This is a genomic window from Alcaligenes phenolicus (assembly GCF_032063905.1).
GTDB classification, from domain to species: Bacteria; Pseudomonadota; Gammaproteobacteria; order Burkholderiales; family Burkholderiaceae_B; genus Alcaligenes; species Alcaligenes phenolicus.
In genome coordinates, this window is the sequence record NZ_DAMBOE010000008.1 from 126,024 (window position 1) to 183,694 (window position 57,671).

Consider the following 57,671-nt stretch of genomic DNA (forward strand, 5'->3'; position numbering starts at 1 on the left):
GTATCGTCGGCTTCTTGGCGGGGTCGATTTTCATGAAAGCATCTCTGTGGGCATGGGCATCGCTCCACATAGTAGCACCGCCCCTGTGGCCAATCCCTGGCACGTTTCGCAATCAATACTTGCAGCAAGTGGCAGGGCGGACAACAATAAAGCATCCGCCCATTCTTTAAACTTGAAACAAGTAGCATGCCCCCCGCCACGTCCTCTGCATTACTGCCCCGCCACCTTGCCATTATTTTGCTGTTGATGCTGGGCAGCTCCTTCGCCGCCAACCATATTGCGGCCAAAGTAGCGCTGGACCATGGCACCGGGCTGATCATCTCGGTTATTTTTCGCTCGGCCGCCGCCACCCTGGCCTTGAGCATGCTGCTGATCTGGCGCAAGCAAGCCCTGTACGTACCCCGTCAGTATCTGGGCTGGCAGCTGATGCTCGGCGGGCTGATCACCATGCAGTGCATGCTGATTTATTCCTCCATTGCCCGCATCCCTGTCGCCCTGGCCTTGCTGGTGGCCAATATGTACCCGATTCTGCTGGCCCTGCTGACCTGGATACTGGGCGGGCACAAACCCACGCGCAAGACGTCCATCATCATGGTGGCGATTCTGGTTGGCCTCTTGCTGGCGCTGGACGCCCCCAGCCTGATCAAAGGGGCCACGCTGGATGGGCAATGGGTGCTGGGTGTGGTGTGCAGCCTGCTGACCGCCCTAACCTTTGCGATTGGCCTGTGGATTACAGAAAATAAACTGGCGCCCCTGCCCGGTCTGGTGCGCAGTTTCTGTACCATCAGCCAAACCCTGGTCTGCCTGATTGCGCTCAGCCCCCTGGGGCTGCTGCCCGGTGGTTCTTCCCTGCCCCACGATGCTGTAGGCTGGATTGCCCTGTCGCTGGTCTGCGTGCTGTACACCACGGGCTTTGTAACCCTGTTTGTGCTGGCTCCCCGCCTGGACATGACACGCAATGCGCCCTTCATGAATATGGAGCCGGTGGCCTCACTGATTCTGGGCTGGCTGATTCTGAAACAGACCTTGAACTCCACCCAATTGCTGGGTGGAGCGGTGGTGCTTAGCGGGATTGTGGCGCTGGCCTACCAGCGCGCCCCACGCAAATAAGCCTCAGGCCCTGGACAGAAGGCGCTGCCAAACGCGCGGCAGTACTTCTATCAAATCCTCCGGGATCAGGCCGGGGCCAAACTCCAGCGCAGCTTGTGAATGCAGCCAGACAGCCGCACCGGCCGCTTCAAAGGCCGGCATGCCCTGGGTCAGCAAGCCGCAGACCAGACCCGCCAGCACATCCCCGCTGCCGCCTGTGGCCAGCCAAGGCGGTGCGCAGGCATTGATCAGGGCCCGCCCATCGGGCGCGGCAATCACCGTATCGGCCCCTTTCAGGACTAGCACGGCCCCACACTGTCTGGCGGCCAAACGCGCTGCCTCCAGCCGGTCCGGTGCCGCCTCAAAAACACGGGCAAATTCTCCAGCATGGGGTGTCAGCACGCATTGTTCATGCAAGGCATCCAGCAATTCCTGCGGCTGCTCTGCAAAGCTGCTGATGGCATCGGCGTCCAGAACACAAGGCCGCTCCGTTGCCAGCAAGGCCAAAGTCAGGCGGCGGGTTTCCTCGCCCAACCCCGCCCCCGGCCCCACCAGCCAAGCGCGAATGCGCTCGTCCGTGGTCAGAGTGTCATCTAAAGGGGCCACCATGATGCTGTCCAGTGCACCGGCGTAAACCGGCCAGACCGAAGGCGGCACGACCATGCTGACCAGCCCGGCACCCGCGCGTTGCGCAGCACGGGCCGCCAGACGACTGGCTCCGGTCATCTGCGCGCCCCCGACCACCAGGGCATGCCCACGTGTGTATTTGTGGCTCTGGGCCCCCAACTGCGGCAGATGAGCCTGCCACAAGGCGGGCTCATTCAACCAGGTGTTGGCCTCTTGCAAGGCCGGGGCTGGCATGCCGATTTCGGCCAGCTCCAGCTTGCCGCACAGCGCTCGCCCCGGATACAGCACATGGCCCGGTTTATAGCGCACAAAGCTGACTGTCACCGTGGCAGGGGCAACCACACCCCTCACCTGCCCGCTGGCTCCATCCAGGCCCGAAGGTACGTCAATGGCACACACGGGGACTTTGGAAGCGGCCAGGGACTGAATCAGGGCCGCTGTCTCGCCTTCTACGTCACGATCCAGGCCTGCGCCCAGCAAACCATCCACCACCACGGAAAAACGTCGAAAGTCCGGGCATTGGCTTTCCCAACGACCCTGCCATTGCGTTTGGGCCCAGGCAGCCGTTCCTTGTCGCAGGGACGGGTCCACCAGACTGAACACGGAAACAACCCGCCCCTGTTCGCGCAGAATTTGCGCCGCTACCAAGGCATCCCCGCCGTTATTACCCGGCCCGCACAAGAACAGCACCGCCCCTTGCGGCCAGTGCCGCTGCACGGTACGCGCTACCGCACTGGCGGCGGCCTGCATCAATTGCTCGATGGATACCCCGAAAGCCGGCGCTGCCGCATCCATGCTGGCGCACTGTGCCGGGCTGTATAGAGCCTGTTTTCCTGGAGCAGCACTCAGGGGCAAAAAACCGTATTGGGACACGAAGGGCATGGCAGGCTCACAAAGGCAGAAATCAAAACGTCCCTACGCGGCACGGGCTTGTCACCCGCTGGCGGCCTGCTGAAGACAGCAAGCGTCAGGTCCTGGGCGGCCCGGAGACAAAAAAGAACGGGTCGCCGCCCGTTCTCTTATCTTAGTGCGAAAAGTCTGAATACAGAACTGTCGCGGCAGCCACCACCTAGGCCGACGGCTGTTCTTGTCTATCCTTGACAGAGCCGACGGACAGCTCACGCGGCACCTCCACTCCGTTCTTGATCGCGATGATCTCGGCCATGATGCTGACGGCAATCTCTGCCGGGGTCTTGCTGCCTATATACAAGCCAATCGGACCTTTGAGCTTGTCGATTTCTTCAGCCGTCAGGTCAAAGTATTCGGCCAGGCGTTCACGACGGCTCTGATTATTACGTCGCGAGCCAATCGCCCCCACATAAAAGGCACTGCTCTTGAGCGCCTCCAGCAAGGCCATATCGTCCAGTTTGGGATCGTGCGTCAGAGCCACAATGGCTGTGCGTCGATCCGGCACGCAGGCAATGACTTCATCGTCCGGCATGCCGCTGACCACACGTGCACCCGCCACGCTCCAGCCCTGAATATGCTCGCTGCGCGGATCGCAGACTGTCACATCAAAGCCATTGAACAAGGCAATGGTCGCCACGTACTCGGACAGTTGTCCGCCCCCGATCAGCAAGAGCCGATAAGACGGGCCAAAAGTGACCGACAGGCAGTCCTGGCTTAAATGCAAGGCAGCCGGAACACGGGTGGCACTGCCCCAGGCACGGCCAGTTTGCAGATCCACATGACGTTGCACCAGATGGCGCTGCTCCAGCAAGCTCAGCAGTTCCGACAGCGCTTGCGGGCAGGGATTGAACTCCACCAGCAAACGGATCGTGCCACCACAAGGCAGGCCAAAGCGATGCGCTTCATCCGCGCTGACGCCATACGTCAGCATCTGAGGACGGCCATCGCCATGCAAGCGTTTATCCGCCCCTGCGGGGTCGTGATAGGCACGGATCAGGTCGTCCTCGATACAACCACCCGAGACCGACCCGACCACCGCCCCACCTTTTTCCAGAGCCATGATGGAGCCCTCTGGACGGGGGGACGAGCCCCAGGTCTGCACAACCGTGACCAAAATGGCATCACGTCCTTGTGCGCGCCACTCTTGCAACTGGCGCAATACCCTGACATCCAGGCTCTCCATATGTGTCTCCAGTCTTTCCTGTGTTTATTTGAATACCGGCATACCGCCACCCTCGCCCGAATCATCAAACGGATTCAGGTCGGCACCGTATTCGTCCTGCATTTCGATCGTGACTGTATTGGGATCAACTTGGGCGCCCGTTCCCTTGTAATGCGTCACCATGCCAGGGAACAGCAGCACCACAGCAATCATCACGAGCTGGATACAAATAAACGGTACGGAGCCCCAGTAAATGTCGCCTGTGGCCACACCCGGAATCTTTTTCTTGGTCACTTTATCGATGTAATCATCCTTGGGCGCCACCGAGCGTAAATAAAATAGTGAGAAGCCAAATGGTGGATGCATAAAGGATGTTTGCATATTAACGGCTAAGAGCACGCCAAACCAGATTAAATCGATGCCCATCTTGTCGGCCACCGGCCCCAGCAACGGCACGATGATGAACGCCAGCTCGAAGAAATCCAGGAAAAAGGCCAGTACAAACACCAGCACACTGACCAGAATCAGGAAGCCGTATTCACCGCCAGGCAGGTCAATCAGCAGGTGCTCCACCCACAAGTCACCATCCACGCCACGGAAAGTCAGCGAGAAGATGGTGGAACCGATCAGAATGAACATCACAAAGCAGGACAGCTTGGCCGTGGTATCCATGGCTTGCTTGAGCAGATCGATGCTCAAACGACGACGACTGACCGCCATCAGAATGGCACCGACTGCACCCATCGCGCCGCCTTCCGTGGGGGTGGCAATACCCAGGAAAATCGTGCCCAGTACCAGAAAGATCAGGCCCAGGGGCGGGATCATCACAAACACCACGCGTTCGGCCAGCACAGACAGCAAGCCCAGCTTCAGCCATTTGTTGATCAGGGCCAGCACGAAAGCCACACCACCAACCAGCAAGATGCAAATAATGACCTTCTCATCTACCGGGCCGTTGGGATCAACCCAAAACTCGTCCAATACATAACCGGCCACCAGCGAGATCAGCAGCAACACGCACAAGGAGCGTGCACCCGAGCGGCCATTGGCCTCCGAGTAAGTGCGATGCTCAACCGGAATGGGAGGCACATCCTTGGGACGCAGTACGGCCAGAATCAGGATGTAGAGCAGATAAGCACCGGTCAGCACCAGACCGGGCACCATGGTGCCACGGTACATGTCGCCTACCGAACGACCCAACTGGTCAGCCAGTACGATCAACACCAGAGATGGCGGAATAATTTGCGACAAGGTGCCCGAAGCAGCGATCACACCCGTTGCCAATCGACGGCTGTAGCCATAGCGCAGCATGATGGGCAAGGAGATCAGGCCCATGGAAATCACCGAGGCCGACACCACACCTGTGGTGGCTGCCAGCATGGCTCCCACAAACACCACGGCAATGGCCAGGCCGCCGGGCATGGAGCCAAACAGCTGACCAATCGTATCGAGCAGGTCTTCTGCCATGCCCGACCTTTCCAGAATCAGCCCCATGAAGGTAAAGAAGGGAATCGCCAGCAAGGTATCGTTGGCCATGATGCCAAACACACGCAGTGGCAAGGCCTGGAACAGGGACCAGTTGAACAGGCCCATTTCCACACCGATCAGCCCGAACACCATGCCGTTGGCGGCCAGCGCAAAGGCAACCGGAAAGCCCAGCAGCAGGAAAACAATCAGTGACGCAAACATCACTGGCGCCATATTGGCGACAAATAAATCCATCATGATCTGGTTCAGCCTTTGTGTTGATGCGCTAACTTGGCCTCGGCTTGCCGAGCAATTTCTTCAGCCAGCAGCTCTTCGGGCGATTTTTCCTGCAACTTCTTGTTGGGGTTGGGGCAGGCACCGCGCAAGAAACCAATGCACTTGATCAGGTGCGAGATCCCCTGCAAGGAAATCAGGGCGAAACCGATGGGAATAATCAATTTGGCAGGCCAGCGAATCAGGCCGCCGGAATTAGAGGACACTTCCTGAGTCAGATAGGAGTCCATGAACACCGGCCAGGACAAGGCCATGATGGCAATACAGGCCGGCAGCATGAACAGCACCACACACACGGCTTCGATCACAATCTGCTTGCGCTCGGACAGGCGCGAGGCCAGCACGTCAACACGTACATGCTCATTGCGCAAGAAGGTATAGCCGCCCGTCAGCAGGAACAAGGCGCCAAACAGATACCACTGCACCTCCAGCCAGGCATTGGAGCTGGAGTCAAAGAACTTGCGCGCAATGGCGTTATAAGAGCTGATCAAGACAACCAGCAGAACCACCCACATGACCACCCGGCCACATAGCTGATTCAGGCTGTCGATCGCCCTGGATAGTTTGAGTAAAGATTGCATCAATCCCCCAGATTTTCTGCGTTGAAGTTAGTTGGAATCTAATGAGACCGAAAACGGGTGGCGCGCTTTTCAACTGCATCCAGCAGGAAGTACAGCGCCAGTCCCATGACGGCCAGAATGAACAGGGCGGAGAACACCCGCACCGTGTCGAACACCCCTTGGGCGCTCATGATCACAAAGCCCAGGCCACGCTGGGAGGACACGAACTCGCCCACAATGGCCCCTACCAAAGCCAGGGACAGAGCCACTTTCAGGCCCGCCATGATCGATGGCAGCGCAGAGGGCAGGCGCACTTTGAAAAACAGGGCAACCGGCCCGCCTTTCAGGACGCGGCCCAGGTCCAGAATGTCGGGCGAGACCGAGCGCAAGCCTTGCACCGTATCCACAATCACGGCAAAGACGGCGATCAGAAAAGCAATGGCCACCTTGGGCTCGTAGCCGGTACCCATCCAGACCACGAACAACGGCGCCAAAGCCACTTTGGGAATGCTGTTGAAACCCACAATCAGGGGATAGCAAAAACGCTCGAAGAGCGGTGAACCCACTAAAGCGACGGCGATCAGCACGCCGCCTACGGCGGCCAATACAAATCCAGCCAGCGTGATGCCGAGCGTGTATAACGCTTGACCCATGTACCAACCCAGTTCGCCATACAAATCCTCCAGAATCAGCGAGGGGCGCGGCAAAATCACTTCCCGCACCTGACCCAGCCAACAAATTAATTCCCACGTCAACAGCACCACGACGGTAGAGACCACGCCCGCCAACCAGCTAGGCATGGAACGCAAGGCTTTATTCATGGCTGTCTCCCGCGCCATCGGCAATACCAAACAATTGACGGATATGAGCCACATGCCGACCGAACTCCGGGGTCTCGCGCAAGGACAACGGGCGCGGACGAGGAAAGTCGATCTTGATCTGCTCCAGAATGCGGCCCGGACGGGACGAGAACACCAGCACGGTATCGCCCAGGAAAACGGCTTCGGCAATGCCGTGCGTCACAAACAAGGTGGTGTTGCCCGTTTTCATCCAGATGCGTTGCAACTCGGCGTTCATGTTGTCGCGTGTCAGCGCATCCAGCGCACCGAAAGGCTCGTCCATCAGCAACAGGCGCGGATCATCCACCAGGGCGCGGCAGATGGACGCCCGCTGTCGCATGCCGCCGGACAACTGGCGTGGATAGCTGTCGGCAAACTGGGACAGGCCGGTCAAGGCCAGCAGCTGGTCCACCTTGTCCAGATAATCAGCCGTGCGCTTGCCGGCAAACTCCAAAGGCAAAAGGATGTTGTCGCGTATGGTGCGCCACTCCAGCAAGGCATCGCGCTGAAACACCATGCCCACCTGATCGGGCGGGCCGCTGACGGGTTGCTGGTCTACCGTCAAGGAGCCGCTGCTGATGTTTTCCAGCCCGGCCACGCAACGCAGGAAAGTGCTTTTCCCACAGCCGCTGGGGCCCAGGATGCTGATGAACTGGCCGGGTTGAATATCGACATTGATGCCATCGAGCGCCAGCACATCGCGCACACCCTCAAAGCGCTTGCGCACATCTTGAGAAAGAACCCGCGCCGCCATTACTTCAGCTCCAGACTGCTCAGGGATTGCGGGGTGACCACGCCGGACTGGTAGTAGTCCGTGGCTTTCTGGCCAGCCGGGATCAACTCAACCCGTTCCAGCGTGGCAATGGTCTTGTCCCAATCCGCAGGCTGGTTCACGCCAATGCTGCCTTGCTCGACAGCCGGGCCGAAGTAGGTTTTAAGAATGTTCAGCTGGTCCAGCAAAATGGCCTTGTCCAGACGTGCATTGGGGCGTTGCGCCACAATCGCATCCACCGCCTCTTGCTCGTGGCCGTTGTAAATGTAGTTCCAGGACTTGGCCACCACGTTGGAAAAGGTCGTCAGCTCCTGCCCCCGGCTGGCCAGTTTGGTTTCGCTGGTGAACAGGCCAAAGCTGACCATATCCAGACCATGCTGGGCGAAAGGAATCGCATTGGAGGCGCGCTGACGCGACACCGAAGCCAGCACAAAAGGAATGGTGGAGATCACCGCATCAGCCCGGCCCACCGCATAGGTAGCGGCCTTGCCTGCGGCATCCACGCTAAGCAGATCCACATCGCTGCGGCGCAATCCGCCCGCCGCCAGGAAGGCATCCACAAAAGGCGCTTCCAGAGAACCGGCGGTATAGGCGATCTTGAGTCCCTTCAAACCCTCCGGCCCGCTAATGCCCGAATCCTTGGGCACCAGCACGCCGATATCGCTAGTCGTGGCAAAGGTAGCCAGCCCTTTGACCGGCAAGCCCTTGCTGCGCGCAATCACCATGGAGGCCAGCGCCGCCTGACCCACATCAAAGCGGTCACTGCCACCCACGATCTGCACGGCCGTAACAGAACCGTTGCCATCTTCCAACCGTACATCCAGACCAGCCTGCTTGAACCAGCCCTTTTCCACGGCCAGATGAAACGGTGCATGGACGGCCCAAGGGGTCCAGTCCAGCTTTACATTCAAGGGCTCTGCTGCCGCCCCCCAGGTGCTCAACAAGAAGGTGGCCCCGATTGCGAGGCGCACACGTCCCCCCAAAGCTTTACGCTCCGTCATCTCCTTACCCCCGTTTTATTTATCGTCTTGCGTCGTCTATGCGCTTATGAGCGCCGGAAAAGTCCCTTGAAGCGGTCCCACAAAATGCTGAAGAACATCTTGACCGGATTGAACTCGGCCACCACCGGCTCTTCGCCTTCGGCCAGCGGTTTTTCCAGGCGCAGGTTCACGTTCTTGCCGAACTCCGCAATCATGCGGCGCACGAAATCCTGAACCAGCCCGGAGCGCGAAAACTGCGCCAGTGGCCCTTGCAGCGAATACACCAGTTCCACTTCCACGCGGCTGCGCGCTTCGCCATCCGGATTTACCTGAAAGCTGACATCGCCACGGGCACGCGATTGGCTCAAGGAGTCCACGCCCTCACCGCGCAGCACAGCGGCACGGCGTTCGTTGTCTTCCTCCAGCGTGGCATTGCCCTTGAAGGCAGCCGACATGGGGCCAAATTTGATGGCGATCTTGCCCTGCACCGTAGCCCCTTCCTGGGACTCGATAATCGTGCCGGGCAGACAGCCCGCCACTTTGGGCAGATCCTTCATGAAAGCCCAAACCTGATCGGCCGGGAAACGGGCATCAAAACCCCCTTGAATGGCCTGACCCTTGCCCTTGTCAGCACTACCGGACGCGGCGGGCGCAGCAGCCGCCACCGGAGCGGGAGCCTGCACTTCTTCCTGTACAGCTTCAAAAGTCGTAAAGCCGTTCTGGTTCCAGTCTTGCTGCACGTTCTGCACCACAGCGGCGCGCAGGGCTTCCACCTGAGCGTCGGGCTGATCGCGCAGGGCTTGCAGCACGGACAGAATGGCAGCCGTAATGCCTTGATAGCCGGTGCAGCGGCAAATATTGCCGGACAGTTCAATGCGCACACGGGCCTCGTCCGCGTCGGGCAAACGCAGCACGATGTCGCGGCTGGTGGCCAACATGCCGGGCGTACAGAAGCCGCATTGCAAAGCATGTTTTTCCGAAAAAGCGGTACGCAGACGGCTCATGATCGGGTCGTCGTCGTAACCCTCTACGGTGGTAACTTCGTGACCATCGCAAGCACCGGCAAAAGTGATGCAGGAGCGCACCGGACGACCATCCACCAGCACCGTACATGCGCCGCACACACCGTGTTCACAGCTCAGGTTGGTGCCGGTCAAACGGCTTTTCTCGCGGATGAAATCACCCAGATGGGTGCGCGGTTCGGCCTCGTGCTTTTGCTGACGGCCGTTAACTTGAATCGAGATTTCTGCCATGTCTTAACCTTTCACACCCAGCGCTTGCTTCAGGCTGCGCTCTACTACCGTACGGAACAGCACCTGATGGGCCTCGTCCCGCTGTGCCAGATACGGCTGCAGGGCCGCTTCAATCGTGTCCCCTTCCAGGACGGCAGCCCCTTGTGCGGCCACTTTCACGGCCAGCTCGGGCAAGGAGCGCGGGGCGCCTTCCATGGCACCAATCACTACGCGCGCCGTGCGGGTGGCCGGATCGAAATAGCAGGCACAACTGGCATCGGCAAACTCGCCCACTTTACGGGTGAACTTGTAGTAACCCCAACGGGCCGAGCCGGACACTTCTGGCACGTCTACGGACTCGATAAACTCACCGGCTTCCAGCACCGTGGTGTAGGCCGCCAGCATGAATTCGCTCATGGGAACGCTGCGGCTACCCTGGGTTCCACGCACATTGATGCGTGCGCCCAAAGCGGCACAGGTCAGCACCCAATCCGCGGCCGGGTCAGCATGGGCCAGGCTGCCACCCAGAGTGCCGCGATTGCGCACACCCCGGTAAGCGATGCGGCCTGCCACTTTCTGCATCATGTGACCGCGCAGCAGTTCGTGAATGCCGTCTTCAATCTGGGCGTGAGTCACGGCTGCACCGATACGCACCTGCCCTTTATGGGCTGATACCTGACGCAGTTCGGGCACTGCCGACACGTCCAGCACACGGCCTGGGCGTACCAGACGCAGATTCAACATGGGGCCCAGGGACTGGCTACCGCCCATCAAGCGCAGCGCTGAAGGGTTGCTGCCATAGGCATCCTGGATCTGTTTCAGGCTCTGGGCCTGTTCGTATTCAAACTTGGCGGCCTTCATGCCTGAACCTCCGACACGGGCTGTTTATCTTGCTGATTGGCGGGCTGTGCTGCGGCGCGAATCGCGCTTAGCAGTCGATGCGGTGTCACGGGCGTGTGCGAGACCTGTGCCCCCGTGGAGCGCAAGGCATTATTGATGGCCGACATGATGGCGGCGGGAGGTGCAATCGCCCCACCCTCACCCATACCCTTGGCACCGAACTCGGTATTGGGCGAGGGGCTTTCCATGTGTTCGATATGAATATTGGGCACTTCGCAGGCACCAGGCATGACGTAGTCTGCCAAGGTGGAGGCCAGCGGCTGACCAAAATCGTCGTACGGCATTTCTTCGTACAAGGCGGTGCCAATCCCCTGGGCAACGCCACCAATCGTTTGGCCTTCCACAATCATGGGGTTGATCATGACACCGCAGTCTTCCACCACCACGTACTTGAGCACTTCCACCCCGCCAGTACGCGGATCAACCGCCACCACCACGGCATTGCTGGCGTAGGTGAAGCTGCCGGTATCCACTTTGGGCTTGTAGCCTACGGACAGTTCCAGACCTTGCGGGTCTACGTCCTCGGGCAAATGCTGCGGGTTGATGTACCAGGCATCGGCCACTTGGGCGATGCTGACCTGACGGTCACCGGCACTGAACATATCGCCTTGATGCTGCATGTTGTCCACATCGGTTTTCAGCATATGCGCGGCAATCTTGCGCACGCGCGGCAGCAGCTCTTTACAGGCTTTGGACACTGCACCACCGGACATCACCAAGGAGCGCGAGGCGTACGTGCCAGTAGAGAATGGAGTACGGCCGGTATCACCGTGCACCACTTTGATCTTGGCCACGGGAATACCCAGAATCTCGCTGGCGATCTGGGCAAAAGACGTTTCCATACCCTGACCGTGCGAGTGCACACCCACGCGCACTTCCAAACCGCCGTCCGGAGTCATGCGTACAAAAGCCTGGTCGAAACCGGGAATCACCGCCGTACCCCAGCTGGCAAACACGGACGTGCCGTGTGCAGACTGCTCGGTATAAGAAGCCACACCCAGACCAATCAAGCGGCCATCAGCCTCACCCTTGGCCTGACGGGCCAGGACAGCATCCACATCCACAGCTGCCAAGGCGCGGCGCAGGCTTTCTGGATAATCGCCCGAGTCGTAATGCTTGTTGGCCACGTTGACGTAAGGCATTTGCTCGCCTTTCACCAGGTTCATCAGGCGAATTTCCCAGGAGGATTTGCCGACCGCCAAAGCGATCTGGTCCATCATCTGTTCAATAGCCAGACAGACACCCGTACGGGCCACGCCACGGTATGGCATGAAACCAGGCTTGTTGGTGCCCACACCACGCGTGCGGCAACGATAACCACGGAAATCGTAAGGACCGGGCAAGTTACCCAAGGCCTGGCCTACTTCCAGCCCCACGGTAAAGGGCCAAACAGAGTACGCGCCGCCATCAATATCAATTTCAGCGTCCAGCGCCAGCAGGCGGCCTTCATTGCTGATATGTGCTTTCAGGCGGTATTGGTGTTCACGGGTATTCGCGCCCGCAATCAAGTGCTCGCGACGGTCTTCCATGAAGCGGAATGGCTTGCGGAAAGTCTTGGCCAACCAGGCCACGCACAGCTCTTCCTGATGCAGCACGCATTTATAGCCAAAGGCGCCACCGACATCGGGGGAAATCACACGCACCTGCGCCTGATCCATCCCCAGAAACTGGGCAATGCCGGTACGGTGCATGTGCGGGATCTGGCTGCCGCAATACACCACCAACTGATCGGCCTGGAAATCCCAATAGGCCAGGACAGCCTTGCCTTCCATCGGCAACATGCATTGACGCGACAGGCTGACGGAATGCTCGATCACGCGGTCGGCACGGGCGGCGTGCTCTTCAAAAGCCACGTCCGAGCGCAGTGTCACAAACTCATTGTTCTGCCAGCCTTCATGCAACAGATCACTCTGTGCGGCCAGCGAGGCCTGCACACTGCCATAGACCGGCAGCTCGTCATACAAGGCTTCAATCTCTTCCAGAACGTCCTCGGCCACGGCGCGGCTTTCGCCAAAGGCCAGAGCCACCGGCTCGCCCACATAACGCACACTACCCGAGGCCAGCGGCGGCATGCTGGAGGCCTGATAACTGGGCAAGGTGGACGCGGCGTAAATATCCAGACAGTCCGGCATATCGGCGCGGGTAATAACCTGCGCGCGTGCGCTGTCTTCAATATTGATCTGACGAATACGGGCATGCGCCATAGGGCTGCGCAGGAAGGCGACTTCCTGCAGCCCTGGCATGGTCATGTTTCCGATGAAGTTGCCCTGGCCATTGAGATGGCGCGCATCCTCCTTGCGGAGAATACGCGCACCGACTCCTTGGCCACCCAGGCTTGACGGGTGACTGTGCTGACTCATTTCACTACCTTAAGAATGTGCTGCTTAACTGCGCTTGCCCAACTCGCTGAAGGTGAAGTTGTCCAGGGCGCTTTCGGCCACCCGGAACCAACTGGCTTCCTGTTCCTGGAAGGCCTTCCAGCTTGGATAGATCTTGGCAAAATCGGCGTTGCTGTCCGACAGTTCCTTCCACAGTTCCTGGGACTTGTCGTAGGCGGCCTTCATGACGTCCTTGGGGAAGTAGCGCAGCTTGGCACCTTCAGCCACCAGCTTGCGCAGGGCGCCGGGGTTCAAGGCATCGTACTTGGCCAGGCTGAGCATGGTCTGCTCGTTACAGGCCGTCTCGAATGCTGCCTTGAAGTTGGCAGGCAAGGCTTCCCAGGCATCCTTATTAACCATGGTGGTCAGGGACGCACTGCCCTCGAACCAGCCGGGGGAGTAGTAGAAGGGAGCGACTTTGTTCAAGCCCAGTTTTTCGTCGTCGTAGGGGCCAATCCACTCGGCCGCATCAATCGTGCCTTTTTCCAGCGAGGAGTAAATGTCGCTAGGTGGAATCTGCTGAGGCACGGCGCCCAGTTTGGACAGCACCATGCCGCCGATGCCGCCGATACGCATTTTCAGGCCTTGCAGGCTGTCCAGGTCCTTGATTTCCTTGCGGAACCAGCCACCCATTTGCACGCCCACGTTACCGGCCACAAAGTTCACGATGTTGTACTGGCTGTACATTTCGCGCAGCAATTTCAGGCCACCACCGAAGTGAACCCAGGAATTGTGCTGGCGGGCGTTCATGCCAAAGGACAAGCCGGTATCAAAGGTTACGGCGGTGTTCTTGCCCACAAAAGCGGTACTGAGCACGTGGTTGCACTCGACCGTGCCGTTGCTGATGGCATCCATATTCTGGGCATAAGGCACCAGCTCGCCACCGGGGAAAGCGCGGATTTCAAACTTGCCTTCGGTCAGTTCGCTGACACGTTTGCACAGCGCCTCAGCCGAACCGTAAATGGTGTCCAGGCTTTTGGGCCAGCCGGTAGACATACGCCAGCGTACGGTGGGGCTGTTTTGTGCCATTGCAGGGGCGGCTACTGCTGCCAAACCTGCACCAGCGACCGTTGCCGATTTCAGCAGAAAACTACGACGCTCCATCACTCACCTCTTTGTATTTTTAATGTATTTACACCCCTTGCTCGATAGGGGCCTGGGTAGCTGCCCGCCAGTCTGGTCTCGGGCCCGGACAGCAACTGTCTGAACCTTGCCAAACCGTCCCCCCCGAGGGGCCAGACGGACGTTCCAAGCGGTGTCACTGCCCTGTGAAATTCACATTCACCGCTTCGATAATAGTAAGTGTGCTGATTAATTAATTTTTGGTCAAGCAGGGAAACTACTGACGCATGTCCTTGATGAGATAAAGGAAAGCCGCATCAATAGCTTAAGTCTAAACTAGCGCAATCCCTTATAAAAACGATATTTGATTTTATAATTTATACAGTATACTGACTAATTGAAAGCACAACCCGGAGACAACTTTGAACTGGATAAAAATTTCCGAAACCGATGCCATCGACAACGAAGAGTCCCTGGCAATCGAGTGGGAAGGCAAGAAACTGGCCCTGCACAAACTGGATGACGAGTTCCACCTGACCGACAACGTCTGTACCCACCAATATGCCCTGCTGTCCGACGGCTATCTGGAAGACGGTTGTGTGGAATGTCCGCTGCATCAGGCCAAGTTCTGTTTGCGCACTGGCAAGGCCATGAACGCCCCTGCCACGGTGGATATCAAGGTCTACCCGCTGCGCATTGAAGGCAACGATATTCTGGCCGACTTCAGTCAGGCCTGAGCTTTTTTCTGCTGACGAGACCTGCAACATCATGGCACACCACACTTCCGTACTGATCATCGGCGCTGGCCAAGCGGCTTCGGTGCTGGCGCGCGAACTGCGCAGCCTGGGCTTTAGCGGCAGCATCACCTTGGTAGGGGATGAAACGCATCTTCCCTACGAACGCCCGCCCCTATCTAAAGACGTGCTCAAGTCCAGCGCGACCACTGACAGCGTGTTTTTGCAAAAAGCCGAGTTCTATCAAGAACAGAATATTGAACTCCTGCTGGGCACCAGCGTGCAGTCTCTGGATTGCGCCACGCGTCAGGCCAGCTTGAGCAATGGCCAGACCTGGAACTTTGAACACGCTGTTCTGGCCACTGGCGGCGCGGCCCGCGAACTGGCGCTGCTGCCCGCCAGCCAGGCCAACGCCCTGTATCTGCGCACACTGGACGATGCCCTGAGCCTGCAAGCTCGTCTGCAACCCGGTTTGCGCGCCCTGGTGATTGGTGGCGGTTTCATGGGTCTGGAACTGGCTTCAACTGCCAGTGAAACTGGCGCACAGGTCACCATCATTGAAGCGAATGAACGTCTGCTGGCCCGCAACGCCCCTGCCCTGCTGTCGCAATGGTTGCTGGAGCGCTTCGAGTCGCAAGGCATCACCGTGCGCTTGGGTCAGGGTGTGCGTCAGGCCCACTTTGCGGCAGAAAACGAGCACCCCGTTCAGCTGGAACTAAATGATGGCCAGATCCTGAATGGCGATCTGGCCATTGTGGCCGCCGGTCTGAGCGCAAACTCCGCCTTGGCGCGGGCCAGTGGTATCGCGGTAGACGATATGACGGCCGGGATTATTGTGGATCGCCAGGGCCGCACCAGTGTGGCGGGCATTTATGCCGCTGGCGATTGCGCCACCCAGATCTGCCCCGATACCGCCGTGCGCACGCGCACCGAATCCTGGCAGAACGCCAACGAGCAAGCCCGTCAGGTGGCCCACGCCATTGCCGGGCAGGATGCTCCTGCTGCACCTGTCAGTTGGTTCTGGACGGATGTGCTCGGTTGCAACATTCAAATGCTGGGCCAAGGCAGCCCGGATCTGAACTATCAGGTACGCGGCGTCATGGACAGCCAGGGCGATGCCATCAGCTTCATGTTGCTGGCATTTGAAGGCCAGCATTTGCGACACGCAATTGGCGTCAATGCCGGCGCGGATCTACGCGCTTTGCGCAGCGTCATGGAACAGAACTTGCCTGTGGACCCGGCCATCGTGCTGGACCCGGCGACCAAGCTGCGCCAGTACGTGAAAGAAGCAGCTCGTACGGCCCAAGTCTAAGAAAGAGAAGCGGCCTGCGCCGCCTCGTCATCACGAATCATTAAAGAGTTATCAGAGGAGAACCCCATGTATCAGACGCAAACGGTGATAGGCCAGACGGTCGGGTCCAAAGACCGCCCTGTCGAGGAATGCACCTGGCCCGAGGACGTGCTCAACACCATTCCGGATTGGGTCTACACCAGCAACGACATTTACAACCGCGAGATGGAGCGCATTTTCCACGGTGACACCTGGAACTTTGTGGCCCTGGAGGCGGAAATTCCCGATTCGGGCGACTACAAGCGCTCGTATGTGGGTTCCACGCCAGTAGTCGTGGCGCGTGCGGAAGATGGCAGCATCAACGTATTTGAAAACCGCTGTGCGCACCGTGGTGCCGAGTTCTGCCGCCACAACCAGGGCAACACCAATGAATTTGTGTGCCCGTATCACCAGTGGTCTTACAGCCTGAAGGGTGATCTGCAAGGGATTCCTTTCAAGCGCGGTGCGAATAAAGAAGGCGGCATGCCGCGCAGCTTCAAGAACTCCGAGCATGGTCTGAAAAAGCTGCATGTGACCACGCACAATGGCGTCATTTTTGCGTCCTACAGCGACAAGGTCGAGCCTATTACGGAATACCTGACGCCTGAAATCCTGAAGGATTTCGAGGCCGTGTTCCCCGGCAAGAAGCTGAAGATTCTGGGTTACTACCGTAACGAGTTGCCTTGCAACTGGAAGATGTACCACGAGAACCTGAAGGACCCGTACCACGCAACCTTGCTGCACTCTTTCCTGGTGGTATTTGGTCTGCTGGTGGCGGGCAACAAGTCGCAGATGTATGTGGACCCTGTACATGGTCGCCATGGCTATATGGCATCGGCCAAGTCCGAGGACAAGTACGCCGAGGTCAGCGAGGACAACAAGAAGGAAATGCGTTCGTTTGTGGACGATATGCGTTTGCGCGACGAGCGTTTCCTGGACTACATCAAGGAGTTTGATTCGCCCTGGTCGGTCACTATGCAAACGATCTGGCCCAACCTGATTGTTCAACGCGAGATGAACACCTTGGGTGTGCGTCAGATCGTGCCCAATGGCCCCAACAGTCTGATCATGCAATGGACCATGTTTGGCTATGAGGACGATACCGAGGAGATGACTCGTCACCGTCTGCGTCAGGGCAACCTGATGGGCCCTGCCGGTTTTCTGGGTCTGGAAGACAACGAGGCCATGAAGTTTGTGCAGGAAGGGGTACGTCGTTCCAGCAGCGAGGTGAACATCATCAAGCTCGATGAGAGCAAGCTGGGTACGTCCAATACGCTGATCTCGGAAGCGGCTATTCGCTCCATGTACCAGTACTACCGCCAAGTGATGGATCTGTAAGACGAGCTGACTTATGAAAATGGATTTTTCTTTCAAACCCGCCCAGGTTTCTGTTGAGCGCGCTTTGGCGTTGAAGGCGGAAATTGAGCTTTTCAATGCCGAGTACTGTGCCACTTTGGATCGTGGCAATGTTGAGGACTGGCCCATGTTTTTTGTGGAGGACGCGGTTTACCGGGTCACTTCACGCGAGAACGCGGATCTGAATTTGCCGGTAGGTCTGGTCTATGCCGAAGGGCGCGACATGATGCACGATCGTGCGGTGGCCATTGCCCGCACGCAGATGTATGCCCCGCGCTACATGCTGCATTTGGTCACGGATGTTCGTGTGATCAGCGAGGAGGATAATGGCGACATTGATGCCGAGGGCAATTTCATGCTGATGCAGACTTTGGTGGAAGGGCCTTCCACAGTGCATCTGGTGGGTAATTATTTTGATACGTTCACACGTGTGGACGGTCGTTTGATGCTCAAGGAGCGTCAGGTGATTTTTGATACGTCCATCCTGGCGAATGATCTGGTGTTTCCGGTCTAAGTCCGGGGCTTGCTTCTGGTTTTAAAACTGTTTTTTGTGTGCTGTTTCCGAGCCACTTGAGTCAGAAGGTCTTCTGATTCCTTTGAGCACCCTTCTTTGTTGAGGGGTGCTTTTTTTTGCTTATTTATTGGGGCAAAGGGCTGATGCCTGGCGCAACGTCAGAGATATGAGGCTTTAGGGCTGGTAGCGCAGGTTCTGGAGGCCTATCAAGCCTGGAGGGAATTAAGGTTAATCAGGGGACCGGGGGTAAAAGAAGTCTCTGTGAAAACGCCATTCAGTCGGCCTGCTGGGGTGTCCGGGCTGAGCACTTGCCGGTGCTGCGCACCGGTGCCCTTGTCAGGAGATAGCTACGGGCGCATCCTGAACTCACCCGGTACTTGGTCCCCCGGACCAAGTACAAGCGTCGGGTTCAAACAGCAGGATGCTTGCACCCCTACGCTATCTCCTGCCCGCGGCAAGCACTCTGATCCGCCCTGACACCCCAGCAGGCCGACTGAACGGCTCACAATGGCTTTTTATCTACCAATCTCTTACGGACTCTTTGAACAAACAGGGCCTCGTGCCTTGCTCTTCTGTATTTCCCAAGCGCCTATCGTTCTGCTCTTCAACCCCTCTCCCTTCCTTTCTCCACCCATTCAATCTGCGCCCCTACTTTTCATCCCACCTCTGCAAGTGCCGTTTGGGCTTTAACCCGTGTTGCTTGTTTTCTTGTGGGGCCCGGGTACGGCTTGGCGGGCGAGTCAGGGCTCTTGCCGCGGGCAGAGTGCTGGGGCGGGATGCAAGGGTCGTGCTGTTTGAGGAGCACGCTTGCGGTTTGTCCGGGGGACAAACCGCGCTCCGAGTTCACGACCCGCCCGCCCCAGCACTCTGACAAGGGAACCCACGCGCAGCGTGGGCAAGAGACCCGCCAAGACAAGCCGTACCCGGGCCCCACAAGAAAACTATCCGCCCCCCCTTACGCAAAGCCCAAACGGCACGTCCAGAAGAAAGCCCTGACACCACAATCCTTGCAAACCCACAACGCTGCCAAAAATAAAAAAGCCCCCGAGAGCCATACGGCTCCCAGGGGCACAGGTCCGATAGCCCGCCCCCAAGCGGCAGGCCATCGATACTCAATCACAAGGCTATCAACACAGACTTGTTAACGACGAATCATGTCTCATCAAGCACGGACGCCCATCCAGACCATGATGAAACACATCGTTCTTCTCGAAAGCTCAAGAGCTTGAACAGCTTTAAAGACCGATCAACGTCATCGCCTCTTCACGTGTTGCCACGGTGGCGTACTTCTGACGCATATCGAACAGGTTCGCCTCGTGCGGGCCAATCGCACGGTCACCCACGCAATCCGATACCACCAAGGGGCGGAAACCCAGTTGCATCGCATCAACCACGCTGGAGCGCACGCAACCACTGGTGACAGCACCGGCGACCAGCAGTGTTTGCACACCTCGTTGCGTTAGCCACGCAGCCAAGGGCGTACCAAAGAAGGCCGAAGGCACATTCTTGCGAACGATGAACTCACCGGGGGCAGGAGCCAGTTCCGGCACGATGTGGCTATTGTGCGCGTCTTCGGTCAGACCCAGCATGCCGGGCACTTTAATGCTGAAGATGTTGTTATCAGCGCCATCGTCGGCATACACAATGCGGGTGTGAGCCACCGGCCAGCCCTGTTCACGCGCCGTTGCCAACAGATTCTGTGTGTTCTCGATGGCTTCAGGGATATTGCCGCCACCAAACACCGCCGGATCAGCAAAACCATTCACCAGATCAATAATCAGTAGGCCATACGGAGCTTTCGGCTCCAGCGTCGACCCAAAACCTTGTTGAGCGTAAACCGCTCCTTCATTCGTACTCACCAACGCCTCCGTCCAGTACTTTGCCATCACGCACTACGGCGCGGCCATCCAGGCTGACCGTGCAATTGCGCAAAGGAATGTCGATGTGACATGCCGTCGTACGATTGCCGCCTGCCTCGTTGTTCGGGCCCAGGGAGAACAGGAAGTTGCCCTCGAACGCACGAGCATCCATACCAATGGTGTTCTCACGCGAATACAGACCCAGCGTGGACCAATGACAACGCGGTTGCAGACCCCAGCCGATATGCGAGATAGCGTAGCCTTCGGGGTCATTGAAGGACTTCATGTACTCGTCCAATAATTGCGCCTCAATGCCGCCTTCGATCTTCGTGGCATAACCATTCTCCACCGTCAGAACAATCTGCTCGGAAGAGTACTTTTTCTGCGGCAGCAGGATGTCGCCCTTGTCGATCACGATGGTGCCGTTAGTGCCCAGCTCGTTCGGCCAAGTCAGCACAAAGCCGCTAGGCCAGTGATCCCAACGACCGGGCTCATCTACAAAACCGTACTCGCGAATCGCGGGGAACTCACCCAGCGGGCAACGCAAATTAGTGCCAGCAGGAGAGGTAATGCTCATTTCCTTGGCTGCTTTAATCAGGCCCGCAGCCGCTGTCACACGCGCTCGATCCGCTTCGGTTGGCACGGTACGAACCAAAATCTCCGGTGGCTCCACAGCCAGCAGAATCTTGGTACCCGACTTCAGAATGTCGATCTGCTCGGGCGAGAACAACAGGGTCATCAGGTCCAGAACCAGATCGCTGGCCTTCAGAGCTGCAATTGCCGCCTCATTGCCCGTCAAAGGCGTGGTGCCCAAATAAGCCAAAGAATCCCGGCTCAGGGCCTTCTCTGCATTCACAGGCAACAGATCCAGACGATTTACCACCGCGCCCATGGACTGCGCCGCGATCTGCGCACACTGCATGGTTTGCTGATTCGTCGTGGAGCTGGTCAGCAGGGTCACGGTTTGACCTGCTTGCAGCTTGGACAGACGTAGAACCTCTTGCCATGCTTCGATAAGTTGATAATCACTCACTGCCATTTTGTCTCTCCTAGTGAGACACCTCGGCTTCAAACCGACATGCCTAATCACGACAGGGCCGCCTTGGCGGCCCCTGCTCAACATCACACCAAGCGCTGGCCCAGGAAGTCACCGAAGGCTTCGTAGAAGCCCGTTTCGTTATCCCAAGGAATCATGTGACCGGCATCAAGCACGCGAACGTGCTGAACGCCGGAGGCCAGTTGCTGAATCTCGGCCACATCTTCATCGCGCACCACATCGCCACGCTCGGCGGTCATCAGCAAGGCAGGCACTTTCAGATGCGGGAAGTCGACGTGGATATCGTCGGTGTGGAAACCTTCAAAGCTGGCCAGAATCGCAGGCTCGTGGCAGGTGTGCAGCCACTGGGCACGCAACTGCAATTGCTCTTCGGTCCAGGTCGGGCAGAAGGCACGCATGTCGTCAGCCGTGCAGCCCTTGCGAGCCATCGCCATGGAATCCACGTACCAAGGCAACTTGGAGGGATAAGCGCGACGACCTGGGCCAGACACTGGCGGATCAACCATCACCAGACGATTCAGGCCATCACTATTCTTGTGAGCGGCACGCAAACCAATGCGGGCACCCATGGAATGACCGACCACGATGTAGTCTTTCAGGCCCAAGGCCTGAGCCAGAGCAATCAAGTCATCCGCCTGCGCATCCAGGCTGTAATCCATGCCTTCAGCCGCTTCGCTCAAACCGCGACCACGCACGTCTTGAATGTAGGTATCAAAGTGCTTGCCGAACTGCTCACCCACAAAACCCCAGGTCACCGCCGGGCTGGTAATGCCGGGAACGATGATGACGGCAGGACGCCGGTCACGCCCTCCGACGGAGCCACCAAAACGCAGGTAATGCTGGCGAATACCGTTAGCGTGCACATGAGCGCCATACAAAAATGTGCTCATGCTTAGCTCCGGTCCAGCTTGAACAAACGGGCAGCGTTGCCGTAGCAAACCAGCTCGCGTGTTTTGTCATCCATAGGCGCTGCCTCGATGAAATCAGCGGCCAGCTCAGTGGACTCGTAGGGGTAATCCACCGAGAACAGAACGGCTTCAGCACCCATTTCACCAATTGCGCCCATTAGCGTTGGGGCGGAACAGACACCCGAAGTGGTGATCAGGATGTTGCTGCCGATGTACTCGGAGGGCTTGCGCTTCAAGGTGACACCGTGCGGGTATACCGCAAAGCGGCTGTCATAGCGCCAGCGCTGAAACGGCAAACCTTCACCCATATGACCCAAAATCAACTTCACGTCTGGGCAACGGTCAAACACACCACCGAACAACATGCGCAGCGCGTGAGTGCCGGTTTCCACACCCCAACCCCAGGTTGCACCCATCAGCTCCGGGTGGCCCGTGTAAGCGTGCGGCATTTCATAAGCATCAAAGGGATGCAGATAGAACGGCACATCCAGCTTCTGCACGGTTTCCCAGAAGGCATCATATTCGCGGCCATCGTAGTACACGCCATGCGTGTGACCGTTAACCAAAGCGCCTTTCAAGCCCAGATCCTGCACCGCACGCGTCAATTCCTGCGCGGCAGCAGCCGGGTCTTGCATGGGCAAAGTGGCAAAGCCGCCCAGACGGTCGGGATGGCGAGCAATTTGCTGCGCCAGGAAATCATTGTTCTGACGTGAACGCTCGATAGCGACGGACACATCCTTTTCCACCTGTACCCCAGGGCCGGTCTGCGACAGCACAACGTACTCGATACCGGCACGATCCATCACCTCCAGACGCTGGGCGTCGAAGTCATGCAAACGAGCCATCAGTTCACGCGCGTCGGCACTGTCAATATGTTTGACAAAGGCCTTGGAATAATCCTCAAAGCCAACGGCGTTGAAGTGCTCCTCCAGTGCTATTTTTTTAATACGTTTCACCGTAAATTTTCCCTAAATTATTGATTTAAATAAGGTCAATCGTTTGACCCCCCAACAATATCTATCAGTATGCTGATTATTATTGTTTTCAGCAAGTCGGGAAATCACATATACTTTGGGGCGTGGACAGCGCCTGTAGAAATGACTACAAATCAGAAATCAGGGCTTTTGTTCACGTTAGCGTAGCCCTGCTTTCCTTGTAGACGCCGACCTTGCAGCCGTACCCTTTGCAGGTCGTCCCGCTTTCAGCGTGCTGCCTTGTTGGCAACAGGCTGAAGGCCACTCAATCGATGACTGACTTATCCATGAAGAATCACGCCGAGCTAAAGCAAGAAGAACGACTGGAAGCCGACGAGGCCGAAATCCTGGGTCCAGTGGAAGAAGAAAATGCCGAGCTGTATCGACGCAAACTGTGGTCCCGGCCTGGTTTTCTGGTTCGCCGTCTTAACCAGATTCACTACGCCATGTTTTACGAGGAATGCAAAAGTGACCTCACCCCAGTCCAGCACGGTGTCCTGTCCGTGTTGATGGGTTCACCCTGGCTGGATCAAACCACGATCGGCTACGAGCTGGGGCTGGATCGCACCACCTCGGCCGATGTCATCCGCAGACTGGAAGAAAAAGGTTTGCTGGGACGCCGTATCAACCCCGAAGACCGCCGCTCTCGCCAGACTTACATCACCGAAGCAGGGCTGGCGGCGATGAAGGAAATCAGTGCTGGCATGAACCGCGCCCAGGAACGACTACTGGACCCACTAACCGCCAAGCAGCGCCAAACTTTTATGACCATGCTGACGCGCGTGGTGGAGCACAACAACCAATATGGTCGTGCTGCGCTGAAAAATATGTGAGAAGTTCGCGGGGCCTCAGGCCCCTCGCGCATACCAATCAGGTAGTTCAAAGGCATGCGCTGGCAGCTGGTACAGCTGGCGCAAACTGGCCTGACTAAGCATGTCGCAGGGCTGTCCCTGCGCCAATATGCCCCCATCCCGGTACAAGATGACCCAATCCGCCACGCGAGCCGCATGTTCGGGCTGATGCGTACACAAGAGCACACCCAGGCCCTCCTGACGCAAGTGCGAGACTTGATCCAGCACCCGTAATTGATTCGCGAAGTCCAGGCTGGAAGCGGGTTCATCCATGATCAAAAACTGCGAACGCTGCACCAAGGCCCGTGCAATCACGCACAGCTGGCGCTCTCCCCCGCTGATCTGATCAATGCGCTTTTGGGCCAGATATCCTATCCCCAAACGCTGCAGACAAGTGCCCACCCATTGCCGATCTTGGGCCCGTGGCTGCGTATACCAGGCCAGCTCACTGGCACAGCCCAGCAGGACCCATTGCTCAACCGTGAAAGCAAAAGCAGAGTCCTGCGCTTGCGGCACATAAGCCAGTTGTCTAGCCAAGGCTCGCGCACTCCATTGTTCCAGGGGCTTGCCCTGCACCTTCACCTGCCCTTTCAAAGGCGGCTGCAGACCCAGCAATGTACGCAACAGAGTGGACTTACCGCTGCCATTGGGCCCCAGCAAACACACCACCTGCCCAGCCTGCAAACGCAAATTCAGATTGCTGGCGACTTGCTTGCGCCCGTAGCCCACGGCCAGATCGATGGCTTCCAGACCTTGATCGCTCATCGCTGCCTCCTGCCACGCGCCAGCAGCAGTAAAAAGCCCGGCGCTCCCACCAGGGCGGTAAGCACACCCAAGGGTAGCTCCAGCGTACCTATGCTGCGCGCCAGCGTGTCGGTCAATAACAGAAAGGCAGCACCAACCAGCAAACACACTGGCAGTAGTCGTGAAAAATCAGGGCCGACCAGCAAGCGGGCAACGTGCGGAATCAGCAGCCCTACCCAAGCGATAATGCCCGCCAAGGCGACGCACACCGCTGTCATCAGGGTCGCGCAGACAATCAGCAGGCAACGCAAGGTGGACACCGGCATACCCAGGGAGCGGGCCTCGTCATCTTGCAGGGCCAGGACATTGATACGCCAGCGCAAAAGCCAGACAGGGACGATGCACGCCAATACCATCAGCGCAGCTGGCCACACTTCGTAGGAACGTACGGCGCTCAAGCCTCCCAACAACCAGAAAGTCATGGAGGGCAGTTGAGAATAGGGATCGGCCAGGATCTTGATGAGCGATAAGGCGGCACCCAGCAAGGTGCCCACCGCCATCCCAGCCAGGACCAGTATCAGAATAGGTGGATGATGGCGCAGCATGCGCGCCAGACTCAAGACAATGCCCACCGCTAGCAAGCCGCCAACAAAAGCCGCCATCTGCACGCCGAACAAGGAGAAATTCAAAAAGATGGCCAGAATCGCCCCCAGACCGGCACCCGAGGACACACCCAGAATATCGGGTGAAACCAGTGGATTGCGAAACATGGTTTGATAAGCAGCACCGGCTGTCGAGAGCGCCGCTCCCACCAGCAAGGCCGCTGCAATACGTGGCAGACGCAAATCCCAGACCACACGCACGGCCTGATTCTGTCCGGCTTCCGGGTCGCTGCTAAAACCGGACATCAAGGCGCGCAGCACTTCTGTCCCGGACAAGGGATACGCCCCCTGCCCCAGGGCAAACACCACCAAGACGGCCAGAATCAGCCCCAGCAAAAGCAGCAATAGCCCGTAAGGCAAACTGGCTTTCATGCGCCTTGCTGCGGACCCAGCGGGTCCAGCCCTTGTACCAATCGCTTGACCTGCATCTGGTCCAGGGACATGCCGTAAAAGGCCGAATAGAACGCCTGCAACTCTGAGTACATGCGTGGCATGGCCGCGCTACCTTCCAACAAGGCATTCAGCCAGATCACACCGGCCAGACGATTGATTCCCGGTGGGCCATCCAGCCAACCAAAGGGCAGGGCTGGCACGCGATACAAACGCCCTTCCCTCACCGCCTTGAGCTGACTCCACGGCGCCTGGGTGCGGGCCAGTTCAAAGAAAGCATCATCCTGGGCAAACAGAATATCCGGGTCCCAGGCCAATAATTGTTCGTAGGAAATACGGCCCAGACGATTATCGGTTTTCTCATCACCCATTACCGTCAAGCCGCAAAGCCGCAGCACCTCGGTATGGATGGATTGGCCCATGCCGGTTTCCAGACCATCGTTACCGCGTGCCAGATAGGCTTTCAAGCCTTTGGCTCGGGGTCTGGCAGCTTGATGTGCGCTGTCCAGAATAGCCTGTGCACGCATGGCCAATTGCTGGCCGCGTTCGGCCTGCCCCAGGATATGACCTGCCTGACGCAACTGCGCCGGGCTGTCGTTCAGACGACCATCCAGCAAGACATAGGGCACGCCCGTCTGCTCCTGCACGGACTTGGCGGCAGATTCGTAATAGGGATTCACATCACCTATATCCACGACCATATCGGGCTTCAAGGCCAGCAGGCTTTCCAGGGTCAAGGTACTGCCCCGACCGGCCAGACGGCCAAGATACGGCAAGGAGAAACCAGCGGCATCCATCATGCTGCGCGCAGCAGGAGCCAGCTGAAAAGGCCAACCTGACAGCGTGTGGGGTGCCAGGCAATACACCAGCACCGAAGCGGGCGGACCGGCTGCCACCACCCGGCCAACATGGGCCGGATCGGGCAATTTGCCCGCCACGCTGATATGCAGATTGATCGGGGCGCTGGCTCCCGCCTGCTCAGGCCGGGCCAGCAAACGGGCATGAGGCGCCAAAACCGGCAGTGCCGCCAAGGCACGCAATATGTCACGACGCTTCATCCCGCCCTTCCTCTTTTAACTGCCAATAACAGCACGGCTTTAGAAACGATAGCTTCCACCCACAAACCAGACGCGTCCGGGCATGGGGTAGCCTTCTTTGTATTGGTACAACTTGTCGCCCAGGTTACGCACACCGGCTTCCAGGGTAACGACCGAGTTGGGACGCCAGATACCCTTCAAGCCCAACAAGGCAAAGCCCGGTGTTTTTTCGTAGATCTGATCACCCTTATTGTTTGCATAGGAGTAGTAACGACCACTTTCGGTTTCCACCGAACCCATCACTTCCCACTGCGCAGTGGGCTTCCAGCTCAAGTGAGCAAACAGGCGGTGATTGGGCGTATCCACCAGTTTTACGTCCGGGTCAGACTGGTTGCGGCGATTCAAATACGTGTACGCCAGGCCTGCCGACCAATGAGCAGAAAACTCCTGCTGCAAGGACAGCTCCAGACCCATTTGCCGCGCCTTGCCGACGTTGGTGGCCTGATCACAAAAACCTACTGGACGGTACTTGTCACAACCAGGAGCCTGGATGACGGTGCTTTGAATCATGTCACGCACCTGGCTCAGGAACAGCGCCGAATCCAGCTGAGCGCCTTCCCAGGGTTGGCCACGCAAGCCCAGTTCGTAATGAATGGCGTGCTCGGGTTTCAGATCCGGGTTGGGTTGGGCGTAACCCATGCGGCTGGAGTAGCGATCTTTAATCGTGGGGAAACGAGTCTTGTAGGCCACACTGCCGTAGACCTGCATGGCCTCGCTCCAGTCGTAACCCAGTTCCAGCAAGCCGTTGGTGGCATCGGTATCGCCGGTTTCAAAGTTGTGCGCTTCTTTGGCCTTGCGACGCTCGTGGCTGGCACCCACACGCAACTGCCACAGCTCACCCAAGGCGATGCGGTCCTCAAACGCCAGAGACGTGGTCACGTCCTTGTAGTGCTCGGTGCCCGATGACTTGGGGTCACGGTGCTGATCTTCCTTGTAGTGCAAGGCGAAATGCAGCTCGTGATTATCCAGGCTGGTGTTGACCCACTCCAGGGCAGCACCACGGGTACGGTCCGTGTACTCGCTGGTCGGGCCAGTCAGGGTCGCGTATTGACCATCGCTATACATATCCAGACCGTTCTTGTACTTGTCTTCGTACACGCGGGTCTTGATGGTGTTGCTCTCGCCAATCTGGGTAGAGCTCAGAAAGTACAGGCTTTCCTTGTCCCAGTATGGCCAGCGCCAGTAGCGTTGACCCAGCTTGGCATCGTTCACGCCGGTGTAGACCGGATTGTCTTTCTGACCTTTCTGGTTCACGTAGCCAATGACGTATTCATCCGTCGCATTGGGGGTGATACCCAGTTTGAAGGACGCTTTCTTGTCCATTTGCGAAGCATTGCTGCGCATGCCGCCGGTATCGGTAGGACGTGCTTTTTGATCTTCAAAGCCACGGCCCAAGGGGAAGGTACGCTCGCCCGACCAGGACAGGCCAGCTTGCAAGTACCAGGAGCCCTGGTTGGTGCCCACGTTCAAGGCACTGTAGCGTTGATCGCCCGTAGCGTAACCGGCGCGGAACTCGCCTTCAAATTCCTTGACCGGCTTGCGGGTAACCAGGTTGATGGCACCACCCATGATATTGGGGCCATACAGTAAGGAAGCTGCGCCCTTGGCCACGCGAATTTCGCTCAGGTCCATGGTGGTGAAACGGGTAAAGTCCACATAGCCGTCGTACGGCACGTACTGTGGAATACCGTCAAGAAACAAGGGCACCTGACGAGAGTCGAAACCACGCACATAGACCATCTGTTCGTTACGGGCACCGCCCGCCGACACGGTCACGCCGGGTTGCACACTAACGGCGGCACCCACATCGCGCAAATCAAAAGCCTGCATTTCTTTCTGGCTGACTGCGCTCTCCCCCAAAGGAGCCTCGCGATCCAGGCTGGACTGAACAACCACTTTGCCCAGCTGAAACACGCGGTCATTGTTTTCCTGAGCATGAGCCTGGCTAACTGCCAAGGCCCCCATCATGCTCAAGACCAATGCGCGCGGCACAAAACAGACGGACTGATGACGCGCTGCTGTGGCGCGTTTGGACTGATGTCTCATTCCCCTTCCCTATTCGATCTTTCTAATTGATTTATGAACTGACGCCACACAAAGATGCAGCACAAAAAAAAACGGACCCCAAGGGGCCCGTAAATAGAACCCATCATCGAGCGATGAGTGATGGTTCTTTCGAAAACACCGATATATAGTAAAGCATATAGCGAGAGATGACAACCAGCCAGAAACTTTAAGGTTCAGGTTTTCCCGTCTTCCCAATTTGCGGCTTCTCGCCAACAATACGGCTGTACTGAGCATTCCTATCAAAATGCTGCCAGCAAAGTGCCTGCACAAACAGGCATCAAAACGATCCCAAGACATCTGGACCCGCGCAAATACTGGCGCAAATCCACAGGAGCACAATTTATGTTTAAAGCCATGACGCGCGGTTCGGTCCGCCTGGTTGAACGCTATCTACCCGATCCGTATATTTTCGTCATCCTGCTCACACTGATTGCCGGTATTGCGGCAATGGCGTTTGAGCAACGCTCTCCCATGGAGATCATCCAATATTGGGGTAACGGCTTTTGGGGTCTACTGACCTTTGCCATGCAAATGCTGCTGGTCTTGCTGACCGGTCACATGCTGGCCAGCACGCCACTGGTAAAAAGCTGGTTGCGTGGCCTGGCCTCGCTAGCCCGTTCGGCTGGTTCCGCCATCATTCTGGTGACCCTGGTATCGCTGGCGGCCAGCTGGATCAACTGGGGTTTCGGCCTGGTGGTCGGCGCCCTGTTCGCCAAAGAACTGGCTCGTCAGGTCCGTGTGGACTACCGCTTGTTGGTTGCCAGTGCCTACTCGGGCTTTCTGGTCTGGCACGGTGGCCTGGCCGGTTCTGTACCACTGACCATTGCCACCTCGGGCCACTTCTCTGAAGACAAGATCGGCATCATCAGCACCTCCGACACCATCTTTGCCTTCTTTAACCTGGCCATTGTGATCGCCCTGTTCATCCTGGTGCCGCTAATCAACCGCTTGATGCTGCCCAGTGACAAGGAAAGCATTTACGTCGATCCCAAGCTGCTGGAAGACACGCCGGACGACGTCAAGCAAACCACTGATCGTCCAGCAGACCGTCTGGAAAACAGTCGTCTGATCTCCATCGTGATTGGTGTCGCTGGCCTGGCCTACCTGTTTGACTACTACGTGCTGCGTGGTGCGACCCTGAACCTGAACGTAATCAACTTCACGTTCCTGATTCTGGCCATCTTGCTGCACGGGACTCCACGTCGTCTGCTGAAAAGCCTGGATGAAGCCATTCGTGGCGGTGCCGGGATTGTGATTCAGTTCCCCTTCTACGCAGGCATCATGGCCATCATGATCGACTCCGGTCTGGCTGCCAGCCTGTCCGAGTGGCTGGTGTCCTTTGCCACTGCTACCACCCTGCCCTTCTGGACCTTCATGAGCGCCGGTCTGGTCAATATCTTTGTGCCCTCGGGCGGTGGCCAGTGGGCGGTACAAAGCCCGGTCGTGATCGCTGCTACTCAGGCTCTGGATGCTGATATGGCCCGCACTGCCATGGCCGTTGCCTGGGGTGACTCCTGGACCAATATGCTGCAGCCTTTCTGGGCCTTGCCGGTATTGGCTATTGCCGGTCTGAAAGCCAAGGACATCATGGGCTTTTGCCTGATTCAGCTGATTGTCTCGGGTATCGTCATTTCGATTGGTTTGACCTGGTTGTAAGACAGGCTGGGATGCTTTCATCACACATCGCATCCTGACTGGCAACAAAAAACGCCCCGTGAATATCCATGGGGCGTTTTGCATTGAGCAGGCTGCAATCAGCCCAAGCATCAGCAAGACGCAAACAAGCCGCCACAAAGAAGGGCAATGACGATATGAGGGGGAATGAAATGAAGGTGGAGATGGTGGGCGGTACAAGGTTCGAACTTGTGACTTCCACCGTGTGAAGGTGGCACTCTACCACTGAGTTAACCGCCCGGAGCTTTAAAGAACTACAAAAGCTGCGAAGAAAAAAACTATAGCATGGCCCTGATTGATTTACAAGTTCAGGGCCAGCTCTTTTCTTAAATAATTACTCCGTTGCCGGGTTGAGCATCTCACGCCACATGGGCGGCTTCTTGTTCTGCTTTTCCAGCACGTCCATGTATTTCTCATGCTCGGCCTGATCGGCTTCGGACGCGCGCAGCACTTTCAGCACGCTGGCGTCAAACTTGCCCAGGCTCAGATTGCTGCCATCCCCACCTTGCCCATCAGACTCGTCAAAGTCCATCAGCAAGGCGTCCTGGCCACGGGTCATGGCCAACCAAACATCAGCCAGCAATTCCGAGTCCAGCAAAGCGCCGTGCAAGGTACGGTGGGAGTTGGAAATGCCGTAGCGTTCGCACAAGGCATCCAGGGAGTTCCGTTTGCCGGGGTGCATTTCCCGCGCCACCAACAAGGAGTCGGTGATGCTGTCGCAGTACTGCGAGAATGGGCCTTTACCTACCTTTTGCAGCTCAGCATCCAGAAAGCGTGTATCAAAAGAGGCGTTATGAATAATGACTTCCGCACCCTGCACAAAATCCAGCACCTGATCAACCACGTCCTTGAAACGTGGATGGCCGGACAGAAATTCCGTGGTCAAGCCGTGAATCGCCAAAGCTTCGGGGTCAGAGTCCCGGTCCGGGTTTAGATACAAGTGCAGATGGCGGCCCGTCAATTTACGATTGAACAGCTCTACCCCGCCCACTTCAACAATGCGGTGTCCCTCACGAGGCTCCAGACCGGTGGTTTCAGTATCCAGAATAATTTGACGCATTCACTTTCCCTACAAATTCAATCACAGTAATGGCACTCGACAAGGAGGCTATACAAACAGCTTCCCCGCAGACCTGCACTACAGGTTTAGACAGAGGCCTCGGGCTTATCAATCAATTCCAGTTGCTTGTCCTGCCCTTCTTTCTTGCCAGCGATCAGGGTGTAGGCCACGGGCACCACAAACAAGGTCAGCAAGGTTCCCAGGGACAAACCGCCCACCAGCACCCAACCAATCTGCTGACGGGATTCAGCACCCGCCCCGGAGGCATACGCCAGCGGCAAGACCCCCAGCACCATGGCGCCGGTTGTCATCAAGATGGGGCGCAGGCGCATCTCGCAAGCGCGCACCACGGCATTGTACAAACTGGCCCCCGCTTCGCGTTGCTGGGTGGCAAATTCCACAATCAAGATACCGTGTTTGGTGATCAAGCCCACCAGGGTAATCAAACCAATCTGACTATAAATGGACAAGGTTCCGCCCGACAGCCACAGAGCCAGCAAGGCCCCCGTCATGGACAAGGGCACGGACAGCATGATGATGAGCGGATTGCGCCAGCTTTCAAACTGCGCGGCCAGCACCAGATAAATAAAGGCCAGGGCCATCAGGAAGACCAGATAGATACTGCCCGAGGAATCCCGGAACTCGCGCGACTGGCCATCCAGGTCTGTCTGCACCGTTTCCGGCAAGGTCTTGCGAGCCACCTCATTCATGTGTTCGAGCACTTCACCCAAGGCATAGCCGGGGGCCACCGATGCTTCCACTATGACCGCCCGCAAGCGATTGAAGTGGTTCAGCGATTGAGGCGATACGCTCTCGCGCACATTCAGGAAGTTGGAGGCCTGCACCATGCCACCGTCTTTGGTGCGCACGTAAATATCCAGAATGTTTTGCGGGCTGGAACGAGCCTGCTTGTCCACCTGCACAATCACGTCGTACTGCTCGCCATCGCTCTTGTAGCGCGTGACCTGACGCCCGCCCAGCATGGACTCCAGAGTGCGGCCCACGGCCTCCACCGATACGCCGGTGTCGGCCAGCTTGTCACGGTCTACATCAATACGGATTTCCGGTGTGTTCAAGCGCAAGTCCGTATCCACGTTCAACAGCCCTGGATAGTCTCGCAGCTCAGCCAGAAAACCGTCCACAATCTTGGCCAGCTCCGGATACGGTGCCTGGCTCATGATCACAAACTCCACTGGCTTGGAAGTGGCCCGCTGTCCCAAAGACGGCGGGTTAGTGGGGAAAGCACGCGCACCGGGAATGGCGGAAAAATGCGGTTGCAGTTCACGCGCAATGGATTGCTGATTACGTGTGCGCTCCTCCCACGGCTTCAAGCGCAAAATTGCAAAGGAATCGGTGACGGTAGGGAAACCAATAATGGACTGATACCCCTCTGTCTCCGGTATGCCGCGATATAGCTCTTCCACCCGCTCCACATTGCGCAAGGTGTAATCTAGCGTGGCGCCTTCGGGCGAATTCACAATCCCGAAAATCACACCTCGGTCTTCAATCGGAGCCAGTTCGCTTTTGATGACCGTAAACAGCAGCCCACTGGTCGCGGCAACGGCCACACCAATAAACAGGACCAGAAAACGCCAGCGCAAGGCGCGAATCAGGATACGACGGTAGCCTCGTGTCAGCCAGACCAGGAAATTCTCGATACCCTGACTGACGCGGCCCACTTTCGCACCATGCGGGCGCAACATGCGAGAGCACATCATGGGCGTCAGGGTCAGGGCCACGAAACCGGACACCAGCACGGCAGCCGCCAAGGTCAGGGCAAACTCAATGAATAATCGCCCGGTACGGCCTGTGGCAAAAGCCAGTGGTGCATACACCGCAACCAGAGTCAGCGTCATGGCAATCACGGCGAAGGCAATTTCACGCACACCCAAAAAGGCAGCCTGCATGGCCGTCTTACCCTCTTCGATATGGCGGTACACGTTCTCCAGCACCACAATCGCATCGTCCACCACTAGGCCAATCGCCAGCACCATGGCCAGCAAGGTCAGCGTGTTGATGGAAAAGCCCAGCATGTACATGATGGCGAAAGCCCCGATCAGGGAGATCGGAATCGTCACAATGGGAATCACACTGGCGCGGAAACTGCGCAGGAAAAACACAATCACCAGCACCACCAGCAAGATGGCCTCGGCAATGGTGGTGTACACCGAATCAATGGATTTCTGAATGAAGATGGAGCTGTCGTAAGACACGGACAGCTTCATATTGCCCGGCAAGCTTTCGTTGATGCGCTCCACTTCTGCTCGCACGGATTTGGACAGATCCAGCGGGTTGGCTGTGGACTGTTTGGTCACACCAATATTCAAACTGTTTTGCCCATTGAATCGGGCCAGTACCCGTTCCTCGGCAGGCCCGATACGCACGTCGGCAATATCGGAGATGCGCACCGGATAACCGGCTGCCTGACTGATGATGATGTTGCGAAATTCCTCGGGCGTTTCCAGGTCGGTGGAGGAAACCACGGAAAACTCGCGGGCATCGGACTCAATACGACCCGCTGGAATCAGCACGTTCTGTTTGCGCAGAGCATCTTCCACATCCTGCACGGTCAGTTGGTAGGCCCCCAGGCGGGTGCGGTCCAGGTCGATACGCATGGCGGGCAAACGCTCGCCAAACACGCGCACTTCGGCGGCTCCCGGCAAGACGGACAAGCGCGTTTTAATGTAGCGGTTGATGTAGTCCGAGGCCTCCAGCATGCTGTAGTCGCCGGTATCCACACCTACATAAATAATCGGGGTGGAGTCTGCCTCCACCTTATTGATGATGGGCTCGTCCACTTCGTCGGGCAGAAAACGTCGGGCACGCGATACCTTGTCGCGCACATCGGCGGCAGCGGCATCGGGGGCCCGGTCCAAGTTGAATTTAATGTTGATCAGGCTGCGCTCGGAACGGCTGCGTGAAGTCATCACGTTCACGCCCTCGATCCCGGACAACTGATCTTCAAGAGGCTTGGTCACCTGGGACTCGATCACCTCCGGTGAGGCCCCTTTATAGTTGGTGATGACGGACACTACCGGCTCGTCAATAGCGGGGTATTCGCGTACGGTCAGGCGTTCATAGGAAATGAAACCGACCAGCACAATCACCAAAGACAGAACCGTGGCAAATACCGGGCGACGGATACATAAGTCAGAAAGAACCATGATTCCATCCTATTGCTGCGGCTGTGTTTGGACGTCGATCACTTCCTGAATATCGACCGGCACTCCATCACGAACCTTTTGCAGCCCAGCCACCAGCACATTGTCGCCCGCTTTCAGATCACCTGTGACTTGTACCCAGCCCTGCTCGCGTACCCCAACCTGCACCTGACGGCGCTCTGCCCGGCCGTCTTTCACAATATAGATGTACTGATCCTGCCCCGAAGGAGCCAAGGCAGTTTCAGGCACCATCAAGGCCTGATAACGCGATAGCTCAAGGCGTACACGGCTGAACAAACCGGGGCGCAGAGCGCCATCTTCATTCGGCACCTGAGCGCGCAGCAAAATGGAACGACCAGCCGTGTCCACCGCCGGGCTGACAGCCAGCACCGAGCCATGGCGGGTTTCGCCCAGGAAGGCGTCAAAGCGCAGTTCGACCGGCATGCCGGCCTTCACATCGGCCAGATATTGTTCAGGGATACGGAAGTCCACGTTCAAGGTCGAAACCGCTTCCAACTGCACCAGGTCCGTGCCCGGCCCCACATAGTCACCCACCGAGACATTACGCAAGCCGGTCACACCATCAAAGGGGGCACGGATACGGGTCTTGTCCAGCTGCACACGCGCCAATTGCACTTCGGCTTGCTGAACGGCCAAGCGGCTACCGGACTCGTCTTTGGCCTGCTGGCTGATAAAGCCCTGACGGCTCAACTCCGAAGAACGCTTGTGCTGACTATTGGCCAGATTCAAATTTGCCTGTGCCTGATTCAATTGGGCCTGCGCCATGGCCGGGTCCAATTGAATCAGGAGCTGGCCTTTCTTGACGGGCTGGCCTTCTTCAAAACTGATCGCTGAAATACGACCACTGATCTCGGGCCGCAGCACAACTGACTCTCTGGCCACCAGGGTTCCCACCGCCGCCACGTCACGAATCAACTCACTTTGCCGCACGGGCAGCACTTCCACCCGCGTGGCATCAGACTGCGCCCAAATGGGGCTGCTACTGACAAACAGTACAAGAAACAGAGAAAAAATCGTGGGACGCAGCGTGGAAATCATGGGCGGCTTATCCTGACCGGCCAGGCCGGTGAAGCTGTCTGACAAAATATGACGGGTGGCTAATAGTACTATCAGCGGGCTACAACTCTGCCCAAGATCTTATAATTGCCTGGCGATTTCCACCCCTTCATTGGCCAACTGATCCGCACGCTCGTTACCGGGATCACCCGCATGGCCACGCACCCATAACCAGGTCAGCTCATGTTTTGCGGCCTGCTGCTCCAACTCCTGCCACAGGTCGGCATTCTTGACAGGCTTTTTGTCGGCAGTGCGCCAGCCGCGGGCTTTCCAGCCGGGCAACCATTCGTTCATGCCTTTTTGTACGTACTGCGAATCGGTGTGTACCCGCACCTGGCAAGGGCGTTTCAAGGCTTTGAGTGCCTCGATCACGGCCATCAGTTCCATACGGTTGTTGGTGGTATTGGCCTCGCCACCGCAAATGGCTTTTTCACGTCCGCCATGACGCAACAAGGCGCCCCAGCCCCCCAAACCGGGGTTGCCCTTGCAGGCACCATCGGTCCAAATATCGACAACATCAGTCATGTCTTGCTAATTCCTTCATCGGCAGCGCGTCCAGCAACCACCATAGGCCGACGCACACGCCGACGGTTTTTCTTCCACTTGGGCCCGACCATACGCAAGGCAGGCGTGCGTTTGACCGCACTAATCATATAGACGGCCCCCGCAAAGCTCCACCAGCGCGCACCGCTTTGCTCCATCCAGGACCAGCGATCCAGCCAGGACTGCTGACGGCACAACGGTGCATAACAGCCCATCTGCGTGCTTTGCACATCAAAGGACAAGAGCTTCAACCAGTCGCGCAAGCGCGAGGGTGACATTACATCTCCCGGCAAGGTAGGCGTGCCCCGCTCCAGACCCGGAATCCAGTCGTGGGCACCCCACAAACTCAAGGGGTTGAAACCCGTCAGGAGAATGCGCCCTTCTGGCACCAGAACGCGCTCGGCCTCTCGCAACACCTGGTGCGGGTCGCTGGCGCTTTCCAATGTATGAGGCAGGATTAAAAGATCAATGCTTTGCGTATCAAAAGGCAGATGCTCGGGTTCGGCATAAACCAGGTTCTTCTGCTGAGCGGGCAAGACGCCGGCCTGAGCCGTACATACCTTGCAGGAGATGCGACTATGCGCCAGGAGGTCCCAATGCGGCAATCCAATTTGTATGGCATGATACCCGAAGGTGTTGACCACCTCCGCATCGATTCCGGCTTGTTCCCAAGCCCGCACATATCGCCCCGGTACGGTTTCCAACCACTGGGCAAATTGATCATTCAAAGTCTGCTCCACTGGCGCTCTCTCCCTCTACCATGATGAATGCATTTACCTGGCCTGTGCCAAGCGATGTTCGCCTGATTCCACTACCAGCCCTGAACGACAACTATATATGGGCTTTAAGTCGAAACGGTCATGCCCTGGCTGTGGACCCCGGCCAGGCCGCCCCGGTTCTGGATTGGCTGGAACGCGAGTCCTTACAACTGGATGCCATTTTACTGACACACCACCACGGTGACCACGTTGGGGGTGTCATGGATATCCTGGCCAAGCACCCGGCTCGCGTCTGGGGCCCCGCCCACGAGCGTCTGCCCGCCTGTGACGTGCGTGTCGGCCAGTCCGACAAGGTCGATTTACCCACTCTGGAACTGACGCTGGACGTGCTGGATATTCCCGGCCATACCGCCGGGCACGTTGCGTACTTTGGTCAAAATGAGGTAAAACAGCCCTTTGTTTTCTGTGGTGATACCTTGTTTGCTGCTGGTTGCGGACGCCTGTTTGAAGGCACCCCGGCACAAATGACGGATTCCCTGGGCAAGTTGGCAAAACTGCCATCGGACACCCTGATCTGCTGTGCGCACGAATACACTTTATCCAATTTACGCTGGGCTCTACAGGTAGAGCCGGACAATCCCCAACTGCATGAACGTTGGGAACAGGATAATCTCAAGCGTCAGCAAAACTTGCCTACGGTGCCCTCCACCTTGAAAACAGAATTGGCTACCAATCCATTTCTGCGTTGCGAGACGACTGCTGTTATCAAGGCTGCCGAGCACCATGCTGCCCAGTCCCTTAATAATCCTGTCGAGGTATTTGCCAGCCTGCGCGACTGGAAAAACAATTTCTGAAGATTCCGCAATGAACCTAATGAGACTTTTTGCGCTGCTATGCGCTTTCGTGCTGGCAGGCTGCGCCACAGGCCCCAAGGTCAGCCCTCAAAAAGCCGCCAAGACCTCCACCAGCATTGCCGCCGATACGTCTCGCACCATTGATCTGACCCACCCACCCAAAGACGCGTGGGACCGGATGCGCCGGGGTTTCTCCATCCCCAACCTGCATACCGATCTGGTTGATTACTGGACCAATTACTACGCTTCGCACCCCGAATCCATCCGTACCATGAGTCAGCGCGCCTCGCGCTATCTGTACCACATCATGGACGAACTCGATGCCCGCGGCCTGCCTTCCGAACTGGCCTTGCTGCCTTTTGTGGAAAGCGCCTATAACCCCGTCGCCTATTCGCGCTCCCATGCGTCCGGTCTGTGGCAGTTCATCCCCAGCACCGGCACACAGTACAAGCTGGAGCAGAACTGGTGGGTAGATCAGCGCCGTGACCCGGTCGAGTCCACTCGCGCTGCTTTGGACTACCTGTCTTACTTGTACGAGTTCCAGGGCGACTGGTATTTAGCCCTGGCCTCCTACAACTGGGGTGAAGGTTCGGTACGCCGCGCCATGGAGCGTAACGAACAGGCCAACCTGGATGTTGACTACTTATCATTGAAGATGCCGGACGAAACGCGTAATTACGTCCCCAAGCTGCAAGCAATCAAGAATATCGTAGCCAACCCGGAGCGTTATGGCATTACCCTGCCCCCAGTCAGCAACACACCGTATTTCACGGCCGTGCGCAAGAACAAGGACATTGACGTAGCCCTTGCTGCCGAGCTGGCTGAAATCTCCGTGGACGAGTTCAAGGCCTTGAACGCTGCCCACAATCGCCCCACAATCCCTGCCGATCGCGGCACCTTGCTGCTGCCCGCCAACAAGGTGGACATTTTCAATGCCAATCTGGCGGCCTATCAAGGCAAGCTCAGTAACTGGAAAGCGTACCAATCCAAGCGCGGCGAAAGCTATCTGTCCATTGCCCAGCGTCACGGCATTACCTTGTCGCAGCTGCGCTCCATCAACGGTTTGGGTAGCAAGAGCACCAAGGCCGTGGCCCAGACACTATTGGTGCCCAGCACCACCTTGGGTGAAGGCAGCCTGCAACTGGCTTCTCTGACCAATACACCTGCCGCCCCGGTAGCGCAAAGCACACGCCGTGCTCGTACGCAAACGGCCAGCGTCAACCGCAAGAATGACACTGTTGTTTTGCGTCGCGGCGCCAATGTGCGCACCCATACGGTTCGACAGGGCGATACACTTTACGCCTTGGCCAAACGGTACGACACTTCGGTGGCAGAACTGCGACGCCTGAACAATATCAAAGGCAGCTCTCTTTCCAGGGGGACACGTTTGCGTGTTCCCGGTTCCAATATTCGTGGCTAAGTCCACCCACTAATTACATAAAGGATTTTCAGCATGGGTTTCCTGCAAGGAAAACGCATCCTGGTCACAGGCGTCCTCTCGAATCGCTCTATTGCTTACGGGATTGCGCAAGCATGTCGCCAACAAGGTGCTGATATTGCCCTGACTTATGTGGGCGAGCGTTTTAAAGAACGTGTTGAAGGCTTTGCCGCAGAACTGGGCACGGATATCGTACTGCCCTGTGACGTGTCCGAAGACGATCAGATCGAACAAGCCATGGCCTCGCTGGGCGAGCGCTGGGACGGTCTGGACGGTTTGGTGCACTCCATCGGTTTTGCTCCTCGCGAAGCCATTGCGGGCAACTTCCTGGACGGTCTGTCGCGTGAATCGTTCCGCGTCGCTCACGACATTTCGGCCTACAGCTTTCCCGCACTGGCCAAGGCTGCCCTGCCCTTGCTCAAAGGTCGCAAGAGCTCGGTGCTGACCCTGACCTACCTGGGCGCTGAAAAAGCCATTCCCAACTACAACACCATGGGCGTGGCCAAAGCTGCGCTGGAAGCCTCCGTGCGTTACCTGGCGGTGGCTCTGGGCGAGTACGGTATTCGTGCCAACGCCATCTCGGCCGGTCCTATCAAGACCCTGGCAGCCAGCGGTATCAAGGACTTCTCCACCATTCTGAAATTTGTAGAGACGCACGCTCCCTTGCAGCGCAACGTCACCATTGAAGAAGTGGGCAATGTGGCCTCCTTCCTGATGTCCGAATTGGCCAGCGGTATCACAGGCGAAATCACGCACGTTGACGCGGGCTTTAACTGCATCGTTCCGGGTATGCAGGAGTAAGGCTTCACGCTTTGATGGGAATAAAAATAGCGGCCAAGGCCGCTATTTTCTTGCTCAGAAACTTCCAGACAAAACCTGCGCAGCTTGGTATGTGTCGCTGGGATGGGACCCGAACAAAGCCTGCCCAATCCTGCTAAATCCTGTCACAGGCCAATCAGGCAGGACAGACAGCCCTGTAAGGCTCTAGCGAATCAATCACCCTGCGCTCCCTCTTCCACAAAGTCGCTACGCAAAATACCATGCCGCTGCAGCTTGTCGTAAAAGGTTTTGCGCGGGATACGCAGATCCTGCAAGGTCGCCTTGATATCGCCACGGTGGCGTGCCAGCGCCTGACGTATCTGCTGCGACTCGAACTGCTCCATGCGGGCGGGCAGGCTCAGGTCCTCGTTCTCCAGCTCCTTGATCTCCGGGTGCTGCACACCCAGCACTTCACGTTGCGCAAAGTGCGCCAGCTCGCGCACATTGCCCGGCCAGTGATGTGACTGCATATAGGCCAGGCTGCGCGCATCGGGCATCTTTTGCGGCATCCCGTACTTCTTGGCAGCCAGCGCCGCGAAGTGGGCGAACAGCATGGGGATGTCCTCCTTGCGCTCTCGCAAAGGTGGCAGACGCAAGGTGACCACGTTGAGTCGGTAATACAAATCGGCGCGGAAGTTCGCACGCTGGGCGGGGTCGGACAAATCCACCTTGCTGGCGGCAACGACGCGGATATCTACCGGGTGCTCTTCGTTGGAACCCAAAGGAGTCACGCAGCGGGTTTCCAGCACACGCAGCAAGCGCACCTGCGCAATCATGGGCATGCTTTCGATTTCATCCAGAAACAGCGTGCCCCGATGCGCATGCTCAACACTGCCTACACGTCTGCGCTGCGCGCCGGTGAATGCCCCAGCTTCGTGACCGAAGAGCTCGCTTTCAATAATGGTTTCAGGCAAGGCACCACAGTTCAGCGCCACAAAACGATGCTGTGCTCGGGCGCTCCAGCGGTGCAGCAACATGGCCACCACTTCCTTGCCTGTGCCAGTTTCCCCTTCCACCAGCACATCCACATCGGACTGTGCCAGATGCCGCAAGGTAGTGCGTAAATTGACCATGACCTCGGAATTACCCAGGAGCGCCGGGCCTTGGCCATCCTCGTCCAGTTCTTCGCGCAAGGCACGGTTTTGCAGAACCAGACTGCGCTGCATGGCGGCATGACGTATTACCGTCAGCAGGCGTTCGGCCTGATAGGGCTTGGTCAGAAAATCAAAGGCGCCATCGTGCATGGCCTGTACGGCCATATCAATATCGCCGTGGCCGGTAATCAGCACGACGGGTTGCTCGGGATCGCGAGCATGCAAAGCCTGCATCAGCGCCAGCCCGTCCATGCCCGGCATACGAATATCCGTCACCACCACGCCGGGGTAATCCTTGGGCAAGCGGCTCAAGGCCTCCTGCCCGCTGGCACAGGCCACCACTTTCAGGCCCGCCAGTTCCAGACTTTGCACCACGGCGGCACGCAAGTCCGCATCATCATCAACAAACGCGACTTCCATTCTTATCTCTCTCCCTGGCCCAGCTCGCTATCGGCATTGCGCAGCACGATATGGAACGTGGCACCACCCAGGCGCGAAGGCCCTTCTTCCAAACGGCCACCCAGGGCCGCCACAATATCGTGCGAGATCACCAGCCCCAAGCCCACGCCTTGGCGACGACTGGAGCTAAAGGGGGTAAACAGGCGCTGGCGGATTTCCGCACTCAGGCCGGGGCCGTTGTCGGAAACCACAATGCGCACATGCTGCTGCTCGCTCATGACTTCAATACGAATACGCCCCTGACGGCTCCCTTCCAGAGCATCAAGCGCGTTACGCAGTAAATTCACCAGAACCTGTTCCAGGCGTACCGGCAAAGCCCATACACGCACAGATTCGTTCACGCCTTCCAGCTCCAGATCTACGCCCTGTGTCCTTGCCCGGTGTTCCAGCAACTGCCAGGCACTGTCCACGGCTGAGCGTACCCGTACCGGGCCCTCCTGTTCTTGTGGCTTGCGAGCGTAATGACACAACTGGGAGGTGATGCTGCCGATGCGTTGGGTCAATGTCTGGATACGAGACAGGTTCTGCCGGGCCGTTTCCGTCTGGCCCTGATCCAGCAAACGCAAGGTGTTGTCGGCATAGACCTCAATCGCCGCCACGGGCTGGTTGATTTCGTGAGCGACACCAGCCGTCACCTGCCCCAGAAAGGACAGTTTCTCGGCCTGCTCCAATTGCTCACGCAGATCGCGCGCACGCGACCGGGCTTCTTGCAGGGCCTGCATCTCCTGTTCCAGGCGGCGACGCGCCACCTGCAACTGGGCGGTGCGGGACTCCACCGCTTCTTCAAGTGCATCACGCAGCAACTCCTGCCGCGCCTGGGCTTCTCGTCGCTGTTGACTGCGTTGCAGCGCCAAGGCCGTCAGCACCAGCGCCGCGAATAACAGTCCCATCACCGTCAGACGGGATTGAAAGGCCTGGGTCTGCAACGCGGCATCCATAGGAGCCATCGCGTGCAAAGTCCAATCACTGCCTGCGACTGGCTGCTGCACATGCAAAAAGCGCTCCTGCCCCAGTGTCCAGAAGGAGGCCCGTTCGCCGGAGTCTGACATGCTCAAACCCACCGGCTCCAAAGGCTCGTCACCAAACTGCTGGCTGGCCCGCAGCTTGGCCAGTTGATCCGGTGCAGCTTGATCCAGGCTATGCAAGCGCCAGCCTGGCTCACCGCTTAGCAGGATCACGCCATTGGGATCGCTTACAAACATGCGATCACCGTAACCTTCCCATTCTTTTTCCAGCAGATCGAATATCAGCTTGATGACGACCACACCAACCGGCTTGCCATCCTGATCTTGCACCATGCGTGAAATGTACAAACCCGCCTTGCCGCTGGCAGTTCCCAAGGCAAAGTATTCCGCATGCCCCTGCTCCAGGGCTTTGGTGAAGTAAGGACGGAAACCGTAGTGATTGCCCACGAAGCTGTCGGGCTCCTGCCAGTTACTGGACACCAGCGTCTGCGAATGAATATCCAGCAGGTACAGAACAGGAGCGCCCGTATCTTCGGCCAATTGCTCAAACTTGCGGTTCAGGGCATCGGCATCGCCGTAGGCTGGGTTGCCCATCAGGTACTGGCGCAAAGCCTCGTCCTGGGCAAGAGCAAAGGACAGCGTGCGGAATTTGTCGCGAATCGTCCTGATCCAGCCGGCATTACCGCGCATCAAGGAATCAAGCCGCTGTTCGCTTTGTGCCAGCAATCGAGCCGTGCCCAAATCGGCCGAACGCCAGAAGGCAAACAGCCCCAGCACGACGGCCAAGCCCAACAGCAGCAACCATTCGAGCCTGAAGCGCCGCCGCATGCTCGAAGAAACCGGAATGGAGTTCATGAAACCTGTGCGAAATATCGCCAAAAATTAGTAATGCCTGTGCGGATTTTCGCACACATAAGCAGATAGCGGGGAAGTCTCCTGTCCGCAAGCCGCTTATTTACTGGTTTTCTGCCGGCGAACAGATTGGCACGGATGTTGCTTTAGTCATGAGCTTATGGGCCGGGACAAGGATTCCGGCGAGCTTAAACCGCCTGCCCACACACAATTCCAAGCAGGCCACCAGCTGACTGCCAGGTCGGCTACATCAAGTCACGGAGACGACATCATGATGGATATAAGCACAGGAGACCGTTCGGTACCGCAGATCGTCAAAATCAAGTGGTATCGGATTTTGTACGTACAGGTCATCATCGCCATCACTATCGGGATTTTGCTGGGCCATTTCTACCCCTCGCTGGGCGAGAGCATGAAGCCTTTGGGCGATGCCTTCATCAAGCTGGTCAAAATGATTATTGCGCCCGTCATTTTCCTGACGGTAGCCACCGGCATTGCCGCCATGACAGACCTGCAAAAAGTGGGCCGCGTGGTGGGCAAGGCCATGATTTACTTTCTGACCTTCTCCACGCTGGCCCTGATTGTAGGCTTGGTGGTCAGCAATATCGTGCAGCCCGGCCACGGCATGAACATTGACCCCAGCACCCTGGACCCCAGCTCTATCCAGGGCTACGTGCAGCAAGCCCATGACAGCACGCTGACAGGCTTTTTGATGAACATCATCCCCGCCACCCTGATCAGTCCCTTTACCGGCGGCGACATCCTGCAGGTACTGTTTGTGGCCGTGCTGTTTGGTATTGCTCTGGCCGCTGTGGGCGATCACGGCAAACCCGTGCTGAAACTGCTGCAAGCCTTGATGACGCCTGTTTTCAAGCTGGTTGCCATCCTGATGAAAGCCGCTCCCATCGGGGCCTTCGGTGCCATCTCTTTCACTATCGGTAAATACGGGATTGAATCCGTATCCAGCCTGGCGCTACTGGTGGTGACTTTCTACGTCACCTCTGTGCTGTTTGTGCTGATCATTCTGGGTGCTGTGGCACGCTACAACGGCTTTTCCATCACCAAGCTGATCCGCTACATTCGCGAAGAACTGCTGCTGGTGCTGGGTACCAGCTCCTCGGAAGCGGCTTTGCCTACCTTGATGCAGAAGATGGAACGCGCCGGGTGTGCCAAGTCGGTTGTGGGCCTGGTTGTACCTACCGGCTACTCCTTCAACCTGGACGGCACCAATATCTACATGACCATGGCGGCCCTGTTCATCGCCCAGGCTTGTGATATTCCACTGACCTTGCAGCAGCAGGTTCTGCTATTGCTGGTTGCCATGCTCAGTTCCAAAGGCGCGGCGGGTGTGACGGGGGCCGGTTTTATCACCTTGGCGGCTACTCTGTCCGTGGTGCCTTCGGTACCTATCGCTGGCATGACGCTGATCCTGGGGATTGACCGCTTCATGTCCGAATGCCGTGCGCTGACCAATCTGGTGGGCAATGCGGTTGCCACCATTGTGGTTGCCCGCTGGGAAGGCGAACTGGATGCCGATCAACTCAACAGCGCCATGAATGGCGAGCTGCCACCACTGGATACCAGTGTCACCTTGCATCAGCGTGGTGACATGGCGATTCCCGCACAAGAGGCCAGCGAGCCACGTGCGACCGTTGCTGCCTGATTCGGGCACTTAAAAAACAAGGCCGGTTCTCAATTGAAAACCGGCCTTTTGCTTGCCTGCTTGTTCCTGCGAACCTGCTCCTGCAGGCTCGTTCCGGCCATTTCGCTTTAGCTTCTTGAGCCTGTCACTGACCGCCCTGAAGGGAGGAAAAATGCCGTCGATAAATCGCTCAAACGCCCGGCAAATCACTGAGTAAGCGTCACGCGCTCCAACAGCCACAGCATCGACTGCTGAAAACTTGTTCGATCAGGCCGAAGGAAAACGCACTATCTCGCTCTCTGGAGTCCAGGCGGGATATTTATCCATGATGCTCACGAACAAGGGGCTTGTCTGAAACTTCAACAGCCAGGCTGACAAGGCTGACCAGGGCTGGGCATCAAACCAGGCCCGATCCACCTGTGCGAATTGCCGCACAAACGGTGCAATCGCCAAATCGGCTAGACACGGGCGCCGGCCCATCAAATAGCCCTGCTCCTCAATACGTGCATTCAACCCCATCAATTGTTCGCTGGCCTGTGCCCGGTGCTGGGCCGAGAAACTGGACTCATCGATGAAGGCTTCGTCATCCGTATGACGGTCCGGGTACTTGTAGCAATCCAGATGCTTCTTGAATGGCCCATCATTGGCCGCAACCAGGGCCAGCATTTGCTCGGTGCTGCCTTTTTCAGGCTGCAAATAATTCTGGGGGTCCTGAATGCCCAGGGCCCAATGCATGATATCCAGGCTCTCGTCGATGACCTTGCCATCAGGCAGGACCAACACGGGCACAGTGGCCTTGGGAGAAGCCAGGCGCAGGGCCTCGGGTTTGTCGCGCAGTACAACTTCGCGCAACTGACAAGTTACGCCGCTGGCCGCAATAGCCAGCCGTGCCCGCATGGCATAGGGGCAACGGCGAAAGGAATACAAAATGGGCAGATCAGATAAGGACATGCTCGATACCGTTAAAAAGCCGCGCCGCAGGCACGGACTTAAAGCGCTGGCGTTCATGCAAAGCGCCCTTCTGTAGCAGAAGGGCGGACTATAAACGACGCAGCGCCAGAATCAAGCTAGTAGAGGTAACACAGTGGCCCGATCTGGGCTAGGCGTCCTTGCCTTGCTGAGCCAGCAGGCGTTGCTCTTCCGCCTTGCGGCGGGCGGCTTCACGGCGCTCGGTCAACTCGTCCATGCTGACGCCAATGTGACGCTCTTCACGCTCGCGCGCCAAGGCCACTTGCTTTTGACGCTCACGGAAACGCTCGATCTGCTCGGGGGAACTGTGGCCGTGGCAGTAGGGACAGCTGACACCTTCTTCGAACTGAGGCGAGGCTTTTTCCTCTTCGCTGATAGGCATGCGGCAAGCACGACAGAAGTCGTAATCACCGGGTTCCAGACCGTGACGCACCGATACGCGCTCGTCGAACACAAAGCAGTCACCATCCCACAGGCTTTCTGCCGCTGGAATCTCTTCCAGATATTTCAAAATGCCGCCTTGCAGGTGGTAAACCTGATCAAAGCCTTGCGAACGCATGAAGGCCGTGGATTTTTCACAGCGGATACCGCCGGTACAGAACATGGCCACGCGCGGTTTGCCATGCAAGACACCACCTTCCTTGGACTGCTCGGCCACCCACTGAGGAAACTCGGTAAAGCTTTGGGTCTTGGGGTTGATGGCACGGTTAAAAGTGCCAATACCCACTTCGTAATCGTTGCGGGTATCCACCACCACCACGTCCGGATCGCTGATCAGGGCATTCCAGTCTTCGGGAGCAACGTACTCGCCCACCATCTCGGCGGTTTTCAGATCCGGTACGCCCAGGGTAACGATCTCTTTTTTCAGCTTCACCTTGAGGCGGTAAAACGGAGCCTTGTCGGCATAGGACTCTTTATGCACCAGGCCAGAAATACGTGGATCGGAGTTCAGATACGCCAAGACGGCACGAATACCCTCCTGAGGGCCGGCAATCGTGCCGTTAATCCCTTCGCGCGCCAGCAACAGCGTGCCCTTGACCTCGTGCTGCTCGCAAAAAGCAAACAAGGGGTCGCGCATTTGGGCGAAATCGGGCAATTCCACGAACTTATATAAAGCCGCGATCAGGTAGGTAGACATAGGTAAACGAATTCTCTGGATAGAAGCGGTGGCGCAGCCCGCAGGCGGTAGGACAGCGTAGGCCATCGTACACTATACGCGACTGATACCCCTTGGGCCTTTGACGCCCGTCAAAAAAATAGGGCGGGCCGGGGATTCAACTTTAAAATCATAACGCTAAAGCCGTCAGGCCGCATCTGGCCCCGGCCCCTGTTTCACTTCGCACGAGAGCTATGGATTCCGTAACACAAGCAGTCCTGGGTGCCAGCATCTGCGGCTCCCTCCTCGGACGGCAGTATGGCCGCAAGGCGGTCCTGTCCGGTGCCATCATCGCCACCCTGCCCGATCTGGATGTCTTCATTCAATATGGGGACCCGATTACCTCCATGGTCAGTCATCGCGGTTTCTCGCACTCTTTGTTTGTGTTGAGCGCGGCAGGCATCCTGGTCACCCTTTTATGGCGACTGCTGTTTCCACAAGCACGTGCCTCTGCGGGGAGGCTGGGGCTGGCGGTCTGGCTGGCGCTGATTACCCACCCTCTTCTGGATGCCTTTACCAGTTACGGAACGCAATTGCTGTGGCCTTTGGCCGCTACCCCGGCAACCTGGTCCAGCATCTTCATTATTGACCCACTCTATACCGTGCCCTTACTGATCGCTACGATCATAGGCTTGATTCGTGGACCGGCACCCGCAACGATACGGGCCTGCAACTGGGCCTTGCTCTTGAGCAGCCTGTATCTGGCGGCCTCGGTCGGTGCCAAGTTCTGGGCCGAGCAACAGGCGACCACACAGCTCAAGCAAGAGCAGGTGGAAATCGCACGGGTATACTCCGCCGCCCAACCCATGAACATCCTGCTCTGGCGTGTACTGGTGCGCGACACACAGGACCGGGAATGCGAAGTCATGGTGGGCCTGCTGGACCGGCTGCGTGCACCCAAAGGGCATCAATACGAATCCCTGTGCCTGCCCGTTCATAGCGACTACATCCAGCTGTTCCCCCCCTTGAAACAGCTGGAGCAACTGCGCTGGTTTTCGGACGATTGGCTGCGCTACGACATCATCGATGACCTGCTGGTGGTCAGTGATATACGCATGAGCCTGGGCCCTGGCCAGTACAGTTTCCGCTTTGTTGTAGCCGAACGCATTGCCGACGACACCTGGTTGCCGGTGATTCCGTATCGTTGGGCCAGTGGCCACAACATTGCTTTGCTAAAGCCCGTTCTGCGTCGTATTTGGGAGCCGATTCCACCGCTACCGCTACAAGAATGGGCCAAACGCATTGATGCCGGTGTGCCTATTCCCAGGGCAAGCCCAGACTTCCAGGACATGGATTAAGCAAGGCCAAAAACCAGTGATGGAGACGGGCCTGTGCAGGGTGGGCATAGCAAACTCTTGCTAGCCCGCCCGGTCGCGTGTGGTACGCATACCTGAAACATAAGGTCCTAGCTTGATACAAAATACGAAGTGGTGAAGCTATAAAATTGCGTCCTGCCCGATACGGGTTTTAACGTATTGCCAACGCATCAAAAGCATCAATCACTTTCATCATGAATTTAAAAAAACTATCTGTTTTCGCCACGCTGGGCCTTTGCATCGCTATTGCAGGCTGCAACAGCGAAGAAGCGACAGAAGCATCACCTGAAGCGGTCTCGTCCGAGCAAGGCTTTATCCAGAAATACAATGCCTACGTTGAAGTCGCCAATAGCTTGCATACGCCTTTCTACCGTGCGCTTTCCGATTATCAAACCGTCTACGAGCCAGCCGTGCGCTCGGGCAAGAAACTGGATAACTACTCCGTTGTTTCACTGGTAAGCATCAAGAACACCCAGGAAAAACTGAAATCCGCCTTGGCACTGGAAGCCAATATGCCGGAAATAGATGGACCAGCAAAGCAGTTTGACGACTCCTTGACCAAGCTGGCACCTCTCAACTCCGAGTTGAACAACTATGCCGAATCGAAAGAGTTTCTGACGGATGGCGGCAAAAAGGCAGCCGACAATAACGAGGCGTTCGTCAGCGCCCTGACAGAAGTCGTACAGGCAGAGGCTGCATTTCTCCAAGGCATTCAGAAACAGGATGAGATAAACATCCAGACCTCTTTCGATAAAGCTCCCAAGGACTCAATGGAGCATTACCATTTGGGTGCTGTGCTGTTCAGCAAGCAGGCCATGAACAAGGTCGATGCTATTTTCGAGCAGCAGGGAGCAAAAGAGAGCATTCCCCCCTTCCAGGAAAGTCTTGACCAGGCAGCCGCGATGATCAGCAACTGGGATAAAAAATTCAAGGAAGAGACGCCGCAAGGATGCCCAAGAATCATGTCGAAAATGAATGAGTTCCTGGCCCAGGGCAGAAGCGTCATCCAGCATGCCTCTGAAGGCAATTACGTACCTCAGCAAGGCTCGATCAGCTGGCAGATCAATAATCCGATAAAAAATGACGCCAGCAGCTTGCAATTGAAATTCAATGCAATGATCGGAGCGCTTAACTATCCCCGCTGCTAATGGCTTGGCTCGGAACAAGCAGGTAAAAAAAACCCTGGGTGGTATCGCCCAGGGTTTAAATTTACCCACTACGGTCACTACAAAATGACACCCGGCGCTCTGTCAAACCCGAGGATCACAAACAAGCCTTACTTCAGCATCCCTTCAACACGCTGGCGCAAGGCCGGGTCCTGCTGAATCGCCAGACTGATACCGTTGTAGTCCGCCAGATCCATGCCATTGGCACTGACCACGCCTACCAGGCGCTGGTCGGCTTCCTGAACAATAGCCTGACGCTCTGCATCACTTTTGGCCGCATCCAGACGCGGCTGATATTCCGAAGCAGTTTGGGCGACCTTCTTGTAGGTGCGCGCATATTGCTCCAGCTGAGAATCCGTAGGTTTAACGATCTGGGTGGCAGCAGGGGCTGCCGAGTTGGCCGGAGCCGCATTGCCCTGGGCCATCGCAAAAGGGCTGTACATGCCAAATGCGACTGCGGTAGCAGCAAGAAAAGCTTTAACTGAGGGCTGCATGGATAGAACCTCCTAAACAGAGTCAATGAACGATCATCATGACAAGAGCGGCAGCAGCTTACAAGTTTCTCAATGTAGTTTCGTGTATCTGCATGCCACCCTTCTCGTTACAGACTTCAGTCGCGCGAGTAAGGACGCCCGTTAAAGTCCACGGTTACCAAATTGCCGTCCATCTGGCCCATGCCGGGTGAATTGGCGGGCATGCCGGGCGCGGCTACCCCACGCACACTGCCATCGTTCATCATGCGTTTGACGACCTTGGCGGGCACATGGCCTTCAATCAATTGCCCTGTCTCCTCAATCATCGCGGTGTGGCAGGACGCCAGGTTCTCCGGTACTTTAAAAAGCCGCTTCACGTCTTGAATCTTCACGACCTTGACCTCCTTGACCTCAAAGCCCTCATCGCGCATGTGCTGTGCCCAGCCTCCACAACAACCACAGTTCGGATCCTGGTACATCGTAATAGCGGGACCCTCTGCCAACGCCATGGAACTGAAGGCCATCAGGCTGGCCGTCAACAATAAAGGTTTAATCACAATTACATTCCTGTTTTGCAGCGCCACGGCGCTCTGGTTGACACTCTCATGCACTTGACTAAGACTAGGCACTCGCAAAAAAGTTTAACAAAACACACTAATCCGTCCTGATCCGCCATGAGTCTTGATTCCGTCAAACAGTTTTTTAACGAACACGCTGCCGATATCCAGGTAATTGAAACCACCGAAAGCACAGCTACTGTCGTGCTGGCCGCCCAGGTCCATCAAGTTGAACCGGGGCAAATTGCCAAAACACTTAGCTTGAAAGTGGGCGATAAAGTGGTGCTGCTGGTCGCTCGGGGCGATGCCCGCCTGGACAACAAGAAGCTGCGTACCGCCTTTGGTACGCGCGTAAAAATGCTGGATCTGGAAAGCACCGAAGCCTTGACGGGACACCCGGTTGGCGGGGTCTGCCCCTTTGGTCTGGCTACCCCGCTGGAGATCTACTGTGATCTGTCCTTGCAGGAATACGACACGGTCTTGCCCGCGGCAGGCTCTATCAATTCTGCGGTACGCATCACCCCGCAGCGCCTGGCCGAGCTGACCAGCGCACAATGGATTGATGTGACTCAGCCACCTCCAGCTCAGTCCTGACCCCCACCTGCGATTGGGTTAGAGGTTGACCTGCTGCTTGTGTCCCCAGGCACAGGCAAGCCTGCCCGTCGCTGACAGGTAAACAGATGTGTAAGTTGAATACGTACATGTCCGGGCGACAAAAAACACCATCAGGGCCCAAGGCATGGGGACGCGGCCATAAGGTATTTTCAAAAAATAAGCGGGCTCGCCCTTGCCATATCTGGTTACGGATGCACTTTTTTTCCTGATTAGGATAAGACATCGGGTTTCAAATTCACTTTGTCTATCCCAGAGGAAAAAATGCCCCACCTATTATTGCTGGAGACAGATTCAGCTTTTATAAGCCTTTTTTTGGCACTGGCGCGGCAGATGAACTTTTCCGCCATCGCTGCAAATACACCAGAAGATGTTCTGATCCGCTATCACCAGAAAACTCCTGATGCCCTGCTGTTTGGGCCCAGTGTCAGCGCTCTGCAGGCCCAGGAGTTGAGCCGCCGCATCGGAATGGATGCGGTGGAAAGCTATACCTTGCACGCCTACAGTGGCTCGACCCAGCAAGACCAGGCGCAACTGCGTACCTTGTTGGAGCAGTTAAAAGCCAAGTACCAAAACGGCAGCTGTGCTTTCCAAGCCGAGCAGCATCATGACTTTGGCGAGTTTGTAGGCTGTTCCGCCCCCATGAAAAAACTCTATGAAAAGATCAGCAAAGTGGCCAGCACCGACCTGCCTGTGCTGCTGATTGGCGAGAGTGGCACCGGCAAGGAACTGGCGGCCCGGGCCATTCACCGCTGCAGCGCCCGCAAGGAACAGGCGTATGTACCCATCAACTGTTCAGCCATTTCAGAGCAGTTGATCGAAAGCGAGCTGTTCGGCCACGAAAAAGGCAGTTTTACCGGAGCCGAACGTAATCGGCAGGGCTACTTTGAACTGGCTGACCAGGGCACGCTGTTCCTGGACGAAATCACCGAAATGCCTATCGACGCCCAGACCAAGCTGCTGCGTGCATTGGAAAATGGCGAATACATGAAGGTAGGCGGCGACAAGTTGATCAAACATGACGCCCGCATCATCGCTGCGACCAATCGCCTGCCCATGCGCGCTATTGAGGACAAGAAACTGCGCGAAGACCTGTATTACCGCTTGGGGGTTTTTCCGATTCAAATTCCCCCCCTGCGTGAACGCGGCGACGATGCCGTCCTGATCGCCAAGCACTTGGTAGAACAGCTGAACCAGGAACATCAGCAAAATCGCTCTCTTAGCCTGGCCAGCATGAAAGAGATCGAACGCTATCACTGGCCGGGCAATATACGCCAGCTACGTAATGCGGTACTGCGCAGCTATGTGATGAGTAGCAGCGATCAAGTGGAAATCAATATGGAGGCCGACCCCATGGAATAAATGCTTGCCCAGTGTGGAACTGAGCAAGCTTGGCAAAAGCTTACTGGGCCACGGCAGGCTTCATGGAGTCTGCCAGCGCATGAGCATGCCGCAAGTGTTGCTGCAACATGGGCAAAGCGTCCTGGGCAAAACCCATGACTTCCTTGTCTTTTCCATCCTTGATGTAGTCCTCAAAGAGCTTGATGGTGTCCTCATGCGCTTTGACTGCCGCTTCGTTGGCATAGTCCGCATCGAACTGTTCACCCTCCGCGCTCTCAAGCATGGAGATCTTGCCGCGCTGCATCAGGCTGGGCTCGGTGGGCAGCTCCACCTTGCGGGCCTGTGCCAGCGTCTGCAGTTCCTTGGCCAGCTGCTCGTGGTCGTCGATCATCATTTGTGCAAATTCGACCACTCTATCGTTGTTGCTGCGCTCCAGAGCCAGCTTGGCAGCCGTCACTTCAAAATGCCCCGATTGTGCCGCATCTCTCAAAAACCCTTTATCCGGAGAAAACAGCTCAATGGCAGAAGCACTGCGAACACTCAAACCCAATACCAGACCCGCCGCCACCGCCAAACACATCAGATGTTTTACTCGCATCGCACACCTCCAAAAACGTCAGTCATTACCTGAAACCAGAACGCCTTTGCTGACCTGAGGCCAATCCGCATGGCCAGCAAAGCCTTGACGGTGTCCTAGCAAGGACCGTACCCGCGCCTTGGACCTTGGGGCAGGAACGGAACTTGCTATGTAGATACCACAGGGCCCGGATCATCCCGGCAACTGTGTCCGAAGAACTGTCGGTTCTCATCACCAAGCACAAGGAGACTCCACCATGAAGCTGGAAATGGTTCCGCAACTGCACATGCAGCAAACCCTCTCGCAACGACTGCAACAGTCCGCACAAATCCTGCAGCTCTCGGCGCAGGAGCTGCAAACGCTGGTACAAGACAGCCTGCAAGACAATCCCCTACTGGAACCCGCTCCAGAACCCGCCGCCCCCGTACGGGAGGGCCTGTCCCATGCTGTGTCCAGCCAAAGCGCCCACCTGATCGATAAGCACGACATAAGCCCAGCTCCGCGCAGCCGTGACGAACAGATCCTGGAGCACGTACGTTTGAGTCACGCCAGTGAGCGTTGCAAAGCCTTATGTGCCCTGATCGTGAACGCACTGGATGACAACGGTTACTTGCGCGACCACTTTGAAGACCTGCTCCCCGCCGGCTACGAACACATCCCCCTTGCCGAATGGCAAACTGCTTTGGCGCTGGTCCAGTCCCTATCCGTTCCCGGTACAGGCGCCCACTGCCTGTCCGACGCGTTGCGTTTGCAGATCCAGGCGCGTCAGTCCCTTGACCCGGTTCTGAAACAGAGACTGCTCAAGTTAGTGGCTACCGAGCTACCCGCGCTGGCGCAAGGCGAGTGGTCACAAGTGCAGAGCCGCCTGAATCTGTCCGATGCAGACTTTCATCAGGCGCTGCGCGAACTGCAAAGCCTGGATCCCAACCCCGGTCTGGCTTATCTGGAGCCGTTACGCCAGGCCATTACGCCAGACGTCCACGTCTACCGCGATGGCAAGCATTGGCGTGTGCTCGCGGACCCTCGCAGCCTGCCACGCGTTCAGGTGCATCAAGAATATGCCGCCACTCTGGAGCAACAGGCACGCACGCAACAGAGCCGCCCTTTGCACAGCGCCCTGACTCAGGCTCGCTGGCTGGCCGAGAGTCTGGCGATGCGACGCAGCACGGTGTGCCGTGTCGCTGAATTCATCGTCCGGCACCAGATCCTTTTTTTCGAGCTGGGTGAGCAAGGCCTGCAACCCCTGCGCATCAGCGATCTGGCCAAGGAACTGGATCTGCATCAATCCACCATCTCCAGAGCGACTGCCAACAAGTACATGAGCACTCCCTTTGGCACCTTGAGCTTCAGGCATTTTTTTTCCGGCGAACTGGAGACTGATTTCGGTGGCAGTTGCTCCACCGCCCTGGTCAAGGAGCAGATACGTCGGCTGATTGCCAGCGAACCAGAGCGTCAGCCTTTAAGTGATGTCGACTTGCATCAGGCGCTGCGTCAGAACAGTGTGGAGCTATCCAAACGAACCGTCACCAAGTACCGCCTGCAACTGGGTATTCCCAATGCCCGTGAACGTTTGCAACGGGCACGCCTGCGTGCTGTCGGCGGGCAAGATGTGCACCCCTTGAACTGAGCGGGTACGCAATTTGCTGATTCTCCAACGAAGATCCCTTAATAAAACAAAGCGAGAATCAGCATGAGCAAAATCATTGTGGTGTCCGTACGCGTGGCCAGTTCCGATCAACCTTGCACAGGCGGACTGGCCGTCGCGGTAGATCAACTGTTAAAGCACCCGCAGACCCAGGGCATCTGGCTGGGGTGGAATGGTCAATGTGATTCACAGCCGGGTTCGCTGCGTACCGAAGACCGGGGCAGCTACCAAGCCGTCACCTTCTCCTTCACCCAGGAGCAATACGAACAGTTTTATTGCGGCTACGCGAACACCTGCCTTTGGCCCGCCTTTCACTACCGCCTGGACCTGATGGACTTCCAGACCCACCACTTCCAGCAATACCTGGAGATCAACCGGCAAATTGCCGCCTACTTGCACCAAATTGCCGAAGAGGACGACTTGATCTGGGTTCATGACTACCACCTGATGCCATTAGCCCGTTTTTGCCGAGAGCAAGGAATGCAGCAGGCCATTGGCCTGTTCTTTCACACCCCCTTTCCGTGCCCGGAGATTCTGCGCTCCATTCCCCGCTATGAACAATGGCTGCCCATGCTGCACCATTACGACCAGATTGGCGTCCAGAGCCGTGGCGACCATCATGCGCTGACAGCCGCACTCCAGACATTAGTGCCACCGCGCACAAGCGAGCCAGGCGCCCGTACCGTCAGCACAGACGTCTATCCCATCAGTATCGATGTGGATCTGGTTCAGGCTCTGGCCAAGGCCCCCTCATGGACCGACAGCGCCGCACCAATCGAGCCAGTCAACGGGCCTGACACCATTATCAGTGTGGACAGGCTGGATTACACCAAGGGTCTGGCCTATCGCCTGCGCACCCTGGATACGCTGCTGCGCAGCTACCCGACGCTGCACGGACAAACAACGTATGTCCAAATCGCCCCCTCTACCCGCGGCGATATCCACGATTATCAAGTCATGCGTGAAGAGCTGGAAAGTCTGGCCGGGCAGATTAACGGTCAATTTGCCACGCCAGGCTGGAGTCCGGTGGTGTACATGAACCGCGCCTTTCCGGCCGGCCAGTTGATGCGCATGTTGCGGCGCGCCCGCGTCGGTTTTATTGCGCCCTTGCGTGACGGAATGAATCTGGTAGCCAAAGAATATATCGCTGCCCAGGACCCCGCCGACCCCGGTGTCCTGGTTCTGTCCACCTTTACGGGCGCGGCACAATCCCTGCAAGGTGGCTACCTGCCCGTCAACCCATTTGATGCGGACGCCACCGCACGCAGCCTGTATCAAGCCCTGAACATGCCACTAGAGGAACGACGCCGACGCCACCAGCACTTAATGATGCAACTGCGACAGCAGGATCTGAGGCAGTGGTGCGAACAGTTCCTGCATGATCTTGGCATCAGCTCGGGCTTGAATCAGGCCCATGACCCTCTGGCTGAGCTTCCAGCATCCTGACGCGTACAAATGCATCCGGTTGGTGCTGACCCAGATAGGCCACCAAGCGCTCGCGCAACAAACAGCGCAAGTCGAACAAACGGCCCGAGTCGGCAGCACTGACCAGAAAGCGCAACTGCATCCCCCACTCATTGGTATCGGTCACCTGCAACACCTGAACGCGCCCATCCCACAATTCAGAGGACTCACACAAGTTCTTGAATGCCGTATTCAAGCCCTGCATTTCAACCTTGTAGTCCACCCATAGAAATACCGTGCCCAGCAAAGAGGCGCTGCGACGGGTCCAGTTCTGGAAGACAGTTTCCACAAACCATTGCAAGGGAACGATCAGACGGCGCTCGTCCCACACCCGTACCACCACATAAGTGGCCGTAATTTCCTCTATCCGTCCCCACTCCCCTTCCACAATCACCACATCGTCAATGCGTATGGGCTGGGTGAATGCGATCTGCAAACCGGCAATAAAGTTACCCAGCACCGGCCGGGCAGCAATACCGGCTACCAGCCCCGCTACCCCTGCCGATGCCAGCAGGCTGGTGCCCAGTTGCCGTGCGCCGGGTAGAACCATCAAAGCAAACGACAGCCCCAGCAAGACCAATAAAAAATGCACACTGCGTGCCAGGACCCGTGCCTGGGTGTAGATCTGACGCGAACGCAAATTGTCAGACACATTCAAGGGATGGCGCATCACCACAAGCTGGAACAAGGCTTCAACGGCACTCATCAGCATCCAGGTCGTGCAGATAATCAGCACGATCATGTCTCCAACAATCAGATAGGACTGCCACTGGGCCGGAATAGGTGCCAAGGGGATACACACGCGCAAAAAGGCAGCCAGAAAAAACAGCCGTGACGGCCACCGTATTCGCTCGCTAAAAAGACGCAGAAAGTGCTCTGGCGAGGCCAGCCTTTCAATGATCTTGCCGCCTAAAAAATGCACCAGCAGCAATATCGCCCAGCCGCCCAGCAATAACAGCAGCCACATCCACCACGTCATTGACATCATGATTGCTCTCCTGAAAAACATGTCTCCAGATACAGCAACTTGTGTGCCGCTGCCTGAGCCAAAACCGTCAGGCACGCTTTGTGCTGGGTAAGTCATAACCAATCACGTGATTGGTGTTCTTTCTCAAGGAGAGTTATATGACCCAGCACACAGACAAACAGGATCATAAAGATCAACGTGGCTTTGCCTCCATGGACGACAAGAAGCAGCGTGAGATCGCAGCAGAAGGCGGGCGT

Annotated in this window: 51 protein-coding genes and 1 tRNA gene (2 of these 52 cut by a window edge); 18 read left to right on the forward strand and 34 right to left on the reverse strand. The window is 57.1% G+C overall.

What is annotated here, in order from left to right:
- Positions 1 to 34, reverse strand: the 5' end (the start) of a protein-coding gene (locus U2949_RS15845; protein ID WP_311044620.1) for a phospholipase D family protein. It extends 1,571 nt beyond the left edge of the window; the window shows 34 of its 1,605 coding nt (coding positions 1-34); it begins with the start codon at positions 32 to 34; the stop codon falls past the left edge of the window.
- A gap of 152 nt (positions 35 to 186) precedes the next feature.
- On the opposite strand from U2949_RS15845, the gene U2949_RS15850 reads away from it, so the two are divergent.
- Complete coding sequence (locus U2949_RS15850) at positions 187 to 1,110, forward strand: EamA family transporter (RefSeq protein ID WP_153230961.1); 924 nt, start codon at positions 187 to 189, stop codon at positions 1,108 to 1,110.
- Positions 1,111 to 1,113: 3 nt separating this feature from the next.
- Here U2949_RS15850 and U2949_RS15855 read toward each other — a convergent pair whose 3' ends face one another.
- The 11 genes from U2949_RS15855 to U2949_RS15905 form a co-directional block, all read right to left on the reverse strand.
- Positions 1,114 to 2,598, reverse strand: coding sequence for an NAD(P)H-hydrate dehydratase (locus tag U2949_RS15855; RefSeq protein ID WP_321288737.1), 1,485 nt, complete (start codon positions 2,596 to 2,598; stop codon positions 1,114 to 1,116).
- A gap of 187 nt (positions 2,599 to 2,785) precedes the next feature.
- A complete protein-coding gene (locus tag U2949_RS15860; RefSeq protein ID WP_321288739.1) occupies positions 2,786 to 3,808 on the reverse strand; it encodes an XdhC family protein in 1,023 nt (340 codons plus the stop codon).
- A gap of 24 nt (positions 3,809 to 3,832) precedes the next feature.
- Positions 3,833 to 5,509 carry a TRAP transporter large permease gene (locus U2949_RS15865; RefSeq protein ID WP_321288855.1) on the reverse strand — a complete coding sequence of 559 codons (1,677 nt, stop codon included), beginning with the start codon at positions 5,507 to 5,509 and terminating at the stop codon, positions 3,833 to 3,835.
- Between the two features lie 11 nt (positions 5,510 to 5,520).
- Positions 5,521 to 6,129: a TRAP transporter small permease subunit gene (locus U2949_RS15870; RefSeq protein ID WP_257724270.1), complete on the reverse strand. Its 609-nt coding sequence runs from the start codon at positions 6,127 to 6,129 to the stop codon at positions 5,521 to 5,523.
- A 38-nt stretch (positions 6,130 to 6,167) separates the two neighbouring features.
- Entirely contained in the window at positions 6,168 to 6,929 is a 762-nt protein-coding gene (locus U2949_RS15875; protein ID WP_321288741.1) for an ABC transporter permease, read from the reverse strand.
- Positions 6,922 to 7,701, reverse strand: coding sequence for an ABC transporter ATP-binding protein (locus tag U2949_RS15880; protein WP_321288742.1), 780 nt, complete (start codon positions 7,699 to 7,701; stop codon positions 6,922 to 6,924). Before U2949_RS15880 ends, U2949_RS15875 begins: the two co-directional genes overlap by 8 nt.
- Positions 7,701 to 8,720: an ABC transporter substrate-binding protein gene (locus U2949_RS15885; RefSeq protein WP_321288744.1), complete on the reverse strand. Its 1,020-nt coding sequence runs from the start codon at positions 8,718 to 8,720 to the stop codon at positions 7,701 to 7,703. Before U2949_RS15885 ends, U2949_RS15880 begins: the two co-directional genes overlap by 1 nt.
- Before the next feature lie 44 nt (positions 8,721 to 8,764).
- Positions 8,765 to 9,952, reverse strand: coding sequence for a xanthine dehydrogenase family Fe-S subunit (locus U2949_RS15890; protein WP_321288746.1), 1,188 nt, complete (start codon positions 9,950 to 9,952; stop codon positions 8,765 to 8,767).
- Positions 9,953 to 9,955: 3 nt separating this feature from the next.
- A complete protein-coding gene (locus tag U2949_RS15895; RefSeq protein ID WP_321288748.1) occupies positions 9,956 to 10,792 on the reverse strand; it encodes an FAD binding domain-containing protein in 837 nt (278 codons plus the stop codon).
- A complete protein-coding gene (locus U2949_RS15900; protein ID WP_321288750.1) occupies positions 10,789 to 13,191 on the reverse strand; it encodes a xanthine dehydrogenase family protein molybdopterin-binding subunit in 2,403 nt (800 codons plus the stop codon). Before U2949_RS15900 ends, U2949_RS15895 begins: the two co-directional genes overlap by 4 nt.
- 24 nt (positions 13,192 to 13,215) lie before the next feature.
- Positions 13,216 to 14,313, reverse strand: a complete 1,098-nt coding sequence (locus tag U2949_RS15905; protein ID WP_063689718.1) for a TRAP transporter substrate-binding protein — start codon at positions 14,311 to 14,313, stop codon at positions 13,216 to 13,218.
- A gap of 380 nt (positions 14,314 to 14,693) precedes the next feature.
- On the opposite strand from U2949_RS15905, the gene U2949_RS15910 reads away from it, so the two are divergent.
- From U2949_RS15910 to U2949_RS15925, 4 genes are all read left to right on the forward strand, one after another.
- On the forward strand, positions 14,694 to 15,008 hold the full coding sequence (locus U2949_RS15910) for a non-heme iron oxygenase ferredoxin subunit (protein ID WP_009460854.1): 315 nt from the start codon (positions 14,694 to 14,696) through the stop codon (positions 15,006 to 15,008).
- A gap of 31 nt (positions 15,009 to 15,039) precedes the next feature.
- Entirely contained in the window at positions 15,040 to 16,317 is a 1,278-nt protein-coding gene (locus U2949_RS15915; protein ID WP_321288751.1) for an NAD(P)/FAD-dependent oxidoreductase, read from the forward strand.
- A gap of 66 nt (positions 16,318 to 16,383) precedes the next feature.
- The gene (locus tag U2949_RS15920; RefSeq protein WP_035273649.1) at positions 16,384 to 17,673 is read left to right on the forward strand and encodes an aromatic ring-hydroxylating dioxygenase subunit alpha; all 1,290 of its coding nucleotides are present in this window, start codon (positions 16,384 to 16,386) and stop codon (positions 17,671 to 17,673) included.
- Between the two features lie 13 nt (positions 17,674 to 17,686).
- Positions 17,687 to 18,205, forward strand: coding sequence for an aromatic-ring-hydroxylating dioxygenase subunit beta (locus tag U2949_RS15925; protein ID WP_321288754.1), 519 nt, complete (start codon positions 17,687 to 17,689; stop codon positions 18,203 to 18,205).
- A gap of 1,235 nt (positions 18,206 to 19,440) precedes the next feature.
- Here the strand turns inward: U2949_RS15925 and U2949_RS15930 are convergent.
- The 4 genes from U2949_RS15930 to U2949_RS15945 all read right to left on the reverse strand — a co-directional run bounded on the left by U2949_RS15930 (position 19,441) and on the right by U2949_RS15945 (position 22,985).
- Positions 19,441 to 20,064, reverse strand: a complete 624-nt coding sequence (locus U2949_RS15930) for an N-carbamoylsarcosine amidohydrolase (RefSeq protein WP_321288755.1) — start codon at positions 20,062 to 20,064, stop codon at positions 19,441 to 19,443.
- The gene (locus U2949_RS15935; protein ID WP_321288757.1) at positions 20,051 to 21,103 is read right to left on the reverse strand and encodes a M29 family metallopeptidase; all 1,053 of its coding nucleotides are present in this window, start codon (positions 21,101 to 21,103) and stop codon (positions 20,051 to 20,053) included. The genes U2949_RS15930 and U2949_RS15935 overlap by 14 nt, the downstream gene beginning before the upstream one ends.
- A gap of 83 nt (positions 21,104 to 21,186) precedes the next feature.
- Positions 21,187 to 22,011, reverse strand: a complete 825-nt coding sequence (locus U2949_RS15940) for an alpha/beta fold hydrolase (protein WP_321288758.1) — start codon at positions 22,009 to 22,011, stop codon at positions 21,187 to 21,189.
- A gap of 2 nt (positions 22,012 to 22,013) precedes the next feature.
- Positions 22,014 to 22,985: an amidohydrolase family protein gene (locus U2949_RS15945; RefSeq protein WP_026485442.1), complete on the reverse strand. Its 972-nt coding sequence runs from the start codon at positions 22,983 to 22,985 to the stop codon at positions 22,014 to 22,016.
- 290 nt (positions 22,986 to 23,275) lie between these two features.
- Between U2949_RS15945 and U2949_RS15950 the strand changes: the two genes are divergently transcribed.
- Entirely contained in the window at positions 23,276 to 23,836 is a 561-nt protein-coding gene (locus U2949_RS15950) for a MarR family winged helix-turn-helix transcriptional regulator (RefSeq protein ID WP_009460842.1), read from the forward strand.
- Positions 23,837 to 23,851: 15 nt separating this feature from the next.
- On the opposite strand, the gene U2949_RS15955 is transcribed toward U2949_RS15950, so the two are convergent.
- From U2949_RS15955 to U2949_RS15970, 4 genes are read right to left on the reverse strand one after another with little or no spacing between them, the layout of a single operon-like run.
- The gene (locus U2949_RS15955; protein ID WP_321288763.1) at positions 23,852 to 24,619 is read right to left on the reverse strand and encodes an ABC transporter ATP-binding protein; all 768 of its coding nucleotides are present in this window, start codon (positions 24,617 to 24,619) and stop codon (positions 23,852 to 23,854) included.
- On the reverse strand, positions 24,616 to 25,632 hold the full coding sequence (locus U2949_RS15960; RefSeq protein ID WP_321288765.1) for a FecCD family ABC transporter permease: 1,017 nt from the start codon (positions 25,630 to 25,632) through the stop codon (positions 24,616 to 24,618). The genes U2949_RS15955 and U2949_RS15960 overlap by 4 nt, the downstream gene beginning before the upstream one ends.
- Positions 25,629 to 26,708 carry an ABC transporter substrate-binding protein gene (locus U2949_RS15965; RefSeq protein ID WP_321288767.1) on the reverse strand — a complete coding sequence of 360 codons (1,080 nt, stop codon included), beginning with the start codon at positions 26,706 to 26,708 and terminating at the stop codon, positions 25,629 to 25,631. The genes U2949_RS15960 and U2949_RS15965 overlap by 4 nt, the downstream gene beginning before the upstream one ends.
- A gap of 39 nt (positions 26,709 to 26,747) precedes the next feature.
- Positions 26,748 to 28,793 carry a TonB-dependent receptor plug domain-containing protein gene (locus tag U2949_RS15970; RefSeq protein ID WP_321288769.1) on the reverse strand — a complete coding sequence of 682 codons (2,046 nt, stop codon included), beginning with the start codon at positions 28,791 to 28,793 and terminating at the stop codon, positions 26,748 to 26,750.
- 363 nt (positions 28,794 to 29,156) lie between these two features.
- On the opposite strand from U2949_RS15970, the gene U2949_RS15975 reads away from it, so the two are divergent.
- Positions 29,157 to 30,470, forward strand: a complete 1,314-nt coding sequence (locus tag U2949_RS15975; RefSeq protein WP_026485438.1) for a short-chain fatty acid transporter — start codon at positions 29,157 to 29,159, stop codon at positions 30,468 to 30,470.
- Between the two features lie 183 nt (positions 30,471 to 30,653).
- Here U2949_RS15975 and U2949_RS15980 read toward each other — a convergent pair.
- From U2949_RS15980 to U2949_RS16005, 6 genes are all read right to left on the reverse strand, one after another.
- Positions 30,654 to 30,728: transfer RNA gene (locus U2949_RS15980), tRNA-Val, on the reverse strand.
- Between the two features lie 94 nt (positions 30,729 to 30,822).
- Positions 30,823 to 31,548, reverse strand: coding sequence for a DNA polymerase III subunit epsilon (dnaQ, locus tag U2949_RS15985; RefSeq protein WP_009460833.1), 726 nt, complete (start codon positions 31,546 to 31,548; stop codon positions 30,823 to 30,825).
- Positions 31,549 to 31,634: 86 nt separating this feature from the next.
- On the reverse strand, positions 31,635 to 34,712 hold the full coding sequence (locus U2949_RS15990) for an efflux RND transporter permease subunit (protein WP_009460831.1): 3,078 nt from the start codon (positions 34,710 to 34,712) through the stop codon (positions 31,635 to 31,637).
- 9 nt (positions 34,713 to 34,721) lie between these two features.
- Positions 34,722 to 35,768: an efflux RND transporter periplasmic adaptor subunit gene (locus U2949_RS15995; protein WP_321288774.1), complete on the reverse strand. Its 1,047-nt coding sequence runs from the start codon at positions 35,766 to 35,768 to the stop codon at positions 34,722 to 34,724.
- A gap of 99 nt (positions 35,769 to 35,867) precedes the next feature.
- The gene (gene rnhA, locus U2949_RS16000; protein WP_022983314.1) at positions 35,868 to 36,311 is read right to left on the reverse strand and encodes a ribonuclease HI; all 444 of its coding nucleotides are present in this window, start codon (positions 36,309 to 36,311) and stop codon (positions 35,868 to 35,870) included.
- Entirely contained in the window at positions 36,308 to 37,069 is a 762-nt protein-coding gene (locus U2949_RS16005; RefSeq protein ID WP_035273499.1) for a class I SAM-dependent methyltransferase, read from the reverse strand. Before U2949_RS16005 ends, rnhA begins: the two co-directional genes overlap by 4 nt.
- 23 nt (positions 37,070 to 37,092) lie before the next feature.
- On the opposite strand from U2949_RS16005, the gene gloB reads away from it, so the two are divergent.
- Genes gloB through fabI form a run of 3 tightly spaced genes read left to right on the forward strand, consistent with a single transcriptional unit; the run spans position 37,093 to position 40,141 of the window.
- Positions 37,093 to 37,902: a hydroxyacylglutathione hydrolase gene (gene gloB / locus U2949_RS16010; RefSeq protein WP_407654201.1), complete on the forward strand. Its 810-nt coding sequence runs from the start codon at positions 37,093 to 37,095 to the stop codon at positions 37,900 to 37,902.
- A gap of 10 nt (positions 37,903 to 37,912) precedes the next feature.
- Complete coding sequence (locus U2949_RS16015) at positions 37,913 to 39,322, forward strand: transglycosylase SLT domain-containing protein (RefSeq protein ID WP_026485385.1); 1,410 nt, start codon at positions 37,913 to 37,915, stop codon at positions 39,320 to 39,322.
- 33 nt (positions 39,323 to 39,355) lie between these two features.
- Positions 39,356 to 40,141: an enoyl-ACP reductase FabI gene (gene fabI / locus U2949_RS16020; protein ID WP_026485384.1), complete on the forward strand. Its 786-nt coding sequence runs from the start codon at positions 39,356 to 39,358 to the stop codon at positions 40,139 to 40,141.
- A 191-nt stretch (positions 40,142 to 40,332) separates the two neighbouring features.
- On the opposite strand, the gene U2949_RS16025 is transcribed toward fabI, so the two are convergent.
- Together U2949_RS16025 and U2949_RS16030 are read right to left on the reverse strand one after the other, a co-directional pair.
- On the reverse strand, positions 40,333 to 41,673 hold the full coding sequence (locus U2949_RS16025; RefSeq protein WP_257723653.1) for a sigma-54-dependent transcriptional regulator: 1,341 nt from the start codon (positions 41,671 to 41,673) through the stop codon (positions 40,333 to 40,335).
- Between the two features lie 2 nt (positions 41,674 to 41,675).
- On the reverse strand, positions 41,676 to 43,532 hold the full coding sequence (locus U2949_RS16030) for a sensor histidine kinase (protein ID WP_257723654.1): 1,857 nt from the start codon (positions 43,530 to 43,532) through the stop codon (positions 41,676 to 41,678).
- A 268-nt stretch (positions 43,533 to 43,800) separates the two neighbouring features.
- On the opposite strand from U2949_RS16030, the gene U2949_RS16035 reads away from it, so the two are divergent.
- On the forward strand, positions 43,801 to 45,192 hold the full coding sequence (locus tag U2949_RS16035) for a dicarboxylate/amino acid:cation symporter (protein WP_257723655.1): 1,392 nt from the start codon (positions 43,801 to 43,803) through the stop codon (positions 45,190 to 45,192).
- A gap of 246 nt (positions 45,193 to 45,438) precedes the next feature.
- Here U2949_RS16035 and U2949_RS16040 read toward each other — a convergent pair whose 3' ends face one another.
- Positions 45,439 to 46,122, reverse strand: a complete 684-nt coding sequence (locus U2949_RS16040) for a glutathione S-transferase (protein WP_321288785.1) — start codon at positions 46,120 to 46,122, stop codon at positions 45,439 to 45,441.
- A 148-nt stretch (positions 46,123 to 46,270) separates the two neighbouring features.
- Positions 46,271 to 47,278, reverse strand: coding sequence for an oxygen-dependent tRNA uridine(34) hydroxylase TrhO (gene trhO / locus U2949_RS16045; RefSeq protein ID WP_022983316.1), 1,008 nt, complete (start codon positions 47,276 to 47,278; stop codon positions 46,271 to 46,273).
- 212 nt (positions 47,279 to 47,490) lie between these two features.
- Here trhO and U2949_RS16050 point away from each other — a divergent pair, with 212 nt between their 5' ends.
- Together U2949_RS16050 and U2949_RS16055 are read left to right on the forward strand one after the other, a co-directional pair.
- Positions 47,491 to 48,594 carry a metal-dependent hydrolase gene (locus U2949_RS16050; RefSeq protein WP_321288787.1) on the forward strand — a complete coding sequence of 368 codons (1,104 nt, stop codon included), beginning with the start codon at positions 47,491 to 47,493 and terminating at the stop codon, positions 48,592 to 48,594.
- A gap of 212 nt (positions 48,595 to 48,806) precedes the next feature.
- Positions 48,807 to 49,760 carry a DUF3829 domain-containing protein gene (locus U2949_RS16055; protein ID WP_321288789.1) on the forward strand — a complete coding sequence of 318 codons (954 nt, stop codon included), beginning with the start codon at positions 48,807 to 48,809 and terminating at the stop codon, positions 49,758 to 49,760.
- Between the two features lie 128 nt (positions 49,761 to 49,888).
- Here the strand turns inward: U2949_RS16055 and U2949_RS16060 are convergent, their stop codons facing one another.
- Together U2949_RS16060 and U2949_RS16065 are read right to left on the reverse strand one after the other, a co-directional pair.
- Complete coding sequence (locus U2949_RS16060) at positions 49,889 to 50,272, reverse strand: DUF4168 domain-containing protein (protein WP_026485377.1); 384 nt, start codon at positions 50,270 to 50,272, stop codon at positions 49,889 to 49,891.
- Between the two features lie 116 nt (positions 50,273 to 50,388).
- Positions 50,389 to 50,808 (reverse strand): DUF411 domain-containing protein, encoded by a 420-nt coding sequence (locus U2949_RS16065; RefSeq protein WP_026485376.1) that lies wholly within the window; start codon positions 50,806 to 50,808, stop codon positions 50,389 to 50,391.
- 117 nt (positions 50,809 to 50,925) lie between these two features.
- Between U2949_RS16065 and U2949_RS16070 the strand changes: the two genes are divergently transcribed.
- Both U2949_RS16070 and U2949_RS16075 read left to right on the forward strand, forming a co-directional pair.
- On the forward strand, positions 50,926 to 51,402 hold the full coding sequence (locus U2949_RS16070) for a YbaK/EbsC family protein (protein WP_321288792.1): 477 nt from the start codon (positions 50,926 to 50,928) through the stop codon (positions 51,400 to 51,402).
- A 351-nt stretch (positions 51,403 to 51,753) separates the two neighbouring features.
- A complete protein-coding gene (locus tag U2949_RS16075; protein ID WP_257723658.1) occupies positions 51,754 to 52,782 on the forward strand; it encodes a sigma-54 interaction domain-containing protein in 1,029 nt (342 codons plus the stop codon).
- Positions 52,783 to 52,822: 40 nt separating this feature from the next.
- On the opposite strand, the gene U2949_RS16080 is transcribed toward U2949_RS16075, so the two are convergent.
- Positions 52,823 to 53,359, reverse strand: a complete 537-nt coding sequence (locus U2949_RS16080; protein WP_321288794.1) for a DUF4142 domain-containing protein — start codon at positions 53,357 to 53,359, stop codon at positions 52,823 to 52,825.
- Positions 53,360 to 53,594: 235 nt separating this feature from the next.
- Between U2949_RS16080 and rpoN the strand changes: the two genes are divergently transcribed.
- Together rpoN and U2949_RS16090 are read left to right on the forward strand one after the other, a co-directional pair.
- A complete protein-coding gene (gene rpoN, locus U2949_RS16085) occupies positions 53,595 to 54,965 on the forward strand; it encodes an RNA polymerase factor sigma-54 (RefSeq protein WP_321288796.1) in 1,371 nt (456 codons plus the stop codon).
- Between the two features lie 63 nt (positions 54,966 to 55,028).
- Positions 55,029 to 56,429: an alpha,alpha-trehalose-phosphate synthase (UDP-forming) gene (locus tag U2949_RS16090; RefSeq protein WP_257723661.1), complete on the forward strand. Its 1,401-nt coding sequence runs from the start codon at positions 55,029 to 55,031 to the stop codon at positions 56,427 to 56,429.
- On the opposite strand, the gene U2949_RS16095 is transcribed toward U2949_RS16090, so the two are convergent.
- Positions 56,374 to 57,435 carry a mechanosensitive ion channel family protein gene (locus tag U2949_RS16095; RefSeq protein ID WP_321288800.1) on the reverse strand — a complete coding sequence of 354 codons (1,062 nt, stop codon included), beginning with the start codon at positions 57,433 to 57,435 and terminating at the stop codon, positions 56,374 to 56,376. The two genes, U2949_RS16090 and U2949_RS16095, sit on opposite strands and share 56 nt — an antisense overlap.
- 137 nt (positions 57,436 to 57,572) lie before the next feature.
- On the opposite strand from U2949_RS16095, the gene U2949_RS16100 reads away from it, so the two are divergent.
- Positions 57,573 to 57,671: the start of a KGG domain-containing protein gene (locus U2949_RS16100; RefSeq protein ID WP_321288802.1), read on the forward strand. The gene runs 324 nt beyond the window's last position; only the first 99 of its 423 coding nucleotides appear in the window; its start codon is at positions 57,573 to 57,575; the stop codon falls past the right edge of the window.

Excerpts from the sequence above, each read along its gene's own strand:
- U2949_RS15920 (WP_035273649.1), top strand. The coding sequence starts at position 16,384 with ATGTATCAGACGCAAACGGTGATAGGCCAGACGGTCGGGTCCAAAGAC.
- U2949_RS15860 (WP_321288739.1), bottom strand. The coding sequence starts at position 3,808 with ATGGAGAGCCTGGATGTCAGGGTATTGCGCCAGTTGCAAGAGTGGCGC.
- U2949_RS15975 (WP_026485438.1), top strand. The coding sequence starts at position 29,157 with ATGTTTAAAGCCATGACGCGCGGTTCGGTCCGCCTGGTTGAACGCTAT.
- U2949_RS15940 (WP_321288758.1), bottom strand. The coding sequence starts at position 22,011 with ATGAGCACATTTTTGTATGGCGCTCATGTGCACGCTAACGGTATTCGC.
- U2949_RS15850 (WP_153230961.1), top strand. The coding sequence starts at position 187 with ATGCCCCCCGCCACGTCCTCTGCATTACTGCCCCGCCACCTTGCCATT.
- U2949_RS16090 (WP_257723661.1), top strand. The coding sequence starts at position 55,029 with ATGAGCAAAATCATTGTGGTGTCCGTACGCGTGGCCAGTTCCGATCAA.
- U2949_RS16060 (WP_026485377.1), bottom strand. The coding sequence starts at position 50,272 with ATGCAGCCCTCAGTTAAAGCTTTTCTTGCTGCTACCGCAGTCGCATTT.
- trhO (WP_022983316.1), bottom strand. The coding sequence starts at position 47,278 with ATGTCTACCTACCTGATCGCGGCTTTATATAAGTTCGTGGAATTGCCC.
- U2949_RS15895 (WP_321288748.1), bottom strand. The coding sequence starts at position 10,792 with ATGAAGGCCGCCAAGTTTGAATACGAACAGGCCCAGAGCCTGAAACAG.
- U2949_RS16095 (WP_321288800.1), bottom strand. The coding sequence starts at position 57,435 with ATGATGTCAATGACGTGGTGGATGTGGCTGCTGTTATTGCTGGGCGGC.
- U2949_RS15935 (WP_321288757.1), bottom strand. The coding sequence starts at position 21,103 with ATGGCAGTGAGTGATTATCAACTTATCGAAGCATGGCAAGAGGTTCTA.
- U2949_RS16050 (WP_321288787.1), top strand. The coding sequence starts at position 47,491 with ATGGATTCCGTAACACAAGCAGTCCTGGGTGCCAGCATCTGCGGCTCC.
- U2949_RS15925 (WP_321288754.1), top strand. The coding sequence starts at position 17,687 with ATGAAAATGGATTTTTCTTTCAAACCCGCCCAGGTTTCTGTTGAGCGC.
- U2949_RS15855 (WP_321288737.1), bottom strand. The coding sequence starts at position 2,598 with ATGCCCTTCGTGTCCCAATACGGTTTTTTGCCCCTGAGTGCTGCTCCA.
- U2949_RS15955 (WP_321288763.1), bottom strand. The coding sequence starts at position 24,619 with ATGAGCGATCAAGGTCTGGAAGCCATCGATCTGGCCGTGGGCTACGGG.
- U2949_RS15950 (WP_009460842.1), top strand. The coding sequence starts at position 23,276 with ATGACTGACTTATCCATGAAGAATCACGCCGAGCTAAAGCAAGAAGAA.
- U2949_RS15900 (WP_321288750.1), bottom strand. The coding sequence starts at position 13,191 with ATGAGTCAGCACAGTCACCCGTCAAGCCTGGGTGGCCAAGGAGTCGGT.
- U2949_RS16055 (WP_321288789.1), top strand. The coding sequence starts at position 48,807 with ATGAATTTAAAAAAACTATCTGTTTTCGCCACGCTGGGCCTTTGCATC.
- U2949_RS16025 (WP_257723653.1), bottom strand. The coding sequence starts at position 41,673 with ATGGAAGTCGCGTTTGTTGATGATGATGCGGACTTGCGTGCCGCCGTG.
- gloB (WP_407654201.1), top strand. The coding sequence starts at position 37,093 with ATGAATGCATTTACCTGGCCTGTGCCAAGCGATGTTCGCCTGATTCCA.
- U2949_RS15865 (WP_321288855.1), bottom strand. The coding sequence starts at position 5,509 with ATGGATTTATTTGTCGCCAATATGGCGCCAGTGATGTTTGCGTCACTG.
- U2949_RS16035 (WP_257723655.1), top strand. The coding sequence starts at position 43,801 with ATGATGGATATAAGCACAGGAGACCGTTCGGTACCGCAGATCGTCAAA.
- U2949_RS15960 (WP_321288765.1), bottom strand. The coding sequence starts at position 25,632 with ATGAAAGCCAGTTTGCCTTACGGGCTATTGCTGCTTTTGCTGGGGCTG.
- rpoN (WP_321288796.1), top strand. The coding sequence starts at position 53,595 with ATGAAGCTGGAAATGGTTCCGCAACTGCACATGCAGCAAACCCTCTCG.
- U2949_RS16075 (WP_257723658.1), top strand. The coding sequence starts at position 51,754 with ATGAACTTTTCCGCCATCGCTGCAAATACACCAGAAGATGTTCTGATC.
- U2949_RS16040 (WP_321288785.1), bottom strand. The coding sequence starts at position 46,122 with ATGTCCTTATCTGATCTGCCCATTTTGTATTCCTTTCGCCGTTGCCCC.
- U2949_RS15885 (WP_321288744.1), bottom strand. The coding sequence starts at position 8,720 with ATGACGGAGCGTAAAGCTTTGGGGGGACGTGTGCGCCTCGCAATCGGG.
- U2949_RS15875 (WP_321288741.1), bottom strand. The coding sequence starts at position 6,929 with ATGAATAAAGCCTTGCGTTCCATGCCTAGCTGGTTGGCGGGCGTGGTC.
- U2949_RS15990 (WP_009460831.1), bottom strand. The coding sequence starts at position 34,712 with ATGGTTCTTTCTGACTTATGTATCCGTCGCCCGGTATTTGCCACGGTT.
- U2949_RS16070 (WP_321288792.1), top strand. The coding sequence starts at position 50,926 with ATGAGTCTTGATTCCGTCAAACAGTTTTTTAACGAACACGCTGCCGAT.
- dnaQ (WP_009460833.1), bottom strand. The coding sequence starts at position 31,548 with ATGCGTCAAATTATTCTGGATACTGAAACCACCGGTCTGGAGCCTCGT.
- rnhA (WP_022983314.1), bottom strand. The coding sequence starts at position 36,311 with ATGACTGATGTTGTCGATATTTGGACCGATGGTGCCTGCAAGGGCAAC.
- U2949_RS16080 (WP_321288794.1), bottom strand. The coding sequence starts at position 53,359 with ATGCGAGTAAAACATCTGATGTGTTTGGCGGTGGCGGCGGGTCTGGTA.
- fabI (WP_026485384.1), top strand. The coding sequence starts at position 39,356 with ATGGGTTTCCTGCAAGGAAAACGCATCCTGGTCACAGGCGTCCTCTCG.
- U2949_RS15915 (WP_321288751.1), top strand. The coding sequence starts at position 15,040 with ATGGCACACCACACTTCCGTACTGATCATCGGCGCTGGCCAAGCGGCT.
- U2949_RS16015 (WP_026485385.1), top strand. The coding sequence starts at position 37,913 with ATGAACCTAATGAGACTTTTTGCGCTGCTATGCGCTTTCGTGCTGGCA.
- U2949_RS15965 (WP_321288767.1), bottom strand. The coding sequence starts at position 26,708 with ATGAAGCGTCGTGACATATTGCGTGCCTTGGCGGCACTGCCGGTTTTG.
- U2949_RS15905 (WP_063689718.1), bottom strand. The coding sequence starts at position 14,313 with ATGGAGCGTCGTAGTTTTCTGCTGAAATCGGCAACGGTCGCTGGTGCA.
- U2949_RS15890 (WP_321288746.1), bottom strand. The coding sequence starts at position 9,952 with ATGGCAGAAATCTCGATTCAAGTTAACGGCCGTCAGCAAAAGCACGAG.
- U2949_RS15880 (WP_321288742.1), bottom strand. The coding sequence starts at position 7,701 with ATGGCGGCGCGGGTTCTTTCTCAAGATGTGCGCAAGCGCTTTGAGGGT.
- U2949_RS15995 (WP_321288774.1), bottom strand. The coding sequence starts at position 35,768 with ATGATTTCCACGCTGCGTCCCACGATTTTTTCTCTGTTTCTTGTACTG.
- U2949_RS16030 (WP_257723654.1), bottom strand. The coding sequence starts at position 43,532 with ATGAACTCCATTCCGGTTTCTTCGAGCATGCGGCGGCGCTTCAGGCTC.
- U2949_RS15870 (WP_257724270.1), bottom strand. The coding sequence starts at position 6,129 with ATGCAATCTTTACTCAAACTATCCAGGGCGATCGACAGCCTGAATCAG.
- U2949_RS15970 (WP_321288769.1), bottom strand. The coding sequence starts at position 28,793 with ATGAGACATCAGTCCAAACGCGCCACAGCAGCGCGTCATCAGTCCGTC.